Source organism: Boseongicola aestuarii, assembly GCF_900184815.1.
GTDB classification, from domain to species: Bacteria; Pseudomonadota; Alphaproteobacteria; order Rhodobacterales; family Rhodobacteraceae; genus Boseongicola; species Boseongicola aestuarii.
Genome location: NZ_FXXQ01000017.1, coordinates 1 through 53,390, shown reverse-complemented (window position 1 = coordinate 53,390; position 53,390 = coordinate 1). Strand labels below are relative to the sequence as shown.

The 53,390-nt window shown below is 55.5% G+C and carries 52 protein-coding genes; 25 read left to right on the top strand and 27 right to left on the bottom strand.

The window, feature by feature from the left end:
• The first annotated feature begins 632 nt into the window (after positions 1-632).
• Complete coding sequence (locus tag BOA8489_RS17950; protein WP_093975688.1) at positions 633-1,262, top strand: transglutaminase-like cysteine peptidase; 630 nt, start codon at positions 633-635, stop codon at positions 1,260-1,262.
• A gap of 25 nt (positions 1,263-1,287) precedes the next feature.
• Here BOA8489_RS17950 and BOA8489_RS17945 read toward each other — a convergent pair whose 3' ends face one another.
• From BOA8489_RS17945 to BOA8489_RS17935, 3 genes are all read right to left on the bottom strand, one after another.
• Positions 1,288-1,779 carry a hypothetical protein gene (locus BOA8489_RS17945; protein WP_093975687.1) on the bottom strand — a complete coding sequence of 164 codons (492 nt, stop codon included), beginning with the start codon at positions 1,777-1,779 and terminating at the stop codon, positions 1,288-1,290.
• A gap of 526 nt (positions 1,780-2,305) precedes the next feature.
• Positions 2,306-3,037 (bottom strand): SGNH/GDSL hydrolase family protein, encoded by a 732-nt coding sequence (locus BOA8489_RS17940; RefSeq protein WP_093975686.1) that lies wholly within the window; start codon positions 3,035-3,037, stop codon positions 2,306-2,308.
• 193 nt (positions 3,038-3,230) lie between these two features.
• Positions 3,231-4,049, bottom strand: a complete 819-nt coding sequence (locus tag BOA8489_RS17935; protein WP_093975685.1) for an alpha/beta hydrolase — start codon at positions 4,047-4,049, stop codon at positions 3,231-3,233.
• Between the two features lie 389 nt (positions 4,050-4,438).
• Between BOA8489_RS17935 and BOA8489_RS17930 the strand changes: the two genes are divergently transcribed.
• The 3 genes from BOA8489_RS17930 (at position 4,439) to BOA8489_RS17920 (ending at position 6,355) form a co-directional block, all read left to right on the top strand.
• Entirely contained in the window at positions 4,439-4,954 is a 516-nt protein-coding gene (locus BOA8489_RS17930) for a DUF805 domain-containing protein (RefSeq protein WP_093975684.1), read from the top strand.
• Positions 4,955-5,028: 74 nt separating this feature from the next.
• Positions 5,029-5,805: a hypothetical protein gene (locus tag BOA8489_RS17925; protein ID WP_093975683.1), complete on the top strand. Its 777-nt coding sequence runs from the start codon at positions 5,029-5,031 to the stop codon at positions 5,803-5,805.
• Positions 5,806-5,854: 49 nt separating this feature from the next.
• Positions 5,855-6,355, top strand: coding sequence for a hypothetical protein (locus tag BOA8489_RS17920; RefSeq protein ID WP_176440362.1), 501 nt, complete (start codon positions 5,855-5,857; stop codon positions 6,353-6,355).
• A gap of 22 nt (positions 6,356-6,377) precedes the next feature.
• Here BOA8489_RS17920 and BOA8489_RS17915 read toward each other — a convergent pair whose 3' ends face one another.
• From BOA8489_RS17915 to BOA8489_RS17875, 8 genes are all read right to left on the bottom strand, one after another.
• Entirely contained in the window at positions 6,378-7,781 is a 1,404-nt protein-coding gene (locus BOA8489_RS17915) for a mechanosensitive ion channel family protein (protein ID WP_245813959.1), read from the bottom strand.
• A 489-nt stretch (positions 7,782-8,270) separates the two neighbouring features.
• Entirely contained in the window at positions 8,271-8,912 is a 642-nt protein-coding gene (locus tag BOA8489_RS17905) for a hypothetical protein (RefSeq protein WP_141138332.1), read from the bottom strand.
• Between the two features lie 271 nt (positions 8,913-9,183).
• Positions 9,184-9,429: a hypothetical protein gene (locus tag BOA8489_RS17900; RefSeq protein ID WP_093975680.1), complete on the bottom strand. Its 246-nt coding sequence runs from the start codon at positions 9,427-9,429 to the stop codon at positions 9,184-9,186.
• 262 nt (positions 9,430-9,691) lie between these two features.
• A complete protein-coding gene (locus tag BOA8489_RS17895) occupies positions 9,692-10,168 on the bottom strand; it encodes a hypothetical protein (protein ID WP_245813957.1) in 477 nt (158 codons plus the stop codon).
• 305 nt (positions 10,169-10,473) lie between these two features.
• The gene (locus BOA8489_RS17890) at positions 10,474-11,574 is read right to left on the bottom strand and encodes a glycoside hydrolase 5 family protein (protein WP_093975679.1); all 1,101 of its coding nucleotides are present in this window, start codon (positions 11,572-11,574) and stop codon (positions 10,474-10,476) included.
• Between the two features lie 56 nt (positions 11,575-11,630).
• On the bottom strand, positions 11,631-12,905 hold the full coding sequence (locus tag BOA8489_RS17885) for an extracellular solute-binding protein (RefSeq protein WP_093975678.1): 1,275 nt from the start codon (positions 12,903-12,905) through the stop codon (positions 11,631-11,633).
• Positions 12,906-12,931: 26 nt separating this feature from the next.
• The gene (locus tag BOA8489_RS17880) at positions 12,932-13,765 is read right to left on the bottom strand and encodes a carbohydrate ABC transporter permease (RefSeq protein ID WP_093975677.1); all 834 of its coding nucleotides are present in this window, start codon (positions 13,763-13,765) and stop codon (positions 12,932-12,934) included.
• On the bottom strand, positions 13,765-14,850 hold the full coding sequence (locus tag BOA8489_RS17875; RefSeq protein ID WP_217897967.1) for a carbohydrate ABC transporter permease: 1,086 nt from the start codon (positions 14,848-14,850) through the stop codon (positions 13,765-13,767). Before BOA8489_RS17875 ends, BOA8489_RS17880 begins: the two co-directional genes overlap by 1 nt.
• 100 nt (positions 14,851-14,950) lie before the next feature.
• On the opposite strand from BOA8489_RS17875, the gene BOA8489_RS17870 reads away from it, so the two are divergent.
• Positions 14,951-15,979, top strand: a complete 1,029-nt coding sequence (locus BOA8489_RS17870; RefSeq protein ID WP_093975676.1) for a LacI family DNA-binding transcriptional regulator — start codon at positions 14,951-14,953, stop codon at positions 15,977-15,979.
• Between the two features lie 176 nt (positions 15,980-16,155).
• Here BOA8489_RS17870 and BOA8489_RS17865 read toward each other — a convergent pair whose 3' ends face one another.
• From BOA8489_RS17865 to BOA8489_RS17840, 6 genes are all read right to left on the bottom strand, one after another.
• Positions 16,156-16,638: a VOC family protein gene (locus tag BOA8489_RS17865; protein WP_093975675.1), complete on the bottom strand. Its 483-nt coding sequence runs from the start codon at positions 16,636-16,638 to the stop codon at positions 16,156-16,158.
• Positions 16,639-16,654: 16 nt separating this feature from the next.
• Entirely contained in the window at positions 16,655-17,527 is an 873-nt protein-coding gene (locus BOA8489_RS17860) for an NAD-dependent epimerase/dehydratase family protein (protein WP_093975674.1), read from the bottom strand.
• 86 nt (positions 17,528-17,613) lie between these two features.
• On the bottom strand, positions 17,614-18,321 hold the full coding sequence (locus tag BOA8489_RS17855) for a DUF4386 domain-containing protein (protein ID WP_093975673.1): 708 nt from the start codon (positions 18,319-18,321) through the stop codon (positions 17,614-17,616).
• 112 nt (positions 18,322-18,433) lie between these two features.
• Entirely contained in the window at positions 18,434-18,679 is a 246-nt protein-coding gene (locus BOA8489_RS17850) for a DUF2798 domain-containing protein (RefSeq protein ID WP_093975672.1), read from the bottom strand.
• A gap of 1 nt (position 18,680) precedes the next feature.
• Positions 18,681-19,220 (bottom strand): NADPH-dependent FMN reductase, encoded by a 540-nt coding sequence (locus BOA8489_RS17845; protein ID WP_093975671.1) that lies wholly within the window; start codon positions 19,218-19,220, stop codon positions 18,681-18,683.
• Positions 19,221-19,373: 153 nt separating this feature from the next.
• Complete coding sequence (locus BOA8489_RS17840) at positions 19,374-20,240, bottom strand: pirin family protein (protein WP_093975670.1); 867 nt, start codon at positions 20,238-20,240, stop codon at positions 19,374-19,376.
• A 115-nt stretch (positions 20,241-20,355) separates the two neighbouring features.
• Here BOA8489_RS17840 and BOA8489_RS17835 point away from each other — a divergent pair, with 115 nt between their 5' ends.
• Positions 20,356-21,270: a LysR substrate-binding domain-containing protein gene (locus BOA8489_RS17835; protein WP_217897966.1), complete on the top strand. Its 915-nt coding sequence runs from the start codon at positions 20,356-20,358 to the stop codon at positions 21,268-21,270.
• A gap of 280 nt (positions 21,271-21,550) precedes the next feature.
• On the opposite strand, the gene BOA8489_RS17830 is transcribed toward BOA8489_RS17835, so the two are convergent.
• A complete protein-coding gene (locus tag BOA8489_RS17830) occupies positions 21,551-21,745 on the bottom strand; it encodes a DUF1059 domain-containing protein (protein ID WP_093975668.1) in 195 nt (64 codons plus the stop codon).
• Between the two features lie 33 nt (positions 21,746-21,778).
• The gene (locus BOA8489_RS17825; protein ID WP_093975667.1) at positions 21,779-22,189 is read right to left on the bottom strand and encodes a GFA family protein; all 411 of its coding nucleotides are present in this window, start codon (positions 22,187-22,189) and stop codon (positions 21,779-21,781) included.
• Positions 22,190-22,346: 157 nt separating this feature from the next.
• Between BOA8489_RS17825 and BOA8489_RS17820 the strand changes: the two genes are divergently transcribed.
• Positions 22,347-23,243 (top strand): LysR family transcriptional regulator, encoded by an 897-nt coding sequence (locus tag BOA8489_RS17820; RefSeq protein WP_093975666.1) that lies wholly within the window; start codon positions 22,347-22,349, stop codon positions 23,241-23,243.
• 247 nt (positions 23,244-23,490) lie between these two features.
• On the opposite strand, the gene BOA8489_RS17815 is transcribed toward BOA8489_RS17820, so the two are convergent.
• Complete coding sequence (locus BOA8489_RS17815) at positions 23,491-24,144, bottom strand: GntR family transcriptional regulator (protein WP_093975665.1); 654 nt, start codon at positions 24,142-24,144, stop codon at positions 23,491-23,493.
• A 169-nt stretch (positions 24,145-24,313) separates the two neighbouring features.
• Between BOA8489_RS17815 and BOA8489_RS17810 the strand changes: the two genes are divergently transcribed.
• The 14 genes from BOA8489_RS17810 to BOA8489_RS17745 all read left to right on the top strand — a co-directional run bounded on the left by BOA8489_RS17810 (position 24,314) and on the right by BOA8489_RS17745 (position 39,947).
• Positions 24,314-25,396 (top strand): Gfo/Idh/MocA family protein, encoded by a 1,083-nt coding sequence (locus BOA8489_RS17810; protein WP_093975664.1) that lies wholly within the window; start codon positions 24,314-24,316, stop codon positions 25,394-25,396.
• A gap of 96 nt (positions 25,397-25,492) precedes the next feature.
• A complete protein-coding gene (dctP, locus tag BOA8489_RS17805; protein ID WP_093975663.1) occupies positions 25,493-26,500 on the top strand; it encodes a TRAP transporter substrate-binding protein DctP in 1,008 nt (335 codons plus the stop codon).
• A 30-nt stretch (positions 26,501-26,530) separates the two neighbouring features.
• Positions 26,531-27,091: a TRAP transporter small permease gene (locus BOA8489_RS17800; protein ID WP_093975662.1), complete on the top strand. Its 561-nt coding sequence runs from the start codon at positions 26,531-26,533 to the stop codon at positions 27,089-27,091.
• A complete protein-coding gene (locus BOA8489_RS17795) occupies positions 27,088-28,383 on the top strand; it encodes a TRAP transporter large permease (RefSeq protein ID WP_093975661.1) in 1,296 nt (431 codons plus the stop codon). Before BOA8489_RS17800 ends, BOA8489_RS17795 begins: the two co-directional genes overlap by 4 nt.
• On the top strand, positions 28,380-30,266 hold the full coding sequence (locus BOA8489_RS17790) for a bifunctional sugar phosphate isomerase/epimerase/4-hydroxyphenylpyruvate dioxygenase family protein (RefSeq protein WP_093975660.1): 1,887 nt from the start codon (positions 28,380-28,382) through the stop codon (positions 30,264-30,266). Before BOA8489_RS17795 ends, BOA8489_RS17790 begins: the two co-directional genes overlap by 4 nt.
• A complete protein-coding gene (locus BOA8489_RS17785; RefSeq protein ID WP_093975659.1) occupies positions 30,263-31,066 on the top strand; it encodes a citryl-CoA lyase in 804 nt (267 codons plus the stop codon). The genes BOA8489_RS17790 and BOA8489_RS17785 overlap by 4 nt, the downstream gene beginning before the upstream one ends.
• Positions 31,067-32,251: a Gfo/Idh/MocA family protein gene (locus BOA8489_RS17780; RefSeq protein WP_093975658.1), complete on the top strand. Its 1,185-nt coding sequence runs from the start codon at positions 31,067-31,069 to the stop codon at positions 32,249-32,251.
• A complete protein-coding gene (locus BOA8489_RS17775) occupies positions 32,248-32,907 on the top strand; it encodes a hypothetical protein (RefSeq protein WP_093975657.1) in 660 nt (219 codons plus the stop codon). Before BOA8489_RS17780 ends, BOA8489_RS17775 begins: the two co-directional genes overlap by 4 nt.
• A 3-nt stretch (positions 32,908-32,910) precedes the next feature.
• Positions 32,911-34,095, top strand: coding sequence for a Gfo/Idh/MocA family protein (locus tag BOA8489_RS17770; RefSeq protein WP_093975656.1), 1,185 nt, complete (start codon positions 32,911-32,913; stop codon positions 34,093-34,095).
• Between the two features lie 77 nt (positions 34,096-34,172).
• Positions 34,173-35,051 (top strand): sugar phosphate isomerase/epimerase family protein, encoded by an 879-nt coding sequence (locus BOA8489_RS17765; protein ID WP_093975655.1) that lies wholly within the window; start codon positions 34,173-34,175, stop codon positions 35,049-35,051.
• A 33-nt stretch (positions 35,052-35,084) separates the two neighbouring features.
• Positions 35,085-36,494, top strand: coding sequence for an aldehyde dehydrogenase family protein (locus BOA8489_RS17760; protein WP_093975654.1), 1,410 nt, complete (start codon positions 35,085-35,087; stop codon positions 36,492-36,494).
• Positions 36,494-38,287, top strand: a complete 1,794-nt coding sequence (locus BOA8489_RS17755) for a thiamine pyrophosphate-binding protein (protein ID WP_093975653.1) — start codon at positions 36,494-36,496, stop codon at positions 38,285-38,287. Before BOA8489_RS17760 ends, BOA8489_RS17755 begins: the two co-directional genes overlap by 1 nt.
• A gap of 51 nt (positions 38,288-38,338) precedes the next feature.
• Complete coding sequence (locus BOA8489_RS17750) at positions 38,339-39,181, top strand: dihydrodipicolinate synthase family protein (protein ID WP_093975652.1); 843 nt, start codon at positions 38,339-38,341, stop codon at positions 39,179-39,181.
• 586 nt (positions 39,182-39,767) lie between these two features.
• Entirely contained in the window at positions 39,768-39,947 is a 180-nt protein-coding gene (locus tag BOA8489_RS17745; RefSeq protein ID WP_093975651.1) for a hypothetical protein, read from the top strand.
• Positions 39,948-40,235: 288 nt separating this feature from the next.
• Here the strand turns inward: BOA8489_RS17745 and BOA8489_RS17740 are convergent, their stop codons facing one another.
• From BOA8489_RS17740 to BOA8489_RS17725, 4 genes are all read right to left on the bottom strand, one after another.
• Positions 40,236-41,300 carry a dipeptidase gene (locus BOA8489_RS17740; RefSeq protein ID WP_093975650.1) on the bottom strand — a complete coding sequence of 355 codons (1,065 nt, stop codon included), beginning with the start codon at positions 41,298-41,300 and terminating at the stop codon, positions 40,236-40,238.
• A complete protein-coding gene (locus BOA8489_RS17735) occupies positions 41,297-42,139 on the bottom strand; it encodes a gamma-glutamylcyclotransferase (RefSeq protein WP_141138331.1) in 843 nt (280 codons plus the stop codon). Before BOA8489_RS17735 ends, BOA8489_RS17740 begins: the two co-directional genes overlap by 4 nt.
• 248 nt (positions 42,140-42,387) lie before the next feature.
• The gene (locus BOA8489_RS17730) at positions 42,388-43,242 is read right to left on the bottom strand and encodes a DJ-1/PfpI family protein (protein ID WP_093975689.1); all 855 of its coding nucleotides are present in this window, start codon (positions 43,240-43,242) and stop codon (positions 42,388-42,390) included.
• A gap of 41 nt (positions 43,243-43,283) precedes the next feature.
• Positions 43,284-44,207 (bottom strand): NADP-dependent oxidoreductase, encoded by a 924-nt coding sequence (locus tag BOA8489_RS17725; RefSeq protein ID WP_093975648.1) that lies wholly within the window; start codon positions 44,205-44,207, stop codon positions 43,284-43,286.
• 116 nt (positions 44,208-44,323) lie between these two features.
• Between BOA8489_RS17725 and BOA8489_RS17720 the strand changes: the two genes are divergently transcribed.
• Together BOA8489_RS17720 and BOA8489_RS17710 are read left to right on the top strand one after the other, a co-directional pair.
• Positions 44,324-45,241: a LysR family transcriptional regulator gene (locus BOA8489_RS17720; RefSeq protein WP_176440360.1), complete on the top strand. Its 918-nt coding sequence runs from the start codon at positions 44,324-44,326 to the stop codon at positions 45,239-45,241.
• A gap of 490 nt (positions 45,242-45,731) precedes the next feature.
• Positions 45,732-46,688, top strand: a complete 957-nt coding sequence (locus BOA8489_RS17710; protein ID WP_093975645.1) for a LysR family transcriptional regulator — start codon at positions 45,732-45,734, stop codon at positions 46,686-46,688.
• A 168-nt stretch (positions 46,689-46,856) separates the two neighbouring features.
• Here BOA8489_RS17710 and BOA8489_RS17705 read toward each other — a convergent pair whose 3' ends face one another.
• Both BOA8489_RS17705 and BOA8489_RS17700 read right to left on the bottom strand, forming a co-directional pair.
• Positions 46,857-48,035, bottom strand: coding sequence for a mandelate racemase/muconate lactonizing enzyme family protein (locus BOA8489_RS17705; protein WP_093975644.1), 1,179 nt, complete (start codon positions 48,033-48,035; stop codon positions 46,857-46,859).
• 283 nt (positions 48,036-48,318) lie between these two features.
• The gene (locus BOA8489_RS17700; RefSeq protein WP_176440359.1) at positions 48,319-49,494 is read right to left on the bottom strand and encodes a tetratricopeptide repeat protein; all 1,176 of its coding nucleotides are present in this window, start codon (positions 49,492-49,494) and stop codon (positions 48,319-48,321) included.
• Positions 49,495-49,928: 434 nt separating this feature from the next.
• Here BOA8489_RS17700 and BOA8489_RS17695 point away from each other — a divergent pair, with 434 nt between their 5' ends.
• Both BOA8489_RS17695 and BOA8489_RS17690 read left to right on the top strand, forming a co-directional pair.
• Entirely contained in the window at positions 49,929-50,963 is a 1,035-nt protein-coding gene (locus BOA8489_RS17695; RefSeq protein WP_093975642.1) for an SH3 domain-containing protein, read from the top strand.
• Between the two features lie 108 nt (positions 50,964-51,071).
• On the top strand, positions 51,072-51,899 hold the full coding sequence (locus BOA8489_RS17690; protein ID WP_141138330.1) for a hypothetical protein: 828 nt from the start codon (positions 51,072-51,074) through the stop codon (positions 51,897-51,899).
• Between the two features lie 288 nt (positions 51,900-52,187).
• On the opposite strand, the gene BOA8489_RS17685 is transcribed toward BOA8489_RS17690, so the two are convergent.
• Entirely contained in the window at positions 52,188-53,066 is an 879-nt protein-coding gene (locus BOA8489_RS17685) for an alginate lyase family protein (RefSeq protein WP_176440358.1), read from the bottom strand.
• Between the last annotated feature and the right edge of the window lie 324 nt (positions 53,067-53,390).

The window sequence follows — 53,390 nt, the reverse complement described above, 5'->3', positions numbered from 1 at the left end:
CCGGGTGGATGCTTTCGTCATTGGCGCCGAGGAAACGCGTCACCGGGTCCTGAGCCAGCCAATCGACCTGGAGATCGGGGTGTAGCATGCGCAATTCACGCGTTACCGCGAGATCACGCCGTGCGTGCGCGTGAGGTCTTGAGCTGGTCAAATCGACCTCAATGTTGTCCCTCAGCGCAGAGACTTCTCAAAGTTAGTGTAGGGAAACGTCCGCCAAGTCTGGCATCCAGAGAGTTATTTAGTGTCCGCTTTGGGCTCTAACCGGCCATTCGCTGCGGTAAGCACCAATGACCACAATGCGGGACGAAACTGCCGTTCGCTGCAGGTGCACCAAAAGATGGGTTTCCAATGTCTGATCTGCGGACGGAGCCGCCATTCTCGGCATCTCTTGAACGGGACACAGGCGGCTTAGAAAGGCCATTCATACATCGCCCTGAAGTCGCATCGCAGCAATTATCGAACAACAGCTTTCATGCCTGTGCTGGAACGGGCTTTCGGATCTGACTGTGCCATCGACAAGGTTCTGCGGCTCTTGAAGCAGAACTTTTCACCGCCACAATTCGACCAAGATCGCCTCAAATTGGCCTAAACTCGGACCAATTACACCCACTTTCCCAAATCAAGCTAACCTTATGTGGTTTAGGGGCTTTTCATATTCATGGACAGAGAGCGGTTCACCCGCATTTCTTCGTGTGGGCTTTACGCTTTGTCTTGCGCTGATGACACCGTTGGCCCCTGCACACGCGTCTGGCAAACGACCTCATCTTGAGGCCCTACACAGAGTGGATGAGCCCAACGGGTTCTCCGATGTCTGTGTTCGATATGACTGGGCATGTACTAGAAGCGGGCGCGCAACATCCACTGGGCGCGAGGTGCTGACTATTGCCCAAACGGTGAATACAATTATCAATCGGCAAACCCGCGAAGTTACAGACGAGGTTCAGTATAATCGCAGCGAATACTGGGCGCTTCCAACAGCGCGCGGCGGAGATTGCGAAGACTTCGCCCTTGCAAAGAAGCAAGCTTTGATCTCGAAAGGGATCGCCGCAGAAAAACTTCTGATTGCCACCGTACTGGATCGGCGCAATAACCCGCACGCGGTGCTGGTGCTTAGGATAGATGCGGGTGATTATATTCTGGACAACGTTACGAACAGTATCCTTGGCTGGCAAGAGACCGGCTACACCTTCCTAAGGATGCAAAACCCTGACTCGCCCAGCCAATGGTTGGCCGTTCTCGCAGGTGGCGTTCTCGGGGGCTGACGCCCCCAAAAATCAAGCCTGATTGTCATTCAGCTTTTTTGCCTGGGTTGCTGTCATCGTGCCCATCAGCGTCGTTACCGTGGCCGTTATCGCCATCATCATCGTCGGTTCCGTCAGTGCCACCGGTGCCTAGGGTATCATCTGAACTGCCATCGGGTCCGGATTGAGTATCGGAGGCTGAACTGGAGCCGTCCCCAGAATCGTCCGCCACGGTCTGGGAAATCGACGCAGTCGTTGTGTCTGCAAGCGGCAAGCCAAGCGCAGGACAATTCTTCAGCATATAGATGACAAGAGTGTTCCAGTCGCCGCGTGCGCTTAGCTTATCCACAACATAACCCGGCACAACCGTCTCGAATTCGCATAGACCATATGGCAGGCGAATACGAAGTACTTCTGCGAATTCAAGGTTTGTAGTGTTTTCGCTCGGATTTGTTGAGCCAGCGGACGCGCTGTCTGCGGCAGGTAACATAATCGCAGCAGACACTGCTGCTGCAAATAGATTGTTCATTTTGTTCATTTTTTAGCCCTCACTCGACTTTTGTTATTACAGCCTCAATTTAGCTGATCTGGTATTCTCAAGAGTGCAAATCCACAATATATGCCAAATTTCTTGATCGACAAAATGCGCCACCGTTGCTCGTTTGCGGCACTTTTTAAACCAGTTTTCTCAGTCTCAACTGTTCAGTCCGATCGAAGTGGTTGTGCTGCGCTAGGGTCTCATGGGCGGTGCAAAATGTATCCATCGATCGATAGGTCGATGGTCAAGTTTTGTGTTCTTGAATAACGGGTGGTCCAGTGTGTATCCGCCGAGAATTATAAGCGAATTCCTGAAGTGACTTGGTCCATGGAACAGATGGCCGCTCCGGGCTCTAAGTCGTCATTCGCTGCGTCGAGCACAAATGACCGAGTTGCGAGACAAGCCGTTCACACCAAGAACGTCATGCCGACCAGAATCAATTGGCGCACACCGATCCAAGCTGAAGCTCGGCTAGAAATCTAACGCCGACGGTAGCTGGCAGGTAACGTGCACAGAGCCGTCGTCGCTAAGGTGAGAGGGGCGCATAGCCCTCAGCTCGAATAAGGGCGGCAACAGCCTCGGCGCCTTGCTCGTTCAGGTGAGTTCGATCCCATACGAAATACTCCTCGGGAGAGGCAGCGGTCGCATCGCTACCGTTCCACGCGCGCGTCACATCGATGACCGGTATCCTGTAGTCCGCCGCGACTTCTCTCCATTGATTCAAGAGAGCGGACCAAGCCTTACTACACTCACTCACATTGTCGCGCTCGACCCATTGCGATCGGAAATGCGGCTTCACAGCTGGCAGGCCAATCCTCACCATCGTCTTGGTAAGATCAACGTTTCGGTCCAATTCCGCTAGGAACTCTTCAACATCTTCTCTCAAGTCCTCAGGTGCCTCACTGAAAGGGTTTTCGCTGGGGGTATCCAGACAGTAACCGACTCGACGCCCAAAATTGCCGGTTATCATTATGACGATAATGTCGGCATCATCGACGATGTCCCATTGACCACCAGCCGCAAGCTTTGCCGTCGCAATCGCGACTTGACCACCAGTATTGCGCTGCCAGAAGTTCACTTTTACGCCAAGGTCTTTTGCAGCTTGTTGCGAGAATAGGTTGGCTGCGTGCTGCATCCAAGAAGCACCGATATAGACCATCTCCAGTTCGTTCTTGTCTTGATCCTGTTGAGCATGGGCTGTCCCGACCAGTGCAGAAAGGCATGCGATGAAGCTGATTTGAAAGAGCCGCGACAACATTCTTACCTCTCCCTCGCTAGTGTAAGTTGTGCTAAGCGATCTAGGCAAAATTGCTGAAGCGGTTGTTGACTTAGCGCAAATCGAAGTGAAGTTGCCCGGTTTTCGATCCGTCCGCTTTGGGCTCGAAGCAGTTATTCGCTGCAGAAAGAACCAATGACCGCTGCGCGGACGAAGCTGCCATTCGTAGTGGCAATCAGTCGCCGACGACTTCTCTGAGATAAGCATCTACTGCCGTTCGGACGAGAGAATCCGACTCGTGCAACTCTGAAATTAAGTCCTCATGAGATGCGTTCCTAACCACTAAAGTGGACACACCTATACCCGCTGCTTCCCCGGCCGCCGCCATTTTGGTGAGGTTGCTAGCGTCAACAAACATGTCATGCGTGCCTCGCACCAAAAGCATGGGAGGGTCGGTGGGATCTACAAAGCGTGAAACCGACCAATCGAGTTTGGTTTCCTTCGGGAAGATATGCGGACAGCTCTGTCCGGAACAAAGCCCTCCCTGATAGGGACCTGCTAACCCAATGAATCCATTTACTACTACCTGCGAACCACTCGCTGCCTCAAGATATCTATCGTCATAAGCAACCAAGGCAGAAATATAGGCACCGGCTGACCAACCACCAATAACAATTGGTCGAGGGCGACCGTCCTCGTCGCGCAAGCTTCGCCACACATAGGATATCGCCAAAGCGGCGTCTTGCACAAATTCTGGGAAAGCCACTTCGGGGTAGAGGCGATAATTGGGCGCAACCACTATCGTCCCTTTGCTTGCGAATGATTGCCCCAATCTACGGATATTCGCCTTGCTGCCCTTCGTGAATCCGCCCCCGTAAAAGAAAACAAGTACTCGTGTGCTCGACGTCGCCGTTTTCGGAAAATAGATATCGAGAGTCTGCTGTGGCAATGCTCCGAATGGGACATCCTCTTCAAGCGACACCAGTGTATTGTCGGCAGATGCGGCATTCGCCAATGCCCAAAAACAGACGAGTATCGCGCGGACATTTTTCATGATGATAAACTACGCAAGCGACTTTCTCGAACGTTGATCAGGATCAAATCTTGATCTCCCAAAAAGAGCATTCAGAAAAGCGAATTACTTGGCACAACTTCTCTCCTTCTGCTTGTGAGACTGGGAGTTGATAAAGTGAGGCAGGGGAAGAAAGCTACGACTGCTTCGGGCTCGATACAGTCATTCACTGCGGCGTGCACGAATGACCGAGTTGCGGGACAAAGTATCCGTTCGCTGCGGAGCAGAGTAGCAATTACGCTTGAATCACTGCTGTGCGAACATAGCGGTCCATTGCAGGTGCAGATTATTATGCGGCTTGACCAATTCTTGCGTTATGTTTCTTCTTATCATTGACGTATCTGTCAATATTTTCGGGGAGTGAAACACACATGGGTCTCGTTGAAGCAATCAAGACTTGCCTCGCAAAATACTTTGTTTTTTCGGGGCGCGCGGTGCGGTCCGAGTACTGGTGGTTTGTGCTATTTGTAATCATCTTCAGCATTGTTTTGGCAATCGTCGACGCCTCACTTTTCGGCGTGAACCCTGAAACTGGAGAGAGTAGCCAAGTCTTCACTCCGATCTTCCAGCTTGCCATTGTTGTACCCATGCTTGCCGCTGGATGGCGTCGTTTGCACGACACGGGAAGACCAGGCTGGTACTTGCTCCTGCCTGCAGCTCTGGGCATCGCGACTATGTTCATGCTGTTCAGTGGCATCGCCGTGTTTTCAGTTCTCGAGCAAGGCGCCGACGACCCTGATGCGTTGAGAGGCCCAGCGGCCCTTCTCGGCGTCACCGGCTTGATGGTTGTCGGGGTACTTCAGCTCATACTTTCGGTACTGATGATCTGGTGGCTAAGCCGACCTTCACAGGAAGGTACGAATGATTATGGCCCACCTGCGGTGTAGGCCGATGACCTAGCCCCTTTAGAGGGTTTTCAGCGGCCTTACGAGACATTGCTAAATTGCTAAGAAGGTTACCTATGAAGAGACATCTAATCGCCGGCACATTCCTCTCCATCATGATGTCATCCCCTGCAACGGCTGACTGGAATTTCAGCGGTCCGCCCAATGCCAACGCCTTCATCCAGAACGGCAACATGACGCTGGAACTGCAATGCGATCGGGTTCGCTTCGCGCCAGCGGGTTATGAAGACGCAGAGGATATCGTTTCAAAGCAAGGCCTGTCGTTCCGCTTCATGAAGAACGGCTCGACGGAGGTTGGCGCATTCCAGGCGGGATCAATAAACTCCGAAATCTCGATCGCCGACAACTATCCTGTCGAAGTCCGTTTCTTCGATCGGGGCGACTTTGAATTTGTTCTGGACCAGATCGCGAAGAACGCAGTTCTGAACCTCTCGATGGTCGATCAAGATATCACGTATGGCATCTTCACGCTTAAAGGCTCGTCGGCAGCCGTCAGATCACTGCGCACAGCGTGCAACTCTGGCACTTCGGCATCTCAGTCACCAAGCGTGGAGGTACCCGAAGGCATTGTCTACTGCGGAGGTGGCGCCGTTCAGAGGGTCATCGAGTATGCCATCGTGGGAGAGCCGGGCGACCAATGGGACGCCATCGTGACCGTCAATGGCGAGACAGTTCGTGCGATGACGTCGTACAGCTTCTTCGGTAACTCTCAGACGCCGGCAGGCTTTCAGGTCGCTCTTCTGGGCGAAGATAGGTCAGAGTTTCTTGTCTTCAGCGATGGGGCCCGGAACTGGATTGAATTGGGCGATTACACCTATGATCAATGCAACTGAGCCGTATGGAAGGTCTGGAAATGCGGACATTGGTAGCCGAATAGTCGGAATGGGTAGTCACGCCGGCGCAGGCGCACGGGTGGTTGTTTTCTGTGCGATCTGCGCGGCCTTCTGCACTGCTTCGGCACAGGCGCAAGACTTGTCCGAGCTGCCCACACAGCTGCTTGAAAAAGTCGAGGCCGCACAGCAGGCATGCTCCGATTTCGAAAATGGACAGTTCGCCCTTAAATTAGGAGCCGTTCACCGCGTTGATCTCGATGGAGACATCCAGCGGGACTGGGTTTTGGACGAAGCCGGGTTTGCCTGTTCTACCGCTGTGTCGCTCTATTGCGGGACAGGTGGTTGCATGTCTCACTTCTTGGTCGAGGAGCGTTTGTTTTCGCTTCTCAATCAGGGATGGGACATGGCGAGCACTGGCCCATTCCGCGTGCTTCTTGCGGATGTGCATGGCTCGCAATGTGAGGGTACCAACCCAACGCCCTGCGTTGTCGCCAGCGTTTGGGACGCCCAAGAAAAGATCTGGCGCAGTACGGGTGCAAAATGGGAGTAGAATTTATGGAGCGACACCCCAACTACGTGTCAGAGCGAATATGCAAGGACTGCTGAGGGTAAGGGATCGAAATGCCGGCGGCGTCAAACGCCTCCTTCATCTGTTGCGTCAGGTCCCAGTAGACCGCCCAGTAGTCAGAAGTTTTCGTCCAAGGACGGCAGATAAAGTTTACCGAGCTGTCGGCAAGTTCATGAACGCGTATGACAATTTCTGGATCGTCGAGGACGAGCGGATGCGCCCGTGTTACTTTCTCAATTACCTTCAATGCCTCCGGGATAGAATCTTCGTATGATATGCCAAAAACAAGATCAACGCGTCTTGTCTTGCTCGCCGTCACGTTGGTGATGACATTGCCCCAGACATTTTTATTGGGGATGACAATCACCTGATTGTCTGGAGTAATAACAGTCGTCGCTACAATACTCACTGATTTGACCGTTCCCGCGACACCGCCAATATCTACGTAATGCCCTTCGTCGAACGGACGGTTGATTATGATCATAAGGCCGCTGGCCAGATTTCCGAGCGTATCTTGAAAAGCAAAAGCAAGGATGAAGGACGCGCCACCTATCAGTGCGAAAACTGGAGAGATATCGATACCAAGTGCGGAAAGAACGACCATAAGGCCAATCGCGAGCACCAACCAATAAATCAGCGTTACGATAAAAGCCTGAAGCAATTTTGAAAGGTTGGGGACGTGCCCAAGCCAGCCGCGTGCCAATCTGCGGATCGTCGCTGCAAAAATAAGAAGCGCCAGCAGAGACCCCACAATAACCGCTAAGTTGATTGCCACGGCGATCCCACCGTCGCGGTCGACAAGCCAACGCACCGCCTCTGCATATAGTGTCTGGTAGTCCGACGTTCGTGTTTCTTCAACGATGACTGATGATCTGTATGCGCGATATTCTGAGATGAGCTGCGCATCCCCGCCCTTCTTCTCCCAAGCCGAAACGACCTTGCTGTATTTGTCAAAAAGGGCGCCCCGCTCAAGAACGAGCTCCGTCAAATTTCCGCGCGCTGCGTCCTCTACATCGGCATCCGTACGGGATATAGCGATTTGTGCGGCCATGACGCTCTCTGTCTTGGCGCGCACGATTTCCAGCCACGCGGGAGCCAAAATCTCAAGTTCGCTCTTGGTTAATGGAATGAGTCTGAGTTCGAGCTCTGAGGGCAAGATAGCCGGGTCAAGCAGCTCACTGGACAGGCCCGTAACCGGATCACGGGTACTTTCGTCGACGACGCCCGCAGTTACTGAATCCGCTAGAATTTCTGCGAAGTCTTTCGGTGCTGTCTCCACACTGTCTTGCGCAAAAACCATCTGCTGAGGGAACATGGAAAAAAGGCATGCCACCAGTGAAATAAGGCTTAGCCGAAAACGGGCTGCGGTAACCAATCTATTTGAATTCTCAGCTTTTGGCTTTTTCATCAGCAGTACTTCCGTCCCAGGCTTTTCACGGAATGCATCATTGCATCTTGAGGCCAAATAGTAGTTCTTGTGGTGATGTCAAAGCTAATACACGGCTGCTTACCCTCAATATCTATCCTGGCTTCATGTAGCCTCGGCAAAATATTTGAGTCATAGGCAAAAGCCTCTTAGGCTGCACTAAACTCGATTTTCGAGAGATTTTTTCCATAATTTCCACTGAGAGCGCTGACACACTTGAAAACCTAGCCGAGGGTGGCGGGAAATGTCCGCATTGGGCTCAAAGCCGTCATTCGCTGCGCCGCGCACCAATGACCACAATGCGGACAAAGCCGCCATACGGCATGGGACGGATTCGTTGATGATCGCGGAGTCTGATAAACAAACCAACCAGATGAGCCGAACACTCTCTCAGTTTAGGCCTCCATTGGTTCCAAAACTCTGACGACAGACACTCAAGCAAATTCACACTGAAAGTTTTGTTAAAGGGCTCTACCCGTAGATTTGCGTCACCAGGCTTTGGTCGATCCAACCGCTGCGGCAGGGTCCAGTGTAGGGTATCCGCTCAGGGACCGAAATTCCAACGCTACAGGTCTCGTCTTGCCCTTCGATAATACCTTCCCAGCCGTCCCGATGATCGCATCCGGCGACCACTATCCCTGCGGTTAAGATGGCGACGACTGGAAATTCTTCACTAGGCCCGGCGTGTAACTTCGCTCCGCCATCATTGACTTGGAACCCAGTGCTGCAAGTGCCGTGGTCTGTATCAAAATCCAGCATGACCGGTTCCGGAGACCGGCTCAAGTCGAACACTTCGAGCCCATAGGCAGTATCGGTGTCGACTCTGTTGTCATGCCAGGTCCATTTGGTGCGCACACAGTCTTCAGTGAATGCTGCGTCACCGATCACGGTCAGGGTGCTCAAGTCCACGATAGCGTTGTGAACCAGGGTAACCAAGTAGGAGGTCCCGGGCTCTCCGGCAAAATATTGCAACAGTCCAATGCGGTTTTGATAGCGCGGCAGGGTTACGAACTCGTAGATCTCCGGCTGGCTTGGCGACGCCATATGCAGAGGCACTTCAAGACCCGGGTAGACGTCCGAATATGCAATCCAGAAGCCATCCTGTTTCTTCACCTCCCAACCCACCGCAGACGGTAAAATGTTGGGTTTCGGGCATGAGGCGTACGCGCCTGTGGCTACCATAGCGAAAGCGCAAGCAAGTAGAGCTCGAAAATACACGAAATTTCCCTTCTTTCCCGATTTCACGGATGTTGGCCTATTTTTTGTAACTCTGCAAAACCCGGGGCTTGAGGCCAGTCAGTCTTTGCAAAAACGGAAATTGGAACGTGGGTCATTCCAACGAGGCATCCCGCGCATCAAACTGCTCTCCACATCTCTGGCATGTTCATGGATCGCAATTTTTTAAAGCACCACAAATGTCAGCGATCAGATCGCCGATCGTACCCTTTCCGGACGTATATTCTCCGTCCGGATCATAATAACTGGCGTGCAGGTCCAGCAACTTCTGAACCAGCATTTTTTCATCGACATTTGGATCCGTGCCGTCAAGGCAATCCCAGACAGTCTTCCTCGCCGCGGCTACAGCGAGTCTGCACACCGCGCGGTCGTATTCGCTGTTTGCGGCCTTCACGGCATGCGCATCTAGGACATTCTGGATTCTTATTTGCGTTTCGATGGGACTACTCTTTGTGGGAGAATAGAGTTGCGATTTGAAACTCCGTGTTTGCAGCACCTTTGGTCTGAAACAGCGCAAAGTGTTCCGCAGTGAAGCGGCGTCTGCCGGATAACCGCCCGCAGCAGTTCGGAAGCGACGGGCGAATTATTGGCGAAGCTGAAATTGGCGGTGGAATCAGCGAGCCTCCGGCTCGCGTCGACCGCGACCACCAATTGTCCTACCTATTGAAAGTTTCCAGCACCAGACGCGCATCACAGACTGCGCCATCATGGGTTCCGACCCAAATATCCAACCAACCGTTTGACGGACGGCTTAGAGAAATCCGAGCATCTAAAGCACCATTGTCATCGTCGTCATAGTACCAGTTTTTCGCTCCGGTATTGATCAGCAAAACGCTGTCGCATTCGCTTTCAACGCTCATTACCAGTGAGTACCCACTCATACCGCTCAAATGGATCGTAAAATCAGGCGCTTCAGTGACGTAGCCCCGTCCCCGGTCGGTATTCGGTCTGATGCCGCATGCAGTTATAGAATGTGGTCCGCCCGCTCGGACAGTGAGTGAGCGAGGCGAGTAAAGGTAGCTACCCGAAACCTCATAGCTTTCACCGGACAAGTTGTAATTGGGGCAAGCGACAGCCGCACCTGCGGCAAACAGACTTCCGGCTAGCATCATTGCGAAAAGCTTTATAGGCATTGAATTATTCTCCTTTATTCACCTGCATAGAGGTTCGTGCATCTGTATAAAGTGATTTTGCCCATTTAATGTTCTATTTGAGAGAAGCTCCGGTCAAAAAAGCAGCGAATTGCGGCGGGTTCTGAGCCCTCTGGGCCAAGTACTGGCATTCGCTCTGAGGCGCATCAAGGTCCGCTTTGCGGACGAAGCAGACATGGTGGTTTTCGGAACCGATTGAGGATCTCAATCAGAATGGCATTTCTTGCTTTGTCCGTAATCGCGCTCAAAAATAGGATTCGCTCGTTCCATCTTCTGCCAAGGCTGGCTCACGCCTTCTTTCTGTCTCGACCGGGCTGTTTGCCAGTTAGAGTTGAGATTTTCTCGATCTCGAAAGGATCGAAAGGCCTGCCATCTGGATGGAGGAGGTCGTGAAACCAGATGTCGCGATCAGTTGAGCCCCCGTGCGCGCTTACCAGATCATCGGGCCATGGAAGGTGGGTTTGGGTGCGGCCCTGAACAAGACCCCATTGGAAACATCCAACTTTGCGGTCGTGAAAAAGTTCGAGTTGATCTTCGATGCGGCTGTCCACCGCCCGGGCCATCCATTCTGTGCAAAGCATGGGTCGGTCGAGAACCGATAGAAAGTCGATGAACCTCGCGACCTGATCGGCCTTCCAATAGGCATGGAAGGTGATGATATCCGAGTGCAAAAGTGCGGCCCGGTCAATCTCGGTCTGGTAAGGGTGCGCATCTTCGCCGGGCAGCGGCGTCGTCCATGCGGCGACGGTCAGCGGATGCACAGGTGTTTCGTCGCGCGCCCACGAAAAGGCGCTTGTCATGAGGGACATTGAATGGACGTCAAGATCTCCGCCATACCGAGAAAACCCGCCGCTGGTGAACTCCATCCGGTTTCCCGGCTCGTTGTAGATGTCCCAAAAAGCGATCCGTGGATCGGTCCGGAAGGTCGAAATCAGGTCGCGTACATAGGCTTCCAGCATCGGCCTTTGGGTTGGATCAACCACCACATCGCGCCCCGGACAGGCGACGGCCCGACTGTTGTGGATACCCGGGACGGGGTCGGGCTGAGGGCCGTAGGTAGGCTCGATGCCGCCGAAGCCGCAGTCGTCAAAAAGGCAGGGTACGGTTTCCATTCCGTGAGCCCGCGCGACGTCCATGAATGCGCCGAGGCGTTCGATCAGACCGTCCCGGTCGTTCTCCCAGATCAGTGTGTGGAGGTTGACCCGAACGGCATTGAAGCCAATGTTACCGGCCCAGCCAAGCTCGCGTTCGATGGTGGCCAGATCGAAGGTTTCGCGGTGCCACATTTCGAGAAAGTTGACGGCCGTTGAAGGCAGGAAGTTAAAGCCACAAATCCAAGGCTTGGCATCCCACCAGGCTTTGACCTGCGATGTTGTCCAGCGGTCCATGACATTCTTCCCCGTTTTGGAAGCCTGCCCGGGTGTGATCCGGGCAGGCTATTGCTCTAGCGGTCCAGCAGGTCCTGGACCTCAAGTTCCGCGTCGGCGAGAGCCGTTTCAACGTCTTTGCCAGTCAGCCAAATCGCCTGTAGCTCACGGTTCAGAACATCCTGAATTGCGCCATAGCGCTCGGATGGGGGAGTGTCCTTTGCGATGGCCGCTGTGCCCGCGTATTCATCGCGGTGTGGCAGTGATGTATATGCCTCGCTTTCCACAACAGATGTGCGCACTGCCATGTGTCCTGTGCGTGCCCAATCGATGTTGTGGTCGTTGATAAAGGCAAGGACTTTCAGAGCTGCCATTTTCTGTTCGCCGTCCACAGTCGATGGGATGGCCCACATGTGGCTGTCCGCCCAGGTTGCGCCGGTGTCAAACAGAGTTGGGAAGTCGGCGACATAGTAGTTGTCGAGACCCACCTCTTCCTTCGCGGCTTCTGCCGTATAGAAGTCCACGACCCATGTGCCGTTTACCAGAATGGCGGACTCGCCGTTCAAGAAGGCCTGTTGGCTGTCGGCATAGTTCAACTGGGGATTGGCAAGACCTGCATCAAACAACTGAGTGATCGCCGTGACAGCGTTCTTAGCCTCATTGGTGTTGATCGTCGCCGTGCCGTCGTCCGTGAAGATATTGCCGTTCTGCTGCCAAAGCAGTGCCAGCACGGTGCGCACGCCAAGCGGAAATTGCGCGAAGTCGGCGGCAAGATAGTCTTTGCCGGTTGCATCTTTCAGTTGCTGCGCATGAGCGATCAGTTCCTCGGGTGTGGATGGCAGGACCGGCTTACCGTTTTCCACAAGGCCCGCTTCGGCCATCAAGTCCATGTTGACGTGCCAGAGGTTGGCGTGGAAGTCCATTGGAACGCCGTAGATGCCGCCGTTGAAGCTGACTGCGTCAAGCGCGGTTGCGGACCAATCGGAAGCGTCGATACCCACCGCTTCAAGGTCGCCTGAAATCTCGGCAACGGCACCCAGACCCGCAAACTCGGGGATCCGGTGACGGTGCATGACGAAGATGTCCGGCGGTGTACCGCCCGCAAAGGCAGCCTTGATCTGGTCGTAGTAGTTACCCCAGTCAGTCGGCAACGTTGTAATAGACACACCATCTATTTCGGCATCCGCCGCATTGATGATCGACTGAATGATGCAGGCCTCGCCGACGCTTGACGTAGTGTCGGTTCCCGCATCTTCGCAGGCGCCAAAGAAGCGGCCCAGTGTAACCTCTTGCGCAAGCGCGCCTGAGGCGAGAGTAGCGGCGGCTGCCGCTGTTAGAAGCACATGTTTCATTTGTTTCCTCCCAATGTGCGTGAAAATTAGCCCTTCGATCCACCGACGGTCATGGCTTGAACCACGTATCGCTGGAAGATGAGGAACAGGATGACGACCGGAAGCGAGGCAATGACGCCCGAGGCCATAACGCGGCCCAGTCCTTCCGATTGTGCGAAGTTCGATTGAATGGACGCGAGGCCCAGGGTGATCGTGAAGTAATCGCGTTGCTGCGCGCTGACGAGCGGCCAGAGGTAGTCGTTCCAGGCATAGAGGAATGTCAGGATCGCCAGCGTCATCATAGCAGGGCGCGCGAGCGGGAGCATGACGTACCAGAAGATCTTGAGCCAGCCGACGCCGTCCAGGCGCGCGGCCTCTTCGATGTCTTTCGGGATAGCCTGAAAGAACTGCATCATCAAGAACACGCCGATGGGCACAGCCATGCGGGGCAGGATCAGCGCGTGGTAGCTGTTGTGCCAGCCGAAGTCCGCGAACATCGTATAAAGCGGAATGAAGACGGCCTGCTCGGGGACCATCAGGCCGATAAGGCAGATTACAACGATCATTTTCTTGAATGGAAATTCGAGCCGGGCAAGTGCGTATCCAGCTGTGGTCGAAACCGCGAGGACACCGAGCGTCATGCCAACCGCGACGATGACCGAATTCAGGAACCACCAGGGTGTTTGGCCAAATGCAAACAGGGCGGAGTAGTTCTCGGCCGTGAAAGGAAGGGGGATCAGACCAAAAAATGTGGTCGAAGTCGTACGCGCCAAGACTTCATTTGGCTGGAAGCTTAGCGAGACCATCCAAAGGGTCGGAACCAGCCAGAGAAAAGCCGGGATCGAGAGCGCGATGATCAGCCAATAATATCCTTTGTTCATCACGACTTCTCCCGACCTACGATGAACTGAACGACCGAGAATAGACCCATGATGAGGAACAGGAACACAGCCATCGCTGAGGCGCGCCCGAGCTCGCTATCGCGAAAGCCGGTTTGATAGATGTAACGGACTAGGACCTGCGTAGTATCGTTCGGCCCGCCTTGGGTCATCAGATGGGATTGCCCGAAAACCTGGAAATGCAGGATGATCTGCAGGACCACGACAAGCGTGATTGTGCGGCGCAGGTTCGGGAGCGTGATGTACCAGAAAGCCTTAATGCCTTTTGCATTGTCCAGAGCGGCGGCCTCGTAGATGTCTTTCGAAATGTCCTGAAGTCCGGCGAGGAACAGAATCATCGCGATGCCCAGCGACCACCAGACCGTGGCGATCACGATGGCAGCCATGGCGAATTTCTCGTCCGTCAGCCAGTTGATGGGCGATGCGCCAAAGACCTCCATGACATTGGCGATGAGGCCTTGTCTTGGTGAGAACATGATCTGCCAGATCAGCGTGACGACCGTTACGGACAGAACCTGGCTGAGGAAAAACAGCGTTCGCAATGCGCCCATTGCCTTGGTTTCGCGGTTCAGCGCCGCTGCTAACACCATTGCCGAAATCGTCACGCCCGGCACGGCCCAGGCGACGAAAAGGATCGTATTTCCGACCGTTGGCCAGAAGCGTCTGTCGTACCACCGCCCACCTTCGCCGGGATGAAAACCGGGGAGGAAAACCAAAGCTGCTGACACCACCGCAAGCGCGATGACGTTTAAGCGACCCAGCCGATTTGTACGGAGAAGGTAGGCGGCGGCGACAAGGCCAAGAAGGCCAAGGGCCTGTAACACTGGAGATGCAAAACCCCAGGTGATGTTCCGGCCCCACATGACGCGCTCGTAGTTTCTGAGCCCGACAAATTCCTTGGCGTCAGGATTGAAGGCGACCGCAAGCAGATTCCAGTCGTGTAGACTTATCCAGATGCCACGAAAGAACGGGTAGATCAGGAAGAGGGCATAGGTGGCCAGAAAGGGCGTCAAGAGGACCCAAGCGGCCTGAGTCTGGCTCAAATAGGCCTTTCTTCCCTCCCGCATCGTTTCCTCCCTGATCCGATGACGATTCTTCTTGTGCTAATATTATTAGCAATATTTATTAGCAAAATGCAAGCCTTACAAATTCGAGCCTCAGAACATCATGACTGAAAAGGAAAAAGCCCCAAAAGCCCGCGTGACAATGAAAGACGTGGCTTTGAAGGCGGGGGTTTCGCAGTCCACTGTGTCCTTTGTGCTGAACGGCCTTGAAGACATGCGCATTAGCCGCGAAACACGCAAACGCGTCATGGATGCTGTGGATGAACTTGGGTATCGCGCACGCGGAGCGGGGAGACCCCCAAAAGGCGCGGGGCAAGGTGTCATCGGACTGATGTTTGATGAGATTGCCACTAGCCCATTTGCAGCGATTTCGATTGAGGGCGTTCAGGAAGAAGCGTGGAAGCAAAATATCGTGGTCGAGATCGTCATGACCGGCGGCGATCCTGATTACGAGATCGAGATCTTGAAGAAATGGTCGGGTGACAACGTCTTTGGTGTGATCTATGCCTCGATCCTGACACGCGCAGTGCAGCCGCCAGACGCCTTGTCACGACACCGCAGCGTTTTGTTGAATTGCTATGACGCTGACGGTCGCTACGCATCCGTTGTCCCAGCCGAGCGACGAGGAGGCGAAATTGCGACGGCTGCCCTTATCGCAGAAGGGCACCAGCGCATTGCGTTCATTTCGGGCGAGCCATGGATGGAGGCGTCGGATCAGCGCATGGAGGGCTATGAGCGCGCTTTGCGTGCGGCGCGCATTCCGGTTGATCCATCCTTGATCGTCGAAGGCAACTTTTTGCCGTCAGGCGGTCGGGACGCGACGCTAAAGCTTATGCAGGGTGACCGGCGTCCGGACGCCATTTTCTGCGCAAACGATCTGACGGCCGTTGGCTGCTACGAGGCGCTCAAGGAACTTGGGGAGCGACCGGGCGAGACGGTCGCCGTGATGGGGTATGACGATCAGGAAATCGCTCAGCATTTGTCGCCACCTTTGTCGACGGTGTTGCTGCCCCACAGAGAGATGGGTCAGTGGTGTGTGGAGTGGCTTCTTGGTGAGGTTACCCAGGCGGTTGCGGAGCGTACAGAATGTCCGATGGTTGTACGGGAGTCGCATCGGCGCGTAGCTTCTTAGTGAGGATTTGCACAATTGTCGTGCGAATTGGGCTGATCGCTCTGAATACTGCGCTCGCAACTAAGGTCGGCTTTGGGCTCTGAGCGGTCATTGGCTGCGGCCTACATCAATGACCGCTATGCGGGACGAAGCTGACGCTGCAGAGTTCTCAACCAATGACCGCTTTCACTATAGGTTCACTGATCGGATTTCTCGGACGATTGATCGGAAGGGTCGGCCCAGTCCGGGTCTTTGGCGACAAGTTCAACAGTGTTGCCGTCGGGGTCGAAAGTGAAGACACCGCGCCAGCCGACCCAGTCAAAGTACTCGACATTGTAGTCGCGCCCAAGTTTCTCGTACCAGGCCATTACCGCATCCTGTTCCTCCCAAGGCAGGCTGAATGCAAGATGGTGAAGCGATGAGGCAGGGCCGGTTTTAGGCGGTTTTGCGCTGCCGCGGGTCTGGCCTGCGCCCTCAACATCATGGTTAAACAGGGCCAGTATCGCAGTATGCCCGGCAAAACCTTCGGCAATGCGGAGGAACACGATACGGCCGTTTTCCGGGTCGTTAAGTGGCTCGAGCCCGATCACGTCGCGATAGAATGCGACCATAGCGTCAAGATCAATGCACCTGATGGCGATCTCGCCAATGGCACGGGCCTGAAAGTTTCGTTCCGACATGCGTCTCTTCCTTTCTTTATGGTCGTGATTTGGGAATTCCAGATTTCCGGAAATCAATGTGGCGCGGCTCCCAATTGCAAGCGTTCCGCAGTTTTGCAGATGACATTTGCTGGTCGAGCATCGGCCCTTCTGCCAGCTTGCCATAAGCCGCGACTGCCTCTTCAGGTGCCTTGATGGCAATGCCAGGTGCACCGGCAAACCAGGCAGCAATGTCACCGACCTTCTCTCCGACCTGCGCGGAGGCGTTGAAATGGCCGGTTAAGTCCGGGCGCTCCAGCAACAGCCGGTAGGCGCTGGCCAGGTCGTCGCGATGGACCAGCGGCCAGCGAATCCCGGCGTCTCCCCAGACCTCGATCGGCTCGTTTTTGTGAGCATTCGACATGAACCGGGTGAATGCACCACCGCCGGCATGGTAGACCATGGCCGGGTGGATGATTGCTGTCGAAAAGGCAGACGAGGCCGCCAGCCACTCTCCGTTCTCAACCATCCAGGAGAACCCGGGCAAAGGGTTGAACGGGTTATCTTCAGTCGCGATCTCATGGAGGGTTTCACCATAAAGCCAGCAGCCGCCGGTATAGATGAACCGTGGTCGGGAGCCGGCTTTTTTCGCCGCTTGCATCAAAGCCGCCAGAACGCGCCCGTCGACTGGGCCCATATCTTTCTCGAAAGTCGCGGCGACCTGGATGATGCCGTCGATTTCCTCTACTACGCCCGCCCAAGGGTCAGGATCCCTCAAGTCGCCTAGAAGCGGCGTTGCCCCTAGACACTGAAGCTGTATCGCCGACCGCTCGGAGCGGCAAAGGCCTGTGACCTCGTGACCAGCTTGTAACAGTTCTTTCGTGACGGCGGTACCGATAAGGCCGGTTGCACCGAGGACAAGGACTTTCATTGCCTGTTTCCTTGTTTAAATCCGAAAAGGCTACCGCAGCGGCGTCTTTGCGTTCAGGCTCGACCGCCGCGATTGTAGGATCGGGCCTACGCGACGCGCAGCCGCCGTGATGCCCATCCTGCCGACAAGAGCCACAGGCAGAAAGCCGTTTCAGCCAGCACGGTCAAGCCATAGGCCGGTGCGAACGCCGCTGAGAACTCAGGTGCGAAGAACCGAAGAGTGGAACCGATCAGGTAGACCAGCCCTGCCGCAGCAATGCCGGCACCTAAGATCTTCGGCATAAAACCAGAGCGCCAGATCAGGACGCCGGTCATCAGGCTGTTTAGGCCGAAGAACACCAGCCCCAAGTCGTAGCCATGCCCGTGCATGTTTATAAACAGTGCTGCCATTGCGTTTGCCTGACCGGGAGCGAGCGCGGAGATATCTTGCCCGCCGGTGATGAGTAGAACAGCGGCCTGCAGGTTCATCAGGTTGGCGCCGATGAGCACCGATTGCACAAGACGGAAAACCATCGCGGCCAGCGCTAGCGTTGGCGCGACGGGCCGGAACAGCGCGAAGAGCAGCACCGCAAGCCCGGCATCGGCCAGCGCCATGATCAGATCTGCGGCAAGCGAAGCCCGAAAGCTGCCCGTGGCGGCAAGGATAGACTCCGCTGTTCCCTGCGCGTTCGACAAGTTGATCAGGGGAGCACGCAGCACAAGTTCAGAGCTGATGCCGAGGACTATGATGACAAGGTAGAGCAGTCCGGCGAAACGCGCCGTGGACAGCTCGGATTGAGAAAGGTGGTGTCTCATGGAAAGTTCCCTTTGATTAAGTTCTGTTTGTCACGCCCGAAACCGTTGCCTGGTTCGCGATACGCCGGTGTGAGAGGAGCGGAGAGGCCATCGGCCTCGCGAGCGTCTGCCTTCAGGGCCAAACGCTTGCGGCTTTGTCCGCCAGTTTGCCCGAAAGAAATCGGAGTCTGTCTCCGAAAATCATATCCAGCGAGAATGCGATCGGCAGTGCAATCAGAATGCTCTGCCCCCAGGCTTGCAGCCACGTCCACGAGGTTCCGAACTCCAGGAGGCTAAAGACCCCCGACAGAGCCATGGACATGAAAGACGACATGACCAATGAGCCTGAGAGCCGCTTTAGACGCGCACGATGTATCATATCAAGCGGCCTCTCTCAGGGCCAAGGTCTTGGCCGCGGTGGTCAGGTCTGCCAACGCGTTCGGCTCATTGATGCGCCCGGTTTCGGCATCAAAGACATCGTAAAAGCTGGGAACGGAAACAGCCGCCTTCAGGTCCACCCCGAAAAACTGGGCCGAGCCTTTTGCGGAAGCCAGCACGCTTGCTGCGCCCCCCGGCCCAGGGGAGGTCGACAGGTAAACCGTCGGCTTGCCCTGAAACACTTTCTGATCAATCCGGCTCGCCCAGTCGAAGAGGTTCTTGTAGGCGGCGGTATAGGATCCATTGTGTTCCGCGAAGGATACGATCACCCCGTCGGCTGCCCCGATCTTCTCGAAAAACGCCTTGGCCCTCGGGTGTTGACCGATCTCTTTCTCCAGATCTTCGCTAAAGATCGGCAGATCGTAGTCACTCAGGTCTAGGACCTCGACCTCACCACCGGGGACCAGCGTCGCGGTAAACCGCGCGAGCGCTTTGTTGATGGAGTTTTTGGTGTTGCTTGCACCGAATGTCAGGATTTTCATGGGTTTCTCCAGTTTCCGTTTCACAGGTTTTCCAAGTTTCCCTGCCCTTGGACCGCATGGGCATCGGTCGGGGATCAAGGCAGGCCAATTCTTGATTTCTTGACCGAAGTGGTCGTCTGGCGTTTCAGGCCAGAGCGACTCACGGACGGTGGCTCAGTCGATGGTGCCCAATTCGCCAGCCGCATGGGCGGCAATCACCGCGGCCAGTTGGTCAACGTCACGCATCGCGAAAGGGCCCTTTTGCACGAAGGGCTCGCGCAGGGGGGCACCGGACAGGAGCACAGCTTGCCCTCCTTCACCGCTCAGCAGACGGATCTCGTCGGTGCCGTGAGCGGCCAGCGCTGCGTCGCTGCTGAGCCGGTGACGGGTCCCGTCGATTTCGGCCTCGATCTCGCCGCGGATGACGTGCAGCCAGGCGGCGTCTCCGGGATCGGGGCGATGGGTGAAGCTGCCGTTTGCCTGCAGGGAAATATCGAGGATGGTGAAGGGCAAAGCGGGCGGGGTGGCGCCGACGACGCCATTGCTTTTGCCGGTCATCACCCTTACCCGATGGCTCGAATTTTCGATCACAGGCATTTCTGCGGTGGGCACATGTCGTGCGCTGGGCTCGTCGAGCTTTTGGGCTGCCGGCAGGTTGACAAATATCTGTAGCGCATGAGTGCGCGACCCCGGGGTGGGCGCCTCGTCGTGCACTGCGCCGCGGGCGGCCTTCAGCCAATAAAGATCGCCCGGGGCCAGTTCGATGTCGTTGCCCAGAGAATCCCTGTTGCGAAAACTGCCGGTGCTGTCCTCGAAGAGCACGCTCACCGCTGAGATGCCGGCGTGGGCATGGGCTCCGAAGGTCGGTTCTGTCATGGTGAAGTGGTCGACCATGATCAGCGGGTCCATCAGTCCGTCAAGCTGGCGGTGGACGAAGCTGAGCGCTTCGAAGCCTGTGTCCCTGCTCATCTTTTCGCCTTGCTGGGATCTTGTGATTGCGGCTTGCGGCTTGTGGGTCTGATCTGCGTATTGAACGGTCATATTCGACTCCTGTGTTGAATATGAACCTACAATCGGGACGCTGACCGGAAAATCCGTTGATTACAGAACTCTTCGTTCTATATTCGGAACGATATCAAATGAAGAAGACCAGACCTTGGACCTCAATCAAGCCTACTATCTAGTGCATGTCGTTGATAAGCGCGGGTTCTCGGCGGCAGCGCGAACGCTGGGCATTCCCAAATCGCGGATCAGCCGGCAGGTGAAGGCCCTGGAAGAAACCCTTGGCACACGGCTCTTGAACCGGGATTCAAGACGCATGTCCCTGACGGAGGCGGGCGAGGCCTACTATCGTCACGCCAAAATGGCGCTGGAATGCATGGCGGCGGCAGAAACGGCGGTGCGCAGAGACAAGGACGCGCTAGAGGGCACCGTCACACTGTCCTGTTCAGTCGGGGTTGCGCAGTTCGCGCTTGGCCGGATTCTACCGCGTTTCCTGGCTGAGAACCCTCGCGTCATTCTGCAAATACAGGCGTCCAATGACTTCTCCGACCTGATCAGCGATGGCATCGATCTCGCCATCCGGGGGCATTTCAAGTTGCTCCCCGACTCGGGACTGATCCACCGACGGCTTACCGAAGTTCCTTGGCACCTGTTCGGCTCACCCAGCATTGCGAAACAAATCGGTCCATCGGGTTCACCTGCTGATCTCGACGGTCTGCCCGGGCTAACACTTGGCTGGCGGCCCGGCGGCAACAGTTGGTCGTTACAGGGGCCGGACGGGGCCAATGCCTCGGTTCCCTTTGCAACGCGCATGCGCAGCGATGACATGGTTACGTTGAAACTGGCGGCAGCGGCCGGGCTCGGTGTGGTGGCCCTGCCAGTTTACACCTGTACCGAGGACGTCTCCGCAGGGCGGCTGAGTCGTCTCTTGCCGGAATGGAATGCCGGTTTGCCGGAGATCAGCCTTTTGATGCACGGGCGGAGGGGTAACCCACCACAGGTCGACGCCCTTGCCGCGTTTCTACGCCGCGAGCTGCCGAATGTCATGAACGGTGTGAGCGGCTTTTAGAGTGTTTTCGATCCATCCGGCTGAGCAAATCTCTCGCTGACCCTGGAAAATGCTAAGCGATGCACGAACAGCAGGTAAGAAAACGCCGCACCGCGCGATCAGCGCTTCAATTGATTGCAGGTTTGGGCCGGATCGGCAGAGCTTCAACTTTCCCTTTCCCGGAAGCGGACTTTGGCTGCGATACAGAATATCGGGAGAGAGGGCTCTGAGCGGTCATTCGCTGCGGCCTCCATCAATGACGGCTATGCGGACTTAGCAGCCGTCGACCAATGGCTAATGTTCAAACTGATTTGATCAACGTTCCCAAATAATTTCTGGTTTCGGCGTCCCACGAATTGGGTTTTTCGCCATGGGCGACAACCGCGTGAAGTTCCATCAGCTTCCACACTTCGTCCTTTGTTGTGGCGACGACTTTGCCAGGACATGTCTCCATGCCTTCGCAATCCTTGCAGGCATATGAAAATGCGGTGCTCATGGTGCTCTCCTTTGGTGTAGGTTTCGTTTCAACTTAGAATTCCTGATGGGTTGGGAGGCCGTCAGACAGCTTGATCCAGGACTGCTGATTGGAGACGAAAACATGGGTCTTTGGTTCTGCAATCGATGGATCATCCAGCGTCGCCGCCGCAAACCAGGCGTCCGCGCTCCAGTCCTGTCCGTCGACTTTGCCCTCGGCTGCATAGGTTAGGGTGGTGCCGCAGTCTCCGCAAAAGCCGCGGCTGATCCCCGGCGTTTTCTCTATCACCCGGATCGTGCCTTTGGTCACAGCGAAGTCTTCTGCAGCGACCTTGGCCCATGTAGCAAAAGCCGCACCAAGGGCCATTTGGCATGAACGGCAATGGCAATGTGCGGACCAAACGGGTCGGCTAGAGATCCGGTAGCGGATAGCACCGCAGTAGCAACCACCTTCAAAATTTTTCATTGCTCTCAGTACCTTCGATTTCAATCACAGCTGGCCATCTGAGTTGCAATTTCTTGTCAGATACCCAAGCCATCCTTTACTTTTCCCGGTAAGCATTGCCAAAATGCCTTTGTCATGCGAGTCAATTATTCAACGCACTCATTAGAAAAATTATCGTATGGACTGGCTGAAACTTCCCCCGCTGAACGGGCTTCGCGCATTCTCGGCGGTGGCGGAGGCTGGGAGTTACACTTTGGCCGCCGACCGCTTGAATGTGACTCAGGCGGCTGTCAGCCAACAGGTGAAAGCGTTGGAAAAGTACCTCGATCTCACCTTGGTCACGCGACGGGGGCGAGGCATAGAATTGACCAGTTCGGGGGCCGGTCTCGCCCGCGAATTATCAATGGGCTTTGAGATCATTGGAAGGGGTGTCGAGCGGTTGACGGACGAGGCCTCAAACCGTCCCGTGCAGATCACCACATCGCCAGCGTTCGCGGTGGAATGGTTGCTGCCTCACATGGCAGAGTTTCAGCGTCTGCACCCGAAAATTACACTGATGCTTAACCCGACGGCCGAAATGGTTGAATTTCGCCCCGGCGGAATAGACGTGGCAATCCGGTATCACGACCAGCGACGGCCAAGGCCAGAAGAAGATGCCATACTGATCACCGACATGATTGTCATCGGTGCACCGTCACTGGTTGAGGGGCTGAACCTTGATGATCCGGCGGCTCTGCAGGAATTGCCATGGTTGCAAGAACTGGGCACGAATGAAGCAAGCGACTGGTTTACCTATCATGGTGTCGTTCCCGAAGCGCCCCTGACCATAAACCACATGCCGGGAAACCTAATCATGGCCGCCGTTCGACGCGGTGATGGCATCACCTACACAGCGCGGGCCTTCTTTGTGGACGATCTTGCAACTGGTCGCGTTGTCGAGTTGTTCTCCGAACCATTGTTCGGTGTTTACTACGCTGAGACGCCACAAGAAAATCAACGCCCTGAGGCCAGGACATTCCTGAAATGGCTCAAGTCAAAGTCAGAGGTGGTTTCGGCGTCAGCTGAAGGGGATTGAGCAATCCATACCTTGATTCGAGTGTCTGCTATGGGCTCGAAGCAGACGTTCGCTGCGGCGTGCAACAATGACTGCTATGCGGATAAACCGGACTTGGGCAAGCGCGGCATGGTCAATTGCGGCGAGCACTGATTATCGTCGAACCAGTCATTGGCGATCGCTATGGGAGTTGTCACCTCGGCAGACTCTTCATGAAAGGTCGGAGGATAGATTGAGAACATACTGGCCGGCTGCGACGATTGACCAGCTAGAAGGCTGCCAAGGTGTGTTCCAGACCTTTGTCGATATGCGTTTTCAGCGTCTCGGCGGCAGTGTCGATGTCGCGGGCAAGTGCCGCCTCGAATACCTTGCGATGTTCCTTAACCGCCTCTTCGCCGCGGTAAGTCAATACAAGCATCTGGTAGCGCAGGTATTTGTCATAGAGCACGGAGTGCAGGGAGAGCAGGTTCTTCGATCCGCAGGCCTCGATCAAAGCGAGGTGGAATTCCCAGTCGTAGCGTTTCCAGTCCTCTTTTTTGCTGTCATCACCCGCGAGCATCTTTTGTTCCATCAAATGAAGCTTGTGATGCGCGGCGACCAGATTGCCCTCCCAATCAGTGTCGCCACTTGCGACCGAAAGGCGCAAAGCATGACATTCTAGAAGGACCCGTAAGTTGGCGATCTCAATGAGATCTTCGCGCGATACCGGTGTGACAAAGAAGCCCCTTTGATCCAAGGCATCAACGAATCCTTCGCTGGCCAGACGATTCAGCGTTTCGCGCAAGGTCGACATGCTTGCCTGATATCTTTCGCGCAGCCCATCAAGCTTCAGTTTCGATCCCGGGGCCAGATCACCGAATATGATGTCGCGCTTGATGCGCTGGTAGGTAGAAGCACCCACTTCGTTACGAGATTTCGCCATAGCTGATCGTCAGTTGCCTTATCATTTCTCTGGCAAAGTATCGTTTTTGTGAGCGCCCTTCAATCCAGAAGAAAACATGAGTGATTCAAAAACATCAGATATTATTGTGTTTGTGGGTTATTTGTGTAATCTCCACTGGAACCAGACCGCGCGACAGGAAAGCCATCACATGTCAAAGAAGACAAGGATCGCCATCGTAGGCTTCGGCTTGATCGGCCGCAGGCACGCGGATGTCATTCGGCGGGCACCGGAACTGGAGCTGGCCGCCGTAGTGGAACCTGGCCCAGAGGGCGGAATTGCAGCAGAGGCTCTTGGTGCGCCCGTCTTCGCGTCGCTCGACGATATGCTCGATGTCGCAAAACCCGACGGCGTTGTCCTCGCGACCCCGACACCTTTGCATGTCGATCAAGGACTGGCCTGCATCGTCGCAGGGTGCCCGGTGCTTATCGAAAAGCCGATTGCTGTGACCTCGCGAGAAGCGAAGCTGTTGACCGACGCGGCGGCGAATGCGGGCGTTCCACTCCTCGTCGGCCACCACAGGCGCCACAACGGTATGGTGAAAGCTGCGAAAGCCGCACTGTCAGGCGGCGCAATTGGGGACCTTCGAGCGATCCAGGCGACATGCTGGTTCTACAAGCCCGACCACTATTTCGAAGTCGCACCCTGGCGGACCAAGAAGGGTGCAGGACCTATCTCTGTCAATCTCGTGCATGATGTAGATCTCCTTCGACACTTTTGCGGAGATGTCAAAACGGTTCAGGCCATTGCAGTTCCATCGCGACGCGGCTTTGAGAACGAGGATTTGGCGACCGCGGTGCTTCAATTCCAGTCCGGCGCGGTTGCAACAATCTCGGTTTCGGACAGCATTGTGGCTCCGTGGAGCTGGGAGCTTACGGCGCGAGAGAACCCAGCTTATCCAGCCACGCCGGAAAGCTGTTATCTGATCGGTGGCTCAGAAGGCGGACTGTCCTTGCCGGATCTGCGCGTCTGGCGCCATGACGATGTGCCTGATTGGTGGACACCGATTTCTGCTCGAAATCTAACGTGCAGTATGGAGGATCCCCTTGCCGTGCAAATGGCGCACTTCGCGGCGGTGATTACCCGGGAGGAGGTGCCGCTGGTCTCAGGTTGGGAAGGCTTGAAGTCTCTGGAAGTTGTTGAAGCCGTTTCACTTTCGTCTGCGACGGGACAAGAAATTTCGCTTGGCGAAGAAGCCGGCAGCCCAATGAATGCTTTGGCGTCGGTTTTTTAAAATATCTGATATTTTGAAAAACATATTGCTTTTTGCAAGAAATAAACGATAAGAATCGCAATGCCGTTCGCGGCTTAAAACCCAAGGGAGGAAACTATGTTGAAATTCACTCGTCGTGCCGCGATCGCTTCGGTTGCAGCACTTGGCCTTACTGCGTCGGCCATCCCGGCCACAGCCGATAGCCACAAAATGACATTCACTCTGGCCACATCCGGCTCGGAAACCGATCAGCGCTCTGTGGCGATGGCAGACGTCTTCGCGCCAATGGTTGCAGAGTTTGCAGATTATCAGGTCGGCTATAACGGCACACTATTCGCGCAGGGCACCGAGCTTGAAGCCATCGCAGGAGGCAACCTGACAATGTCGATCGCTTCGGCGCAGGAACTGGCACAGTTCTTTCCTGAGTTCTCGATCTTTGCGACTGGCTACGTACACCAAGACGCTGCTCACCAGGTGCGGGTCTTCAACGATCCGCTGATGGACCCGTTCAAGAAGACGGTTGAAGACGAGCTGGGCGTCAAATTGCTCTCCGTGATGTATCTTGGCCGCCGCCACGTGAACCTGCGCCAGACACGCGACGAACTGGATGTGCAGACTCCTGCCGATCTGGCTGGCGTGAACCTGCGGATGCCAGGCACGGACGCATGGCAGTTCCTGGGCTCTGCGCTAGGCGCATCGCCGACACCGCTTGCCTTCTCAGAGGTCTACACCTCGCTGTCTTCTGGTGCGATCGACGGTCAGGACAACCCGCTTCCGACGGTTGTTGACCAGAAGTTTTACGAAGTGACGAAGCAGATCGCACTGACGTCGCACCTGGTAGACCTGAACTACATCGCGTTCTCGAAAGAGATTTGGGACAGCCTTGCTCCCGATCAGCAACTGGTCGTTCAGCGTGCCGCAGATGCCGCGGCGGCATATGGTCGCCTTAAGCAGCTCGACAAGGAGAACAATCTGGCCGATTTCATTCGCAGTCAGGGTGTCGAAATCTATACACCTGATCTGGAAGCTTTCCGCACGCACGTGCAGGCACAGTACGTCGGTAGCGAAGCGGCCGAATCCTGGCCCGAGGGCGTCTTGGATAAGATCAACGCACTCGGCAACTAACCAAAAAAGATAGTCGCGGGAGAACAAGAAATGAGCACACTTCTCAAATGGTTCACCCGCGGCGCAGAATTTATCGCCGCAATGGCTTTGGCCGCGATTTTTGTTACTTTTCTACTGCAAATCCTTTTTCGCTACGTGCCGTTCCTTGAGCCCATTGGTTGGTCGGTCGTCGTGATTTCCCTTCTTTGGGTCTTCGTCATCTTTTTCGGTTCCTCATTCATTGTGCGTGAAATTGATCATGTGACCTTCGACATCGTCTATCTCTCCGTTCCGCAACCCGTACGTAAAGTGCTTGCCTTGATAACGGCCGTTCTAATGGTCGTCGCGATGCTTTATTCTTTGCCGGCCGTTTGGGAGACTGTCTTTGCCAACCGACTGATGGAGTTGAAGAAAATTCAAACCATCCGAGTGCCGATCACAGGAGACAAGATCGCGATCAAGTGGCTATTTGCGCCCTTCGTGATGCTGATGATCGTCGTCACGCTTCGCTATATCTGGCGCATTTATACGGTTCTTCGATTCGGCCCGCCGGACACCGAGATCGGGGCGCTGCTCTCTGGCGAGGAAGACAAAATGGAGCCGCGCGAATGAGCCTCGAACTGATCCTAGGCATGGTCGCGCTGTTTGGCATGGCGGCTATCGGAACACCAGTTGCCTATTCAATTCTTGTGGGCGTGCTCGTCTACCTTGGGGTCTCAGGTCAGGACCTTGCTATCGCCGGGACGACCATGGTTCAGAGGCTATTTGATGGGTTTCTCTTGCTAGCCGTTCCTCTATTTATCGCTTCTGCCAATATCATGAATGCTGGATCGATCTCGGACCGGCTCCTACAGTTTTGCATAGCACTGGTGGGCCGTTTCCGGGGCGGGATGGGTCACGTCAACGTGGTCGCGAGTCTGATCTTCTCGGGCATGTCCGGGTCTGCGGTGGCAGATGCCGCCGGAATTGGCAAGATCATCATCGACATGATGGTAAAGAGCGGACGCTATACACGCGGCTATGCTGCGGCCATTACGGCGGCGACCGCAACCATTGGGCCCATCATTCCTCCGTCGATCCCCATGGTGCTCTACGCGCTTGTGTCCAACGCGTCGGTGGGTGATTTGTTCTTGGCGGGTATCGTGCCGGGACTCGTGATGGGCGTGGTGCTGATGGCTATGAACTCGGCAATCTCGCATCGCCGTGGCTTCGGACAGGAAGAGCCGGTACCGCTGCGTGAACTGCCTGCCCTGACTGTTCGTGCATTTCCCGCTCTGTTGATGCCGGCCATCCTGCTGGGCTGCATATACTCTGGTGTTACAACACCAACTGAAGCGGCGGCCATCGCTGCCCTCTATGCACTCATAGTGGCTGCTGGCCTTTACCGCGCCATCAAAATCAAGACGCTGTACGAAATATTCGTGGAAAGCGCCCGGTCCGCTGCTTCTGTTGGCCTTGTGATCGGTGCCTCCATGATCCTGACGTACATCGTAATACAGGAGAATGTACCGCAAGCGATCTCGGAGATGTTTGCCGGTGCGGACATCAGTCCGTTGATGTTCATCCTTCTGGTAAACATTTTGGTGCTGCTCTTGGGCTGCATTCTGGATGCGACCGTGATCATCCTCGTAATCATTCCACTCTTCATCCCGACGTGCCGAGAGCTTGGCATCGACCTCGTTCACTTCGGCGTTCTGATTGTGGTCAATTCGATGATTGGTCTGATTACACCGCCTTACGGCATACTCCTTTTCGTTATCAACGCTGTGACCGGTATTCCTCTCAAAGAGATCATTCGCGAAATCTGGGCATTTCTGTTCGTTCTCCTTGGCGCATTGCTTCTGATGATCCTCGTTCCGGATATTGTTCTCTGGCTTCCAAGGGTCTTCGGATATCAGGGATGACGCGTCTTTGCATAGCGACGACAAGCGTGCCTGGTGACTTGCCGGGAAAGCTCGACCGGATTGCAGCGGCCGGATTTGAGAGTGTCGAAATTCACGAACCTGATCTGACGGGGTTTGCCGGTACCGCCAAGGATATTGGTACCTGCGCCAAGTCGCTTGGACTGTGCGTTGATGTCCTGCAGCCGTTTCATGACTTCGAGGGGTTGGCAGACGATGCTCGAAAGGCGGCCTTTGCCCGCCTGGATCGCAAGCTTGAGCTGATGAAGGAACTTGGCGCGACGACGCTTTTGGTTGGCACGACGACACACAAAGACTCGGCCCCCGACAATGAGTTACTATGTCAGGACCTGAGCGAACTCGCAGACCGGGCCGGCAAGGCTGATTGCCGGGTGGCCCTTTTGGCGCTGCCCTGGGCGCGTCACACAAAGACCGAGTTGGATGCCTTCGCTCTCGTTGAGGCCGTCGACTCACCTCATCTTGGGCTTGGGCTCAATTCGTTTTTCTCGCTTGCCGACGGCTCGCAAGCCGCGCGGTTGCGGGACATTCCGGGAGATCGCGTTTTCCATGTGCAACTATCCGACGCTCCGGCGCTGGACTTTGACATCTCGCATCTCAAGAGCCACTTTGGGCTTTTGCCTGGCCAGGGGGGCCTGAACCTAGCAAGCTTCGTGCGCGTCGTCTCGCGCGCCGGTTATGACGGGCCCTGGTCGTTGGCACGGGTCAGCGCGTCGGCCGCGGACAGCCGTGAGACTTATGCGAGGGACGGTTATCGTGCACTTGTCTCGCTACTTGACGAGGTGGCGCATACAGAGCCCGCTGTGGCGCTCCCGTTACCAGATCTGCCGGAGCGTGTGCACGCCACTGGAATAGAGTTCGTCGAGTTTGCAGTTGACCAGAGCGCCAAGACAGAACTTACGACGACCCTGTCTGCAATGGCCTTCCGAAAAGAACGCAGCCACAAGTCCAAATCCGTAGAGCTATGGCGGCAAGGTGCCGTGAACATTGTCATCAATTCCGAGGAAAAGGGCTTTGCTGCCGAAGCCCGCCATAACCACGGGGCTTGCGTCTGTGAAATGGGGCTGCGGGTCAAGGACGCGACCCAAACAGTTCGGCGCGCTCTGATGCTGGGCGCGCCCGAATTTTCACAACCTGTCGGATCAGGCGAACTGAACATTCCAGCGATAAAGGGCGTTGGCGGCTCTGTTGTGCATTTCATCGACGAGAAATCCGATCTTCACCGTGTCTGGGACATTGAGTTCGACCCGGTTCCCAGGGCCCACGCCCCGCAGCCGGCAGGCCTGCGCCGGATCGATCATGTGGCGCAGACTATGCCGTACCAGGAGATGCAAAGCTGGCTGACCTACTACCTGTCGACATTCGTGATGGAAAAGGCTGATATTATCGATGTGATCGATCCATCCGGATTAATCCAAAGTCAGGCGATCTCCAGCCCTGAAGGCGAAGTTCGATTAAACCTGAACGGTGCGGGGGAGCGGCAGACCTTTGCAGGCGCGTTCCTCGAAAAAGGGTTTGGGGCGGGCGTGCAACATATTGCTTTTTCCAGCGACGATATATTCGAGACGTCTGCACAGCTTGAGGCAGCGGGCTTTGCGCGGCTAAAAGTACCTGCAAACTACTACGACGATCTGGGTGTACGCTTTGACCTTCGGGCAGAGCTTCTGAACGCCATGCGCGCGGGGAACATCCTCTATGACCGCGACGACCGGGCCGAGTATTTCCAAATATACAGTACGGCGTTCTGGGGCGGATTCTTTTTCGAGATCGTCGAACGGCGCGGCGGCTACGGAGGCTATGGCGCCCGCAACGCGCCCATTCGCTTGTCCGCCCAGATACAGCATTTGAAAGAGAGCAGTAAACAATGAGCGCAGATGCAGATGCGGTCCGCCAGTGGTGGCGGACATCAATCATTGATATGGAGCCGGGTCGGATCGCGTTTCGCGGCCACCCTATCCAGGACCTGATCGGCAATGTGTCCTTTGGCCAGATGATCTGGCTAATGACCCGAGGAGACTTGCCGACGCCGGATCAGGCGGCGCTTTTGGAATGCGCCCTTGTCGCAGGCGTCGATCATGGCCCGCAGGCACCCTCAATCGCTGCCGCGCGCATGGCTGCAACTTGCGGCGTGGGGCTCAACAACGTCATGGCCACCGGTGTCAACATGTTGGGCGATGTGCATGGCGGGGCTGGCGAGCAATGCGCCGAGTTGTATCTTGAGATCGTCCAGAGGCTGGAGTCCGGGCCCGATCTGGAAACCGCAACGCGAGACGGAATTGCGGCCTGGCGTGAGCGCCACGGGAAAATCGTCTCGGGCTTCGGTCACCGGTTTCACAAGCCAGTGGACCCCCGTGGACCGCGGCTGATGGCGCTGGTCCGGGACGCTGCGAAGAACGGTGTCGTCTCGGGACGGTTCGCCGACATTGGCGAAGCCGTACAGGCCGAAATCGGACGCAGACGGGGCACGCCGATTGCAATGAATATTGACGGGGCAACTGCAGTGATCTTCTGCGAGTTGGGATTTTCTCCGCCGCTGTCTCGTGGTTTGTTTTGCCTCAGCCGATCGGTTGGCGTGCTCGCCCATGGCTGGGAACAAATGCAACAGGGCGGACGCAATAAGGGACCGATGCCGCCCAAATACCTACCAAAATACGAAGACAAGGCGTGAATGAGTGAGCATGCGAAATCCTTCCGGGTCGGCCTGATTGGAACGGGTCGTATCAGCGACATTTATCTAAAGAACTGCACGGGCTTCGACGGGGTGGATATCGTCGCTTGCGGCAGCTTGAACATGGAGGAAAGCCGCGCCAAGGCGGAGGCTTTCGGGGTGGCCCAGGTCAAGACTCCTGATGCGGTTATTGCTGATCCAGAGATCGACGCAATCTTAAACCTGACGATCCCGGCAGCTCATGCCGAGGTCTCGATGGCGGCTTTGGACACTGGCAAGCATGTCTACTCTGAGAAGCCATTCGTGACCAATCTGGCCGATGGCAAGCGCATCCTAGACATTGCGGCCGCCAAAGGCCTAGCTGTTGGCAATGCGCCAGACACGTTTCTGGGCGGTCGCTTGCAAACCCTGCGCAAAGCGATTGACCAAGGCCTTATCGGTGAACCGACGGGCATCACGGCCTTCGTCCCCTCTCATGGGGTAGAAAGGCACCATCCGAACCCCGATTTTTACTATGCCAAGGGCGGTGGACCGCTGCTTGATCTGGGGCCCTACTACCTCGCTGCCATGGTCTTTTGCCTTGGGCCAATTGCCCGTGTTTGCGGCATGGCGCGCAAGACCTTTCCCGAACGCATGATCGAGAATGGCCCACGGCACGGCGAGATGATGCCTGTCGAGGTCGATACCCATTCCCTCAGCCTGATCGAATTCGAAAGCGGCGTCATCGGCCAGATGATGGTCAGTTTCGATGTCTGGGACAGCGAGACGCCCCGGCTGGAAATCTACGGCACCGAAGGGACACTTTGCATTCCTGACCCCGATCCGGGTGACGGCGCGAATGTCTTTCAAGGTCCCGTCTGGCTGCGAACGCGCGCAACCTCGCGCTGGACAATGCGGCCCAGACCCATCGCACCTGCACAATGGGCAGAGGTGCCCAACACCCACGGGCTAAACTTCGACGCGCGTGGCATCGGGCTGGCAGAAATGGCCCAAGCCGTGCGCCACGGCCGCAAGCCGCGCGCCGGCGGCGAGCTGGGATTGCACCTTTGCGAAGTGATGCAAGGGATGCTGGACAGCCCGGAAATCGGGCGGTTCGTTGACATTGAAAGTAGACCTGCAAAGCCCGCGATGCTGCCCGAAACAGACGCCACGGGTTTGAACGTCAATCTGGGAGTATCTTCATGAGTATCGAACAACTGGCCATTGGCGATCCGTTCTTCGACGTAAAAGTGTTGGAGGACGAGACCACGTTTCAGATCGACGGCAAAACGATCGTTCTGAACCTAGCCGATGACCCGATCCCGGTGAGGGAACAGTCGTTGGGACCGTTGCAGTCGGTCATCCTGAAAGACACCACAATTTACAATATTCGTCACGCAGTGATCATTGAGCGCTTTTCCAATCATGACGACGAAACGGCATTGCTGGCAGCAATCCGTGCCACATGGCCTTCAGCATTTGAGGTGCGCGGCGAAGAGCGATTGCGCGGGGTGGAACACTATATGTCGCCCAAGGTCTGGGTCGGGCAATTCGGCTTTACGTTCTATCACTCGGCGTCGGTGCCTCTGAATGTCGGGTTGCATCGCGATCACGCCTTCTGCCCGGTGCCAGGATTTCGGGAGGTCCACACTCAAATTGTTGGTTTCGGCAAGATGCAGCAATGCCGCGAGCGGGATGTTGAGACGCTTTATCTCGAAGAGCCCATGGCGCCTGGGACCACCCACCGCCCGATGTATGATGCGGAAGGGAATTATCCTTGGCATCAGTTTGAAACAACCACGCCCTCGGTTTTCATGGCAGTCGAGATGCTGCCAGATGGCGCGACACCACCGGAGTTTTGATACGTGCTTTTACCTGAACAGATTGACTTTGAAGGTCCGTTTCCATGCCTCTCTCGTCGCTTGCGTCTGGGCGTGGTCGGCGGCGGACGTATCGCGGGTATGCAGGCTATGGCCGCACGGCTGACGGACCGTTGGGAGGTGGTTGCTGGCGCATTTTCGTCAGATCCGGTCCGCGCAAAGTCGGCGGCTGCTGAGTGGTATCTGCCTCAGGATCGATGCTATGCTTCCTTCGCTGAGATGGCCACGCGCGAAGCCGCCCGCCCGGATGGTGTGGACGCGGTGATGATCACTACGCCTAACCACCTGCATTTCGATTCTGCCAGGGCGTTTCTGGAGGCTGGCATTGACGTGCTTTGTGACAAACCCCTGACCAATGACCTCGCCGAGGCGGATGCCCTGGTCGAGCTGGTTCAGAGCACGGGTTGCATTTTTGGCGTGTCTTACGTCATGTCTTGCTTCCCGATGATCCGGCAAGCGCGTGAGATTGTATCGCGAGGTGGGATCGGCAAAATCAACCAGATCCACGTTGAATTCATGCAGGACTGGATGACACCAGATGACTTCGCGGACGCGCCCCATGTCAAATGGCGGCTTGATCCGGCCAAATCCGGGCGCACCTCATGTGTTGGGGATATTGGCACCCATGCCGCGCACCTGGCGGCCTTTGCCAGTGACCTTGCTCTCACCGACTTGCGGGCCGAATTCCACGTTTGTGGCGCGCCGAAACCTTTGGAGGACACGTTTTTTGCCTGGACAAAGCACGCAGGCGAGATCCCTGGCACATTGATGGCGACGCGCCTCGCGCCGGGCAATCGCGGCGGGTTGCGATTGCGTATATTCGGATCAGAAGGTGGCCTTGAGTGGGATCTGGAGGAGTGCGACCGGCTGAAATTCAACCAATTTGGTGCACCGGATCAGATCATCAGCCGTGGCCACGGACACGGCGTGTCACCACAGGTCGAACGATTGGTCCTGTCTGCTCGTGGTTTTCCGGAGGGCGTCATCGAGGCCTGGGGCAATCTCTACACCGAATTTGCGATGGCAGTGGCGGCGCGGCGAGATGGTTTAGAGCTGTCTCCGCGGTACCTTGGACTACCAAGGGTTGCGGCTGGTCGGGACGGCGTACGGCTTATCGACGCCTGCGTTCGGTCGAATGAGGCCCGAGGAGCGTGGGTTGAGATCACGTAAATTGATAATTTACAAAACATCAGATATTTTGTATTACATAGGAGAATAGAGACTCAACGCGCCCGGAGACATTCACAATGGCAGACACAAGACCCGCTGAACTGGATGATCCGCTCTATTCTCTTGCACATCTGACACTCATCAACTGCACACCGGCAGAGTTGGTCTATGTGGCGGCCCGCGCTGGTTATGAAGCTGTCAGCCCACGCTTCATCACGATGAACGTCCCCGGTGAATTCACACATGCACCGCTCGACAAGGCGCAGGTGCAAGCCACGAAAACAGCTTTGGACACGACCGGCCTCAAGGTTCTGGATATCGAACTGGCCCGGATAACCGAGGATTGTGATCCGCGCGAGTTTGAAGCGGCACTGGAATTGGGCGGCGAACTTGGAGCGCGGCACATGATCATGTCCGCCTGGACCACGCGGCGTGATGACCGGAATTTCCTGCTCGATGTCTATTCCGAGACGTGTGATCTGGCCGCGCCTTATGGGCTGACGATTGATCTGGAGTTCCCGTCTTTTTCGCGTCTGCGCACTTTGGACGAAGTGCTGGATATCGTCCGCGCGGCCGACCGTCCGAACGGGGGCGTATTGGTGGATACGCTTTACTTGCACCTCTCTCGCGTCGATCTGGGCGAGCTTCTCCACGTCCCGCCCGAATGGCTGCATTTCCTGCACATCTCGGACTGCCTGCCTGGTATCGCTGATACGCGCGAAGGCATGATCCAACTTGCTCGTGACGCCCGTCTCTACCCCGGAGAGGGGTGGATTGATTTTGCCGGCATTATCGAGCGTTGCCCGCCGATGAACTACTCTATTGAGCTGCCAAACCAGAGTCGTGTGTCTGAACTTGGATACGAAGAACACGCCCGTCGCTGCCTGACCCACGCCAAACAGGTCTTTGGCGCGACCCGCTCCAAGCGCCGCATGGCTGAGCCTCTGGCGGCATGACCAAAAACATCGAAAACGAAAAGGACGCCCGATATGGCACGAGACCTGACCGACGAAGAACGCGCATTGGCCAAAGACATGCTTGCCCGCGCGCGCGCTGCGCAGGCGCAGATTGAAGACTGGAGCCAGGAGCAGCTTGACCGGCTGAGCCAGGCGATTGCCTGGTATACAGGCAACGAGAAGACGTTTACCTGTCTGGCCGAACAAGGCGTAGACGAAAGCGGTATCGGTGATCGGCAGGGTCGTCCTGCGAAGCGGTTCAAGATTCAAATGGTGCTGCGCGACGTACTGCGTACGCCCTCAACCGGCATCGTCGAGGTGGACGAGGCCAAGGGCCTGGTGAAATACGCCAAGCCAGTGGGTGTGATTGCCTCGCTAATCCCGATGACCAATCCGGCGATGACCCCGCCGGTAACAGGCGTGTCGTCGGCCAATGCACGCAATGCGGTGATCTTTTCACCCCACCCCCGCACGGCACAAACCACCTGGGAAATGACCGAAGTCATGCGCACCGCCTGCCGCGTCGCAGGGGCGCCCGAGGATCTGTTTCAGGCTGTGCGCAAACCGTCCATCCCGCTCACGCAACACTTGATGAGCATCTGTGATCTGACCCTGGCCACTGGCGGCAAGCCGATGGTGCAGGCAGCCTACTCCAGCGGCAAACCTGCCTACGGTGTCGGCGCGGGCAATTCCTCTATTGTCATAGACGAGACCGCGGATATCGAGATCGCCGCGCAGAATACACGCGTCTCTAAGACATCCGACTTCGGCTCCGGCTGTTCCGCGGATGGCAATATCATCATCCAGCGTTCGATCTATGACCAGATGGTCGCAGCATTGGAAGTGGAAGGCGGCTATCTATGCAACGCCGAGGAAAAGGCGATGCTGGAAGCGGCGATGTGGGACGAGAAGGGCAACCGCACATTCCCGACCATCGCCTGCCGGCCGCAGCAGACGGCGGATGTCGCGGGCTTTTCCATCCCCGAGGATCGAAGGTTCCTGATGGTGGAAAATCAAGATCAGATCGGGCCGGAACACAAGTTCTCAAAGGAAAAGCTGACGACGCTCATGGCGCTCTACCACTTCGAGACGTTTGACTACGCACTAGAGACCGTTCGCCAGATTTACAACACCGGCGGCAAGGGCCATTCCTGCGGCATCTACAGCCACAACGACGAGAACATCGACCGACTGGCCCGCCTCGCGCCGGTCAGCCGCATGATGGTGCGCCAGCCGCAATCCAAGGCCAATGCAGGTGCTTGGACCAACGGGATGCCGATGACCTCTTCGCTGGGCTGCGGCATCTGGGGCGGCAACATCACCAACGAAAACGTCACCATAAAACACATGATGAACTACACCTGGGTCAGCCGCCCGATTGCAGAAGATCGCCCTTCGGAAGAAGAGCTATTTGGTGAGTTCTACGGACAGGAGGTCGCGTGATGGATGGCTCGAAATTGGACGGCAAAACCGTCGCGGAACATATCATCGACTTTCTCGAACGGCGCGATGTACGGCACGTCTTCGGGCTTTGCGGACACACGAATATCGCTGTGCTGGCTGCAATGGCGGAAAGCCCCATAGACTTCGTCACCGTGCGCCATGAACAGATCGCGAGCCATGCAGCCGATGCCTATGCCCGTGTGCAGGGGCGCGCGTCGGTGGTGCTATCGCATCTCTCTCCCGGATTGACGAATTGCGCCACCGGCGTTGCCAATGCCGCCCTCGACTGCATTCCGATGGTCGTAATCGCAGGTGATATCCCGACGCATTATTACGGCAAGCACCCGCATCAGGAAGTGAACCTGCACGCAGATGCTGCCCAGTGGGAAATCTACCGCCCCTTCGTGAAACGCGCTTGGCGGGTAGACCGCGCCGATCTGATGGCCGAAATCCTCGAGAAGGCGTTTCATCTGGCTGAAAGCGGTCAGCCCGGGCCGGTGCTAGTTAATGTGCCGATGGACATCTTCTCAGAGGTCATCCCGTCCGACACGTTTGATCGCGTGGCTAAGAACACCAGCGCTCTGAAAAAATCGTCCATCGACGATGTGACCGCGGGTGAGATTGTCGAGGCTCTGGCGCGCGCCGATAAACCCGTCGCCTATGTTGGCGGCGGCATCCTCTTGGCGAAAGCCAGCGAAGAATTGCGTGAATTCGTCGATCACATGGGTCTGCCAGTGGCGCACTCGCTCATGGGCAAGGGTGCGCTGCGTGACGATCACCCACTGGTCATGGGCATGACCGGTTTCTGGGGGACTGAGTTGGTCAACCAGACCTGCCTGGACGCGGATTATGTCTTTGCGTTGGGCACCCGGTTCAAGGAAGCCGACTGTTCCAGCTGGTATCCCGGCTACACATTCAACATCGGCGCAGAGGGCAATGACACAAAGGTTATTCATATCGACATCGAGCCGCAGGAAATCGGTCGCAACTATCCGACAGAGATCGGTGCGGTGGCTGACGCTAAAGCCGCGCTGCGCGTGCTGACACGCGTGGCGAAAGAGATGTATCCTGATGGCTTTGCGAGGACCGAGAAGAAAGCCGAAATCGCCGCCTTCCGCGAAAGCTTCAAGGCATCGAATGTCGAGATGCAGAGCTCGGCTGCCTTCCCGATGATGCCTGAACGCATCCTTGCCGACACACGCAAAGCATTGCCCGAAGACGCCATCATCACCACTGATGTCGGCTGGAACAAGAACGGTGTAGGCCAGCAGTTCGACATTCTGACCCCCGGGTCGATCCTGACACCAGGTGGTTTTGCGACCATGGGCTTCGGCCCTCCGGGTGCCATCGGAGCGAAGCTTGCTGCACCGGATCGCGTAGTCATCAGCCTGGTTGGCGACGGCGGTTTTGGGCAAAACCCCTCCATGTTGGCAACAGCCGTCGAGCTCGATCTCGGCATAATTTGGCTAGTTATGAACAACAACGCTTTTGGCACGATCGCGGGTCTCCAAAAAGCTCACTATGGGCTGACCTATGGAACAATGTTTCCCGGCTCGCCCGATGCGCCGACGAACGGTCCCGGCTATGCTGAGATCGCGCAGGCCTATGGCGCCGAGGGGGTGCGGATCAGTTCCGCTGACGAGCTACTGCCCGCATTGCGGGCCGCAATTGCACGCGGAAAGCCGACCGTTCTGGATGTGCCTATGATCAACAACCCGACACCTACTACGGGACACTGGAACATTCTCGACATATATTCCCCGGACAAGGACGTAAGCCACGTTTCAACCTAAGATTGGTTGGCGGGGTGACGAGACTGGGAGCGCTGGGATTGGGATGACTACGTGAAGACATTTGGAATTTCTGCAGCCCTTCTAACGCCATTCTCTGCTGATGGACAAATCGATTTGGTCAGGTTAGTTCAACACGCGCGCGATGTTCTAAAAAACGGCGCCGCTGGCGTAACGATCTTTGGCACGACCGGTGAGGGAGCGTCGGTCAGCTCGGCAGAGCGAACTGCCGGGCTAAGACACTTGGTCACAGAGGGAATTCCAACTGCATCGATCATCCAAACCATCTATGCAACCTCTGTGGTTGAAGCTGCAGCACAAACAGCCGATGGACTTGCAATTGGTGTGTCCAGCTTTCTTCTTGTTCCTCCATTCTTTTTCAAGGATTGCAGTGACGAGGGCCTGTTTGATTGGCACGCTCAGCTCTTCGCCAGAGCTGACCCGCGAGCCAAATTCGTCCTTTATCACATTCCCCAAGTTACCGGCGTTGCGCTGTCTGTGCATCTTGTCGGACGCTTGACGAACAGCTTTCCCAATCGGTTGCTGGCGGTCAAAGACAGCTCAGGGGACTGGGATAATGCGACAAAACTGCTGGCACTTGACGTTATTCCAGTCCTTGTTGGCGACGAGCGCCTACTCCATCGCGCCTCCGCCAGAGGAGGTGCGGGCGCGATCACCGGAATGGCGAACCTTTATCCTGGACGCATACGCCATATCTTTGAGAGCGCGACCGAAGACGTTGCGATCTCAGCGGAAGTCACGCGAATTGTGACGAAACCCGTAATTCCCGCACTTAAGGCTCTCCTCGGGCGACAAAACGACGATCCAGACTGGGATCGCGTGCGCGCGCCACTGAAACCCCTGAGCGCTGAAGCTCGGAGACAGCTTGGAATTTGAATGGCTCCGACTTTGTCAAAGCAACTGCGTCCTCGAGGTGGACCTATGTCATCAGCGCGTCGAGTGGCAGTAACTGGCTCCGAGCCGACCTTCGCTGCGATCCAAGTTGATGACGGTTCATGTGCAGAAAGCGGCCTTTCGGCGTATCAACTACGTCCTCAGCGCCATCGTGAGTTATGCAGGTTATTTACTTCCCTGCTTCGCCACCTCCCTTCCCTGTTCCTCCTCAGTCTTTCCCTGATAGTCGGAAATTATTCCCTGTTATCAAATTAACAGGGATATGCCTCTTATCTAATTGTAAACGCTCAGGGAAATCGTTTGGTTTTCGTCAATATTGCCCGGATTCAGCCCAATTCCACAATTTTTCCCTGTATTTTCCCTGTTAACAGGAAAATACAGGGAAAATTCGCAATTTTTGGCTGAATCTGGGTGATTTGACCTGAATTGAGCCGGATTCATCTCAGCATTGCAGTCTCTCCGATCAATGGGTCATCAAATCTACCAATAGCATATATCGAACCCATAGGATTGGCCGATGTTTCTGGCACTGCCAACATAGCATTGTCTAGAACATGAGGACGCGACAATGGCACAGGTAGCGACAACACATCACCAGACTGCAACTGATCGAATCTTTGATTTTTTCACCTTAAGTTATGAGTGGCTGGCCACTTGGACCGAACGAAACGTGGAGCCCGGAGAAGACGGTCAGCATATTCCGGATAACGTCCGGAACATCCTGAAAAACCGCGGTTACAATATTTGAGGGAGTCGAACAGCCTGCGTCGCCACGCCCTTGGGCAGTCAGAGCCGGCTTGGGTTTTCGTTAGTTATGGCTTTCCTGGCATGGCTCACGGCAGCTTCGTCCCGCAAGGCGGTCATTGCTGAATGTTGCAGCGAGCGGCAGCTTCGAGCCTATCGTCGATTGCTTATCGACTCATGCTAAACCATCGACGTTGGTTAATTCAGATCATGAGAATGGAGTTAACCACATACAGGACTGGGGCAAGGATTTGGTGCTCGCAACGTCAAAATCATATGAGGTGCCGGACGCTTAACTTAACCCGCGCTCCAGACAATCAAGCCAATTATCTCGCGCTAATTTCTGAAGAAGTGCATTATCGTAGCCGTGTTCGCTTAGGGCGATCAGAAAGTTCGGTACACCAGTCACGTCTCCAATTAACTTCGGCAGAATACAGCCGTCAAAATCAGACCCTAAACCAACATGATCCTCGCCTAAGTGCTCGATCAAATGGTCTATATGTCTGATCAGTGGTTCCCAACCCATATCATTCGACGCTCTGCCATCTTCGTTGATGTAGAAGGTGGCGTAGTTGAAGCCGACCATTCCACCGGTCTCTCGGATCTGCGCCAACTGCCGATCGGTGAGGTTGCGTGGGGATTCTGATAAGGCATGTGCATTTGAATGTGTTGCAACCAGAGGCGCTGTGCTGATCTTCGCAACATCATCGAAACCAGCTTCATTCATATGCGAAAGATCAACAATAATCCCAAGCTCGTTGCAAAGCCGCACAAGGTCCTTGCCCTTCTCTGTCAAACCACTGCCGATATCGGGTGACCCAGGAAAGCTCATAGGCACACCGTCGCCAAAAATGGTTGGACGGCTCCAAACCGGCCCGAGTGACCGTAAGCCCATGTCGTAAAACAAATAGAGCGCATCAAGATCTGGTCCAATAGCCTCAGCGCCCTCCATATGCATGACACCGGCAATGATGTTGTTCGAGATGGCTTCACGCACTTCTTCGGCTGTGCAGCAAACCTTGAAATCATCAGGCGCGGCGCGTTCCATCCAGTGCAAAAGACCTGCCATGGTTAACGCCATAGGTTGAGCTTCGCCGTGTGTCATTTTTGGCGGCATAGGCAAATCGTAGGGTGGGTTTGCCATCAACGATGCAAAATCAGGCGGCGGACCACCGGAAATTGGCGGGACAAATATAGCAAACAAACCACCGGCAAATCCTGCCTGCTTCATTCGTGCTAGGTCGAGGTGGCCCTTACCCGCATTTCCTAGCCACACTTCCTCCCGCTCATTCGAGCCAAACATCAATCGAAGAAGGAAGTCATTGTGCCCGTCAAAAAATGGAATGCGGTCTGTCATACGCCACCCTCATCCGAAGTTGCCAGAGAAAGCCTATGCGCTTTTGCTTCTGCCAAGAGTGTCGAACATTCTTCGTCTTTGATGCCGAGAACTTCAAACTGCGAAACAACATTTTCCAAGTATTCAAGGCTCGTGCCCAAGATCCCACGTCCGTTGACGAGACAATTAATTTGCTCTTCTCGCGAGATGTCACCGCATATTTGGACAGTCTGATGATCCGCCACAAAGGTAAGAACTTTCAGGTGCTGATCATCCGCGACTGCGGTTACAAAAGCCGGAGTATAGGTCGGAACCACTAACTCTCGTCGCCAAAGTATCTCTGTCTCGAATTCAATGAAGTCTTTCGGGATACGAAATATTAGCCCCTCGCAGCCATCGCCTCTATCAAGTGCCGCCATCAGCCCGGGCGCTTCCTTGTTGCCGCGTCCACCGTAAATCTCTTTAAGGATAAAGCGGCGTTCGTAGCCCAAAACTTTTGCGCGGCGGACCTCCGAGAACTTAAGAGCAGGGTCCCACATTAGTGACCCATAAGCAAAAACCCAAAGGTCCTCTTCTGGATGATGTTTCAGAGCATCCAATCGGCTCTTCTCGCGCTCATCGTCAGTGTGAAGAAACTCACCAACCCACTCGAGTTCAGGATGTTTCTCCAAAATAGTTTCGGCCCGGAAATTTCGAAAAAACGAGCTGAGCGGCTCAGTAATCTTGTCACGTAGCTCCGGATGATATTGGAAAGGGTCTTGTAACTGATTCATTCCAAATCCAACCAAACACCAAAATCCGCCAAACTCGGATTGAGTGACAGTAGCATGGCGTGCCGATAAATCTTTAAGTTTTTGCACTTCCGACTACGACGCTCAACAGCCGGCTCGCATGTCAATCGCTGCCAGTTTGATAGAAGCTAGATGACTGCTTGGTCCGCAAAGCGGTCATTGGTACTTCCTGCAGCGAATGACTGCTCAGAGCCCAAAGCGGACGTTCAATCGGGCGGTACGTGCCGCGATGCAGTGAATGACTGCATTGAGCCCAAACTCACAGATGCTGCACAACGATCGAACGGCTGGAAAGAACCATTCGATCGCTGCTAGATTTAGCGGGCTGTGTTCAGCAATGTTTGCGCTGCTAGCCTTCCGAAATCATTGGCGGCTTTTGGGCTTGCGCCTGTAACTAGGCGGCGGTCAACATGAACCGAATTGTCGGCCTTTTTGTTGATGGTTACCACGCCAAGCGCGTTCAGTTTCTCGCATACCCACCACGGCATCGGCCCAGGCAAATAGCCGATCACCGGCGTATGCTTGTCAACGGCATCTGGGAACACGGTGATTTTATAGCCGTTGTACAGAAACCCGGCGTCACTTTTGGCCGCGAGGAGTGCTGCAGGACCGTGACAAAGCGCGAGGGTATGAAGGTTTGTATCGTGCGCCCAGTGGAGCACTTTTCCGACGTCGGCATTCTCTGGCAGCCCGAGCATTGCACCATGGCCGCCGGGGATGAATATTGCGGCGTATTGGGTTGCCTCTTCCATGTCGTTTGCGACGAAATCTGCAAGGCTACCGGGGTTCGCAAAGGCCGCATCAAAATCACGATATAGTTTTTGTATATCTGCGTCGTCCGCTGGCATTGCCCATGCTTCGATTGCGACCGGCGCGCCTGTCGGGGTGACGACATCAATCTCAAAGCCCGCGTTCATCAGATGCAGCATTGGCAGGCCCATCTCGACGGGGTGATTGCCGGTCGAGAATTTCTTGCCATTGGCCATCGTCATATTGCGTTCTTCGGTGCAAACCATCAGCACGCGATTCTTGGCCCCCGCGTAGGGTTTGGTGTAGGCACCGCCGTCATAGTCGGTAGTGGAAGATGTTCCTAATTTAATCGCCAAAGGGGACGGGCTGAACGCGCCGTCGGCTGTGGGTGTGGGCGCGATGCCAAGGATTTTCTTGATCATTTCGGTTCTCATTCATTTTGGGAAGGGGCTGTCAGTCGCGGCTATTTGATCGAAACAACGATCTTTCCTTTAGCGCGTCCGGTCGCAAGCCGATCGAAAGCTTCGGCGGACTGGTCCATCGGGTACGAGCTGTCGATGACAGTCTTGACCGTTCCGTCGCTGAGCAGTTTGCCAAGCTCGGCCAACATTTCCCCGTCAGGCCACATGAAGAACCATTCAAAGTTAACGCCATATTTGGCGGCCAAGCCATCGGTGTCCTGGCCCTTGACCGAAACGATCGTTCCGCCTTTCTTTAGCACTTTGAAAGAACGCTCGAGGGTTTCACCGCCCATAGTGTCGACAACCAGATCGTAGTCAGACAGTTCATCTTCAAACGTCTGTGTCGTGTAATCGATGACCAGGTCCGCGCCGAGATCTTTGACTAGGTCGGCGTTCTTGCCGCTTGTCGTCGTCGCGACGAAGGCCCCAAAATGTTTAGCGATCTGGATTGCAAGGGTGCCAACTCCACCAGAGCCTGCGTGGATCAGGACTTTGTCACCCGCCTGAATGTTGCCTTTGGACACCAACGCCTGCCAAGCAGTCAGACCAGCGAGTGGGACAGAGGCTGCCTGCTCATGGCTTATGTTTGCCGGTTTGATCGCCAGTTCGCTTTCCTGAAGGCGTGCGAATTCAGCAATTGCACCGGCATCTTCCTGATTTGGACGGGCAAAGACCTCGTCGCCAACTTTGACGCTCTTCACGTCCTTGCCAACTTCGACGACCTTGCCCGAAACGTCATAGCCCTTCACGTGCGGAAAACTCAGTTCAAGCATCTGCCGCAGGTAACCCGCACGCAGAATGTTATCGATTGGATTCAGGCTGGCGGCATGCACTTGGATCAAGACACTACTGTCTTGCAACAAGGGCTTTGCGACCTCGACGATTTCAACTGGTGCGGCATAATCGTGATAGACTGCGGCTTTCATGGCGTGTCCTTTGGGTATGAATAATTGTTGAAAAACACATAAAGACGCCCGTTTATATTGATAATGGCTCAATATTGGCTATGACTAATGTCATTACGACAATAATAGGGGTTTGTATGGATCGCCTTCGTGCGCTGCGCTACTTCGCGAAATTGGCGCAGACTTTAAGTTTCAGTGAAACGGCAGATCACTTCCGAGTGCCGTCATCGTCTGTCTCACGTCGCATCAAAGACCTCGAAGCCGATCTTGGTGCGGCCCTTTTTGTGCGCACCACTCGGTCTGTAAGCTTGACCGACTTGGGGAAGTTGTACTTGGGCGAAATTGCACCTGCGCTGCAGTCCATCGAAATAGCCGATGAGATGGTGCAAGCTCAGTCCGCTGCGCCAACTGGAACCGTGCGGATAACCGCAATGCCTGGGTATGCCGAGCTTTACGTTCTACCCGCTGTGCAGAAATTGAGAAGCCTCTACCCAGATATTGAGTTCGATCTGAACATCACCGACCAGGTCCTTAGTCTTTCCAGCAATGAGGCCGACATCGCAATCCGCGCGGCTTCGGATTTGCCGGACCATGTCATCGCGCGCCGTTTGGGCGACCACACCTTCAATTTGGTCGCGTCACCCGACTACATCAATCGAAACGGGGCGCCGCGCACGTCCGATGACCTAAGAGACAGCCCGGTTTTCATGTACCGCACCCCACGCGGCGTTCTGAATTGGCAAATGAAAAAGGATGGGAATTGGAAAACCATCGACCTGGCGCCGAAATACGTCAGCAATCATGGGCCATCGATTTTGGAAAGCGTTGTCAAAGGAAGGGGCCTAGCGCTCCTCCCCACTTGGGGGGTAACAGCCGAAATCACAGACGGGCGGTTACAAAAGATCGACCTCGAAGACGGCCGACTTTCAACCAGTGGCGATGTCGAGATGGGGATGTACCTTCTCTATCACCCGCCAAAGTTCCGTCTGCAAAAGGTTAAGGTAAGCGTTGATTCCCTTATCGCGGACCTCACGATAGAAACGGATAATCCATAGTACGTTGATCGTTCAGGCATCAAGTGAACCGTGAAGGAAGCAGTCCTTTATGAACGGCGCAGCGAAAGCTCACTTTGTCCGCATTTCGGTCATTGTTGCGCGCCGCAGCGAACGGCGGCTTTGATCCCACTTTAACAAATGCTGCAATGCTAACGAATGCCCGCATTTAGTCGGATTGACGGCGGAGCCAAACTACTCAGCAACTGTTATCCTTGCTCAGTAAACTTCTGGCTCTCAAAAGTGCCGGGGATATAGGGTCATTATCGCCATGCAGCCTAGATCACTTTGAACGGCCTTTGGATTTCGAGTCATCATTTCGAGAAAGAAATCACGATCTTCTTGCGTGGTGTCATCCGCTGAATTTGCTAGCGTCTTCGCCGCGGCTAGCTGGGCGAACAACGTGCGTGCGGTCTGTTTTAGGTTTGAGAAAGCGAACAATGGGATTGCAAGTGTCATCGGGTGATCCTCTGTCTTGTGTTGAGGGCAGCCTATGGATTGGCGGATTTTTCTGGTATCCGCCCCGGCGTTGTGCTGCTCTACAAAAATGAAGAGCGTATTTCAGAACTTGTCAGATGTCCGGGTTTTTCTCGCAGTGTTGCGGGCCGGTTCAACTTTGGCGGCCTCCAAAACTCTTGGGATGGCGCAGCCCACAGTGGCAAGACGAATTGAAGCGTTGGAACACACCCTTGAGCTGGTTCTGTTTGAGCGGACCACGCAAGGTTTTTCACCCACCCAAGACGCCTTGGCGTTAGTGCCGAGTGCCGAAGTGGTCGAGGAAGCGGCAAAGGCATTGGATATGAAGGCCGCTCGGCTGGCGTCGGTACATTCCTGCGCCATTCGTATTACGGCGGTGACGGACGCATTTAATCCACGCCTTTCCGCCATCCTCGAAGGCTTTGTCGAGAGTTACGGGAGCGCGAAATTCGAGTTGATCCCGAGTGACGAGGCGATCGACGTATCGGCTGGAGATGTTGACATCGCGATTAGATGGACAAACAAGGAAATTGACGATCCATCGTTGATCTGCCGGAATTTGGCCACCATTACGCATTCCTTGTTTGCGTCGAAGTCCTATGCGGGGAAATCTGATGTACCGCATTCAGAATCAGAAATGGATGGACATAAGTACCTGGTTTTTGGAGGAAATCAGCGTCTCAATAGGATCAATGAGTGGCTGCTTCAGCGCATTAGTCCAGATCAGATTGCTATGACCTGCCAAGACTTTAGGGCTATGGAAACCGCTGTTCAAATGGGGGCCGGAATTGGAATTCTCCCAACGCGGTTCATGAAGAGCGACGATACGCTCGTCCATTGTATTGAGTTGCCCGCAAACTTGGGAACGACTGTTTGGCTGTTGGTGAACCCGTCCGCCTACCGACGACCTGAGGTGAAAGCATTCACAGCATATTTTGCGCCGCGATACAGCGCGCATTTGCGAAAAAACTAGTGGGCAAATCCCCTGAGCCGGACCTTCGTCCATAACGGAAGCTTCGTCCCGCAGAATGGTCATTGGGTGGATTTTGACTGATGGCGGCTCCCGGCAAAAGCGGACCTTCGTCGCGGAACGCTCGGACCGGCGGGTACCAATGATCGCTTTGTTGCGCCCACCTTACTATCAGCCAAGGTCAGGTGTCTTGTAGATTACACGACCACCGACTTTTATCTCGGCGTCGAGCAGATATGGACGCAGGGCTTCGATGTCGACTTCAATGCCGAGTCCCGGGGCTGCCGGTGCACTAATCTCTCCGGCAGAGTTGCGCATGAGCGGATTGGCTGCGACGGCCTCGGCGAGCGCGCTAGGGTGGGCCGGGAACTCACAGATCCGATGCTCGGCGAGTCCGGCATAGGGTTGTAGGGAGGCGCTGAGCGCGAGGTGAGTAGTGAAGGTATGGTTGACATAGGTGACGTTGCGCGTCTGAGCCATACGCGCGACCTCGAACGCTGGGCCGATCCCACCGATCCGCCCGCAGTCGATCTGCACGAAACCGACTTTGCCGAAGTCCATCAGGTGCCGGGCCATGGCGACGCTATGCGCGGCTTCGCCGCCGGCGATACCCACATTCGATCCGCGCGCTGAAAGCGCTGCATAAGCCTCGTATGCAGACCCCGAGAACGGCTCCTCGAACCATGTCGCGGAAGCTGCCTCAAGCGCCGGAAGTCGCTGCGCGGCATTCACAACATCCTCGCCGAAAATCTGTCCGACATCGATCATGAGATGCGCGTCACCGCCGATGCCCTCGCGCGCCGCTGCAAATTGATCTGCGTCGCTCCTCACATTGCCGGTGCCGATGGGCCCCCAGCCAAACTTGACTGCACTAAAGCCGTCGGCGCGAGCCTTTTGTCCGCGCTCGAGCGTGTCTTGCGGGGTATCTCCGAATAGCATCGAGGCGTAAGGAATCTTTGGCTCTGTTGTTCGATAGCCAAGCATTTGCCAGACGGGCTCTTCGCGCGTTTTTGCTAAAAGATCCCACATCGCCATCTCGATGCCTGAGAGCGTATGGGTCGCCTGGAGCAGGTCCATACTGTCGTAGGCAACACGCGAGGATATCGCAGCGATGTCCATTGGCTCGTCCAGTTTGGCGCCGAGCACTGAGGCAGCAACCGGCCTGCATGCGCTATGCGACATCGGGCAGACAAAAGCGGCGATAGAAGGCAGGGGGGACGCCTCGCATTCTCCCCAGCCGACGAAACCGCCAGCTGCGACCCTCACAAGAAGTGCGTCCTGGCTGCCGTCTGCCGCGGTTGTGACTTCTGGCATCGAGAGGTAGAAGAAATCGACGGCTTCAATCTTCATCGTATACCTCCCGCTGTCGTCAATTCAATGCATTGGTACGAGTGTTTCAATGGCCAAACACAAACATGTATTGAAACCTTTTACTATTTATCAATCAGAAGTTTGTGCACCATCACAGCCTCACCACAGATCTCGGGCGCCAAAGTCCGCAAGGCAGTCATTGGTGAACACTGCGGCGAATGACTCTTTTGAGCCCAAAGCGGATGCACGCCTCGGATTCCGATGCAAAGTCTGCTCAACCGGGAAGTCCGTCCTCTGGCGTACCGGAATTGTTCGGATTTCGCTAAAACCCACATTCGCTATATTGCGTAGCCAGGCATCTTTTCACTTCGCCATCTATTGCGCGCCGTTCTGCCGGAGACAGACTAGCAACAGCACTCCCTTTCAATTCAGCAGCGGCCTGATGACCATTTTCCACCGCAATGCTGAGCCAGCCATATGCTGCTCGGGCGTTAAACATTTTCCAACTCTCATTCAAAAGTATTGCCCCCGCCTCATATTGAGCGCCCGCGTGCCCCTGGCGGGCTACTTCGAGAAACCATCTCAAGGCTTCTTCTGCGTTCATTTCATACGTACGGCCGTCACGAACAATTGTAGAACCTCCATAGCGGAGATGCATTGCCAATTGAAATTGACTATCCATGTGTCCGTTTTCTGCCGCTGCCCTTAGCCAGACAAGTGCTTCAACAAGTTCGGGTTCCATAAGAGTACCAGCACTAAACCTGATTTGCCAAAATGCGACTTGCGCGCCCAATTGACCGTGTTTTGCGGACCTCCGAAGCCAGTTCATCGCCTCAGTCAGGTTGACTTTAGCGCCCCGACCTTGATGCAGCATGATTCCAACACTGTATTGCGCTCTGGCGTCGCCATCTTCGGCGGCCTTCAGGAAGTATTCGAACGCTTTGCTTTCGTTCCTTTTTTGAAAGGCAGCTACGCCTTCATCGTATGCAATGGCTGCTTGCGTTCTCTCGAAAGAAACTGAATCCAAAATCGCTCGGTAATCAGGGGCAACCCGCGGCCAGTTCGAGGTGTAAGTCTCGCAGTCAATCATGATGAGGTGCCCAGAGTAGATAAAATAGCTGCGGAGTGAGGTTCCGCCGGGAACCAATTCAGCGTTCACTCTAATACCAACAACTTCAGGGCGTGCTTCAATCCTCTCATGATCAACAATGTGATTCATAGGGCCACCCGGTCTTGCTTGCTTTCCGTCTTGGGTCAGCAGGAATTCCCATACTTCATCAATTGAGGTCCATCTTGTATTACCGGAATGCACTCCACAAAGAGCATTCTCTTCGGGTCGAGAAAACTCAACGTAGTTTGGATCAGTCGCATTAACCTCCCAATCGCTAGGGTACTCCATTGTCCAGCCGTGAGCATGGCGAGTGTACGTTGAAAAATCGTAGGATTGCGCCATTACTGGCAAACCTAGGATTAATCCCAGCAGCCAAGTGTTCCGCATTACTGCCACCCTGAGAAATCTGCAAAATCCCATGACTCGACTCCCTTCACTCAGACTAGACCATACCCTTGGCTAGAAGGCTCGGCATTGAGGCACGTCAAGTTGCAATCGAACTGGTCATTCTCAGTACTTATGGCCGGGCCTCCTTATGCCCCGAGTGTCTGCTTCGTCCCGCATAGCAGTCATTCGCTGTGAGGCGCATCAAGGTCCGCTTTGCGGGACTAAGCTGCAGTTTGAGTCTATGATGCAAAGTTGCATTCTCCGAGTGTTTCAGAATGCATCAGAAGCTTGGTTTGAAGGCAGTGCGCCGCATCGAGCGACACTCCTAGAAGTGCAAGCATCGGTTGATCTTGACCGGTGTAGAGGTCACCATGGCTGCGCATCGTGGCCTGATGTTTTCCTCCCAGGCCAACAGCAATCCAGAGAGGTAAGCCATGACGTTGCTCCGCCATTTCATCGCATTCACTTTATTCGTCGCGACCACAATGGGCGCATTGGCGCAGGATCGAACCTTCGATGTCCGTTTCCCGGCGGGTACAACCGGAACAACCATCGAAGGCGATGTTTCGGGCCGTGATGCGGTGCTCTACAGGGTCGGCGCGGAGGCCGGGCAGTCTATGAGCGTCGTCTTGTCCTCCGACAACTTAGCGACCTATTTCAATGTCTACGCGCCGGGCCGCTCCCTCGGGGACGAAGCGCTTGCGATCGGAGAGATGTCCGACCCGATCAATGACTGGTCCGGGACCCTTCCGACGTCGGGTGAGTACACGATCGCCGTTTTTCTCTACCGATCGGCGGCGCGTCGCGGCGAGACATCTAAATTCCGGCTGGATGTCTCCGTCGTCGGTTCGACGGGCGACGAGGTCCGCAATGACTTTGCGGACGGTCTGGCGGGCGGACCCGACTTTCTTGAGGTGGCCGTCACGGGCGGCGGAACGCTGAATCTGCGCGCAGGCCCTTCGGGTGGTGCGAGCATCGTCACGCGCCTCTCGAACGGGCAGAATGTCCGCAACCTCGGGTGCAGAATGGCCGAAGGGCGCCGGTGGTGCCGCGTGGCCACCCTTGCCGATCCCGGATACGAAGGCTGGGCGGCGGGAGATTTCCTTGTCGAGGGAGTGGCGGAGGTTTCTTCCGATGCCCCGGGCATGTCCGTCGGGGACGGTGAAGAACGCGTTCAGTTTGCCGCAGGGGCCTCAGGCGCCGAACTGCGCGGTCAGTTGGCACCGGGTGAGTCCCGCCGGTATATTCTGAACGCGCGTAATGGCCAGAACCTTTATGTCCGTGTCGGACCGCAAGGCGGTCCCATGACATATCAGATCTTCAACCCGGATAGGTCGTTTCTGCTTGATCAGGTTTCCAGCGAACAGGAGTATCGGGGCCAGCTTTGGCAATCTGGTGATTACGTTGTCGAAGTGATCAACCGCACCAACAGCGTTGCCAGCTATTCGGTGATCATGGGCATAGAATGAACCGAGGTCCGAATGAGCTCTTAAGTTGCTCATGACACGGCGATATCGAACGATGCGTGCGCGCTTCCTGGTTGGAGCGATAAGCCCGCCGAAGGGAGTACGGCAAAGGTGAGATTGTCGAGTTTCAACGAGATGACGAAGTGGTCCAACCTTGCCAGATTGGCGTCTGGCAACCTTCCGAAGCTGACAATCGTTGCTCCGTTCATTGCCTTCATCATCTTTCATAACGAGCCTCTGCAGCCTTTTCTTTCGCTGTCTGAAGAGCGGCACTCTTCGCCTCTGGTCGAGCTTCTCGCCCGGGCCCGCTTCGACATCTTTTATCTTGGTCTTGTCATAGTGGGATCGGGTGTTGCCCTGTTCACGCTATTCTGCCCCAAACAAATCACCGAGTATCGTGGCTATGAAGATTTCATCAGTTCCAAGGAAGCGACCAAGACGACCAATGGCGTCGCCGGAAGCCTAAGGCTATCGATTGTGGACTTCCTGCGCGATGCGCGGGACAATGACGAGGTCCGCGACGAAGCCGGCGGTTCCCTGAAGTACCCGCGACGATTTCGAGAGGGGCTGATTAGCCTTGTCAGGTCGGGGTCACGCGCGGCCATGGCCGATGAAGAACTTCTTTCGGCGGGGAATATCGTTCGCGATAGCGACCCGGAGATCCGTGACGTTCTGAGGCAGCTTGACGACGGCTGCGTCGATACAAGCGGTTTCAAGAGCAAGTTCTACGATAACCTTCACCTGCTATCGATCGACGTCTTCCGCCTGGAATACCTGAAAGCCGACTACTCGAAGCCCACTGCACGTGCCGCCTCTTTCTGGCTGATCGTCATTGGCACCACCGTCGTTCTCATCCCAACGTTGATCACGACAATCCTCGTAGTTTCCGACCTTTTTTCGATCACGACGCAGCAGCCGTTTTTCGAAGACGGCATGTGAACGAGGCGTGCGCGCAACGGCTTCCGCCTTAGATATGTTCCTTCACGTTAGTCACAGTTTGCCAGCTTTTCGCGTCGGCCTCGGGCTCACAGCAGTTATCTGAAACCTCTCTGAACGGCCGATTTAAATGCCATTTACGAATTGCGGCTCTGGGCTCTAAGCCGTCATTCGCCACAAGGCGCACGGACGGCAGCAACGCGGACAAAGCGGACAATCAGGCAATCCCAATGAACCACAGGAGCCGACAGGTCCCGGGGGAGCAAGTCACTGGCCATTTTCGTGCTTTGGTCAGCGCCCGCTATAGTAGCAACGAGCCGAGAATCCCGAAGTCTGAGTGTACGCTTCCAGCCTTGAGAGGTTTCTATACCTCGCTCCCGGCGTAATGCGGACGCCGTATTCACGCGCTGCGATCGGGATGAGGTTCAGGGCAAACTGGTGGACATCCGCGATCCTGTCACGAGGATCGGTTGTGTAGGCGTCGCCTCGGTTTCCGACAGAACGGAAGGCAGCATAGTCGCTGAGGCCGAGAACAGTCTTATCAACTGCAGCACGAAGACGCGGGCCTAGTGTAGGATCTTTGAAAAAGTCGACACCCCATTCTCGTGCAATGAGGGCGTATGAGAGTGCCGGGTCGAGACCAGCAGTATGATACCAGAAGGCGCGTTCGCCTCGATAGGAGTTTTCGTCAATGTAACCCGAGCTCTCAATATGCTTGATAAAATCGCGGCGACGCGCATTCAATTCGAGGTTCGCAAGACCCATGTCGTCGGTTACGGCGGCCAAGGCAAGACGTGCCATGCCGTAGTTTGCGAAGTCGTAGATGCCGCTTGGGTCACCAGCAAGCTCTGGGGCGACAAAGGTTTTGTAACCTCGTTCAATCCAAGGAACGATCACAGCCCGATCATCGTCGGTCATGCTGCTGTCCAGCACCGCCATGGAGATTAGCAAATTTGTATACATGCGCCCCACAAATCGCGGCAGATGTTGAGGGCATGGTGTACTAGGACCGTTTCGGTAGCAGAGCCCGAACCGCTTGGCCTGGGCCATTGTGAGCATCTCGGATTCATTCATGTAGCGCCCGCTGGCTGCCACGCGCTTCACGCCATCAATGATCGTTCGGGCGAGCACTTCGTCGCCAGCTGCTGCAGCTGCGTAGCTATTGAACAAGATGGGCTTCCAGGTCTGCTGCAGTCCGTCACCGCCCGGAGTGAGGGACGTCGAGCGTCTAAGTTCCCCAATATAACGGGCATGGTTGGTGTAAAGCCGATCGAGTGCGCTTTTGGCGGCGGTGACACTTCGCGGACGACCCTGTTCGTCTCTGGTGCACATAGGTCCAAGTGATTGGGCGATGAAGAACTTCGGTTTGCCTAGCCTGATCTGACTGGTCCAACTTGATTGTTAGTGCATGACTGGTCGTCGGTCTATTGGCATGATGGTTTCCGGAGCCGGAGACCGATATCCCAAGGCGCTGTGAGGCCGTTTCGTGTTGTA

What these genes read in the sequence shown, in the direction of transcription:
- BOA8489_RS17950 (WP_093975688.1), top strand. Translation starts at nt 633, where the DNA reads ATGTGGTTTAGGGGCTTTTCATATTCATGGACAGAGAGCGGTTCACCC.
- BOA8489_RS17945 (WP_093975687.1), bottom strand. Translation starts at nt 1,779, where the DNA reads ATGAACAAAATGAACAATCTATTTGCAGCAGCAGTGTCTGCTGCGATT.
- BOA8489_RS17940 (WP_093975686.1), bottom strand. Translation starts at nt 3,037, where the DNA reads ATGTTGTCGCGGCTCTTTCAAATCAGCTTCATCGCATGCCTTTCTGCA.
- BOA8489_RS17935 (WP_093975685.1), bottom strand. Translation starts at nt 4,049, where the DNA reads ATGAAAAATGTCCGCGCGATACTCGTCTGTTTTTGGGCATTGGCGAAT.
- BOA8489_RS17930 (WP_093975684.1), top strand. Translation starts at nt 4,439, where the DNA reads ATGGGTCTCGTTGAAGCAATCAAGACTTGCCTCGCAAAATACTTTGTT.
- BOA8489_RS17925 (WP_093975683.1), top strand. Translation starts at nt 5,029, where the DNA reads ATGAAGAGACATCTAATCGCCGGCACATTCCTCTCCATCATGATGTCA.
- BOA8489_RS17920 (WP_176440362.1), top strand. Translation starts at nt 5,855, where the DNA reads ATGGGTAGTCACGCCGGCGCAGGCGCACGGGTGGTTGTTTTCTGTGCG.
- BOA8489_RS17915 (WP_245813959.1), bottom strand. Translation starts at nt 7,781, where the DNA reads ATGAAAAAGCCAAAAGCTGAGAATTCAAATAGATTGGTTACCGCAGCC.
- BOA8489_RS17895 (WP_245813957.1), bottom strand. Translation starts at nt 10,168, where the DNA reads ATGCCTATAAAGCTTTTCGCAATGATGCTAGCCGGAAGTCTGTTTGCC.
- BOA8489_RS17890 (WP_093975679.1), bottom strand. Translation starts at nt 11,574, where the DNA reads ATGGACCGCTGGACAACATCGCAGGTCAAAGCCTGGTGGGATGCCAAG.
- BOA8489_RS17885 (WP_093975678.1), bottom strand. Translation starts at nt 12,905, where the DNA reads ATGAAACATGTGCTTCTAACAGCGGCAGCCGCCGCTACTCTCGCCTCA.
- BOA8489_RS17880 (WP_093975677.1), bottom strand. Translation starts at nt 13,765, where the DNA reads ATGAACAAAGGATATTATTGGCTGATCATCGCGCTCTCGATCCCGGCT.
- BOA8489_RS17875 (WP_217897967.1), bottom strand. Translation starts at nt 14,850, where the DNA reads ATGCGGGAGGGAAGAAAGGCCTATTTGAGCCAGACTCAGGCCGCTTGG.
- BOA8489_RS17870 (WP_093975676.1), top strand. Translation starts at nt 14,951, where the DNA reads ATGACTGAAAAGGAAAAAGCCCCAAAAGCCCGCGTGACAATGAAAGAC.
- BOA8489_RS17865 (WP_093975675.1), bottom strand. Translation starts at nt 16,638, where the DNA reads ATGTCGGAACGAAACTTTCAGGCCCGTGCCATTGGCGAGATCGCCATC.
- BOA8489_RS17860 (WP_093975674.1), bottom strand. Translation starts at nt 17,527, where the DNA reads ATGAAAGTCCTTGTCCTCGGTGCAACCGGCCTTATCGGTACCGCCGTC.
- BOA8489_RS17855 (WP_093975673.1), bottom strand. Translation starts at nt 18,321, where the DNA reads ATGAGACACCACCTTTCTCAATCCGAGCTGTCCACGGCGCGTTTCGCC.
- BOA8489_RS17850 (WP_093975672.1), bottom strand. Translation starts at nt 18,679, where the DNA reads ATGATACATCGTGCGCGTCTAAAGCGGCTCTCAGGCTCATTGGTCATG.
- BOA8489_RS17845 (WP_093975671.1), bottom strand. Translation starts at nt 19,220, where the DNA reads ATGAAAATCCTGACATTCGGTGCAAGCAACACCAAAAACTCCATCAAC.
- BOA8489_RS17840 (WP_093975670.1), bottom strand. Translation starts at nt 20,240, where the DNA reads ATGACCGTTCAATACGCAGATCAGACCCACAAGCCGCAAGCCGCAATC.
- BOA8489_RS17830 (WP_093975668.1), bottom strand. Translation starts at nt 21,745, where the DNA reads ATGAGCACCGCATTTTCATATGCCTGCAAGGATTGCGAAGGCATGGAG.
- BOA8489_RS17825 (WP_093975667.1), bottom strand. Translation starts at nt 22,189, where the DNA reads ATGAAAAATTTTGAAGGTGGTTGCTACTGCGGTGCTATCCGCTACCGG.
- BOA8489_RS17820 (WP_093975666.1), top strand. Translation starts at nt 22,347, where the DNA reads ATGGACTGGCTGAAACTTCCCCCGCTGAACGGGCTTCGCGCATTCTCG.
- BOA8489_RS17815 (WP_093975665.1), bottom strand. Translation starts at nt 24,144, where the DNA reads ATGGCGAAATCTCGTAACGAAGTGGGTGCTTCTACCTACCAGCGCATC.
- BOA8489_RS17810 (WP_093975664.1), top strand. Translation starts at nt 24,314, where the DNA reads ATGTCAAAGAAGACAAGGATCGCCATCGTAGGCTTCGGCTTGATCGGC.
- dctP (WP_093975663.1), top strand. Translation starts at nt 25,493, where the DNA reads ATGTTGAAATTCACTCGTCGTGCCGCGATCGCTTCGGTTGCAGCACTT.
- BOA8489_RS17800 (WP_093975662.1), top strand. Translation starts at nt 26,531, where the DNA reads ATGAGCACACTTCTCAAATGGTTCACCCGCGGCGCAGAATTTATCGCC.
- BOA8489_RS17795 (WP_093975661.1), top strand. Translation starts at nt 27,088, where the DNA reads ATGAGCCTCGAACTGATCCTAGGCATGGTCGCGCTGTTTGGCATGGCG.
- BOA8489_RS17790 (WP_093975660.1), top strand. Translation starts at nt 28,380, where the DNA reads ATGACGCGTCTTTGCATAGCGACGACAAGCGTGCCTGGTGACTTGCCG.
- BOA8489_RS17785 (WP_093975659.1), top strand. Translation starts at nt 30,263, where the DNA reads ATGAGCGCAGATGCAGATGCGGTCCGCCAGTGGTGGCGGACATCAATC.
- BOA8489_RS17780 (WP_093975658.1), top strand. Translation starts at nt 31,067, where the DNA reads ATGAGTGAGCATGCGAAATCCTTCCGGGTCGGCCTGATTGGAACGGGT.
- BOA8489_RS17775 (WP_093975657.1), top strand. Translation starts at nt 32,248, where the DNA reads ATGAGTATCGAACAACTGGCCATTGGCGATCCGTTCTTCGACGTAAAA.
- BOA8489_RS17765 (WP_093975655.1), top strand. Translation starts at nt 34,173, where the DNA reads ATGGCAGACACAAGACCCGCTGAACTGGATGATCCGCTCTATTCTCTT.
- BOA8489_RS17760 (WP_093975654.1), top strand. Translation starts at nt 35,085, where the DNA reads ATGGCACGAGACCTGACCGACGAAGAACGCGCATTGGCCAAAGACATG.
- BOA8489_RS17755 (WP_093975653.1), top strand. Translation starts at nt 36,494, where the DNA reads ATGGATGGCTCGAAATTGGACGGCAAAACCGTCGCGGAACATATCATC.
- BOA8489_RS17745 (WP_093975651.1), top strand. Translation starts at nt 39,768, where the DNA reads ATGGCACAGGTAGCGACAACACATCACCAGACTGCAACTGATCGAATC.
- BOA8489_RS17740 (WP_093975650.1), bottom strand. Translation starts at nt 41,300, where the DNA reads ATGACAGACCGCATTCCATTTTTTGACGGGCACAATGACTTCCTTCTT.
- BOA8489_RS17730 (WP_093975689.1), bottom strand. Translation starts at nt 43,242, where the DNA reads ATGATCAAGAAAATCCTTGGCATCGCGCCCACACCCACAGCCGACGGC.
- BOA8489_RS17725 (WP_093975648.1), bottom strand. Translation starts at nt 44,207, where the DNA reads ATGAAAGCCGCAGTCTATCACGATTATGCCGCACCAGTTGAAATCGTC.
- BOA8489_RS17720 (WP_176440360.1), top strand. Translation starts at nt 44,324, where the DNA reads ATGGATCGCCTTCGTGCGCTGCGCTACTTCGCGAAATTGGCGCAGACT.
- BOA8489_RS17710 (WP_093975645.1), top strand. Translation starts at nt 45,732, where the DNA reads ATGGATTGGCGGATTTTTCTGGTATCCGCCCCGGCGTTGTGCTGCTCT.
- BOA8489_RS17705 (WP_093975644.1), bottom strand. Translation starts at nt 48,035, where the DNA reads ATGAAGATTGAAGCCGTCGATTTCTTCTACCTCTCGATGCCAGAAGTC.
- BOA8489_RS17700 (WP_176440359.1), bottom strand. Translation starts at nt 49,494, where the DNA reads ATGCGGAACACTTGGCTGCTGGGATTAATCCTAGGTTTGCCAGTAATG.
- BOA8489_RS17695 (WP_093975642.1), top strand. Translation starts at nt 49,929, where the DNA reads ATGACGTTGCTCCGCCATTTCATCGCATTCACTTTATTCGTCGCGACC.